The sequence below is a fragment of the Embleya scabrispora DSM 41855 genome (genome assembly GCF_000372745.1).
Lineage (GTDB): Bacteria > Actinomycetota > Actinomycetes > Streptomycetales > Streptomycetaceae > Embleya > Embleya scabrispora.
Genome location: NZ_KB889715.1, coordinates 1 through 42,693, shown reverse-complemented (window position 1 = coordinate 42,693; position 42,693 = coordinate 1). Strand labels below are relative to the sequence as shown.

Annotated in this window: 38 protein-coding genes and 7 pseudogenes; 26 read left to right on the top strand and 19 right to left on the bottom strand. The window is 71.2% G+C overall.

The window, feature by feature from the left end; translation table 11 throughout:
• Positions 1 to 834: 834 nt before the first annotated feature.
• Positions 835 to 2,361 carry a serine/threonine-protein kinase gene (locus A3IC_RS63440; RefSeq protein WP_158696339.1) on the top strand — a complete coding sequence of 509 codons (1,527 nt, stop codon included), beginning with the start codon at positions 835 to 837 and terminating at the stop codon, positions 2,359 to 2,361.
• Between the two features lie 473 nt (positions 2,362 to 2,834).
• Positions 2,835 to 3,485 (top strand): annotated as a pseudogene (locus tag A3IC_RS66155) (IS110 family transposase); the annotation flags it as partial.
• A 92-nt stretch (positions 3,486 to 3,577) separates the two neighbouring features.
• Here A3IC_RS66155 and A3IC_RS73270 read toward each other — a convergent pair.
• A complete protein-coding gene (locus A3IC_RS73270) occupies positions 3,578 to 4,183 on the bottom strand; it encodes an FtsX-like permease family protein (protein ID WP_020556379.1) in 606 nt (201 codons plus the stop codon).
• 754 nt (positions 4,184 to 4,937) lie between these two features.
• A pseudogene (locus A3IC_RS73265) lies at positions 4,938 to 5,192 on the bottom strand (FtsX-like permease family protein); the annotation flags it as partial.
• On the opposite strand from A3IC_RS73265, the gene A3IC_RS73260 reads away from it, so the two are divergent.
• Positions 5,191 to 5,376 carry a hypothetical protein gene (locus A3IC_RS73260; protein WP_321184124.1) on the top strand — a complete coding sequence of 62 codons (186 nt, stop codon included), beginning with the start codon at positions 5,191 to 5,193 and terminating at the stop codon, positions 5,374 to 5,376. The pseudogene A3IC_RS73265 and the gene A3IC_RS73260 sit on opposite strands and share 2 nt — an antisense overlap.
• Before the next feature lie 601 nt (positions 5,377 to 5,977).
• Here A3IC_RS73260 and A3IC_RS59980 read toward each other — a convergent pair.
• Positions 5,978 to 6,598 carry an ABC transporter ATP-binding protein gene (locus A3IC_RS59980; protein WP_020556376.1) on the bottom strand — a complete coding sequence of 207 codons (621 nt, stop codon included), beginning with the start codon at positions 6,596 to 6,598 and terminating at the stop codon, positions 5,978 to 5,980.
• Between the two features lie 35 nt (positions 6,599 to 6,633).
• On the opposite strand from A3IC_RS59980, the pseudogene A3IC_RS59975 reads away from it, so the two are divergent.
• The 12 genes and pseudogenes from A3IC_RS59975 to A3IC_RS71960 form a co-directional block, all read left to right on the top strand.
• Positions 6,634 to 7,391: pseudogene (locus A3IC_RS59975) on the top strand (sensor histidine kinase); the annotation flags it as partial.
• A pseudogene (locus tag A3IC_RS59970) lies at positions 7,388 to 8,078 on the top strand (response regulator). The pseudogenes A3IC_RS59975 and A3IC_RS59970, both read left to right, overlap by 4 nt.
• 834 nt (positions 8,079 to 8,912) lie before the next feature.
• Complete coding sequence (locus A3IC_RS0143615) at positions 8,913 to 9,845, top strand: ABC transporter ATP-binding protein (RefSeq protein WP_020556374.1); 933 nt, start codon at positions 8,913 to 8,915, stop codon at positions 9,843 to 9,845.
• Complete coding sequence (locus A3IC_RS0143610; protein ID WP_020556373.1) at positions 9,842 to 10,690, top strand: ABC transporter permease; 849 nt, start codon at positions 9,842 to 9,844, stop codon at positions 10,688 to 10,690. The genes A3IC_RS0143615 and A3IC_RS0143610 overlap by 4 nt, the downstream gene beginning before the upstream one ends.
• Positions 10,691 to 10,765: 75 nt before the next feature.
• Positions 10,766 to 12,070 (top strand): sensor histidine kinase, encoded by a 1,305-nt coding sequence (locus A3IC_RS0143605; RefSeq protein WP_020556372.1) that lies wholly within the window; start codon positions 10,766 to 10,768, stop codon positions 12,068 to 12,070.
• A complete protein-coding gene (locus tag A3IC_RS0143600; protein ID WP_020556371.1) occupies positions 12,067 to 12,750 on the top strand; it encodes a response regulator in 684 nt (227 codons plus the stop codon). The genes A3IC_RS0143605 and A3IC_RS0143600 overlap by 4 nt, the downstream gene beginning before the upstream one ends.
• Positions 12,751 to 12,993: 243 nt before the next feature.
• Positions 12,994 to 13,698 (top strand): histidine kinase, encoded by a 705-nt coding sequence (locus A3IC_RS73865; protein WP_079027064.1) that lies wholly within the window; start codon positions 12,994 to 12,996, stop codon positions 13,696 to 13,698.
• Complete coding sequence (locus A3IC_RS0143590; RefSeq protein WP_020556369.1) at positions 13,665 to 14,345, top strand: DedA family protein; 681 nt, start codon at positions 13,665 to 13,667, stop codon at positions 14,343 to 14,345. The genes A3IC_RS73865 and A3IC_RS0143590 overlap by 34 nt, the downstream gene beginning before the upstream one ends.
• Positions 14,342 to 14,953 carry a phosphatase PAP2 family protein gene (locus A3IC_RS0143585; RefSeq protein WP_020556368.1) on the top strand — a complete coding sequence of 204 codons (612 nt, stop codon included), beginning with the start codon at positions 14,342 to 14,344 and terminating at the stop codon, positions 14,951 to 14,953. Before A3IC_RS0143590 ends, A3IC_RS0143585 begins: the two co-directional genes overlap by 4 nt.
• 78 nt (positions 14,954 to 15,031) lie before the next feature.
• Positions 15,032 to 15,346: a hypothetical protein gene (locus A3IC_RS69405; RefSeq protein ID WP_158696338.1), complete on the top strand. Its 315-nt coding sequence runs from the start codon at positions 15,032 to 15,034 to the stop codon at positions 15,344 to 15,346.
• Between the two features lie 798 nt (positions 15,347 to 16,144).
• The gene (locus A3IC_RS0143565; RefSeq protein ID WP_020556364.1) at positions 16,145 to 16,396 is read left to right on the top strand and encodes a hypothetical protein; all 252 of its coding nucleotides are present in this window, start codon (positions 16,145 to 16,147) and stop codon (positions 16,394 to 16,396) included.
• Between the two features lie 814 nt (positions 16,397 to 17,210).
• A pseudogene (locus A3IC_RS71960) lies at positions 17,211 to 17,567 on the top strand (transposase); the annotation flags it as partial.
• A gap of 250 nt (positions 17,568 to 17,817) precedes the next feature.
• Here A3IC_RS71960 and A3IC_RS0143555 read toward each other — a convergent pair.
• Positions 17,818 to 18,513: an ester cyclase gene (locus A3IC_RS0143555; protein ID WP_020556362.1), complete on the bottom strand. Its 696-nt coding sequence runs from the start codon at positions 18,511 to 18,513 to the stop codon at positions 17,818 to 17,820.
• Between the two features lie 118 nt (positions 18,514 to 18,631).
• Between A3IC_RS0143555 and A3IC_RS70400 the strand changes: the two genes are divergently transcribed.
• Complete coding sequence (locus A3IC_RS70400; RefSeq protein ID WP_026219414.1) at positions 18,632 to 18,913, top strand: hypothetical protein; 282 nt, start codon at positions 18,632 to 18,634, stop codon at positions 18,911 to 18,913.
• Between the two features lie 629 nt (positions 18,914 to 19,542).
• Here the strand turns inward: A3IC_RS70400 and A3IC_RS0143545 are convergent.
• Positions 19,543 to 20,661: a winged helix DNA-binding domain-containing protein gene (locus A3IC_RS0143545; RefSeq protein WP_020556360.1), complete on the bottom strand. Its 1,119-nt coding sequence runs from the start codon at positions 20,659 to 20,661 to the stop codon at positions 19,543 to 19,545.
• Positions 20,658 to 21,647 (bottom strand): MDR family NADP-dependent oxidoreductase, encoded by a 990-nt coding sequence (locus tag A3IC_RS0143540; protein ID WP_020556359.1) that lies wholly within the window; start codon positions 21,645 to 21,647, stop codon positions 20,658 to 20,660. Before A3IC_RS0143540 ends, A3IC_RS0143545 begins: the two co-directional genes overlap by 4 nt.
• Positions 21,648 to 21,738: 91 nt before the next feature.
• Here A3IC_RS0143540 and A3IC_RS0143535 point away from each other — a divergent pair, with 91 nt between their 5' ends.
• From A3IC_RS0143535 to A3IC_RS69400, 3 genes are read left to right on the top strand one after another with little or no spacing between them, the layout of a single operon-like run.
• Complete coding sequence (locus A3IC_RS0143535) at positions 21,739 to 22,695, top strand: helix-turn-helix transcriptional regulator (protein ID WP_020556358.1); 957 nt, start codon at positions 21,739 to 21,741, stop codon at positions 22,693 to 22,695.
• A gap of 28 nt (positions 22,696 to 22,723) precedes the next feature.
• On the top strand, positions 22,724 to 24,322 hold the full coding sequence (locus A3IC_RS73860) for a hypothetical protein (protein WP_425387395.1): 1,599 nt from the start codon (positions 22,724 to 22,726) through the stop codon (positions 24,320 to 24,322).
• Positions 24,291 to 24,437, top strand: coding sequence for a hypothetical protein (locus A3IC_RS69400; protein WP_020556357.1), 147 nt, complete (start codon positions 24,291 to 24,293; stop codon positions 24,435 to 24,437). Before A3IC_RS73860 ends, A3IC_RS69400 begins: the two co-directional genes overlap by 32 nt.
• Before the next feature lie 22 nt (positions 24,438 to 24,459).
• Here the strand turns inward: A3IC_RS69400 and A3IC_RS0143520 are convergent, their stop codons facing one another.
• Positions 24,460 to 25,056 (bottom strand): cadmium resistance transporter, encoded by a 597-nt coding sequence (locus tag A3IC_RS0143520; protein ID WP_020556356.1) that lies wholly within the window; start codon positions 25,054 to 25,056, stop codon positions 24,460 to 24,462.
• A gap of 155 nt (positions 25,057 to 25,211) precedes the next feature.
• Between A3IC_RS0143520 and A3IC_RS59955 the strand changes: the two are divergent.
• Positions 25,212 to 25,992: pseudogene (locus tag A3IC_RS59955) on the top strand (TSUP family transporter).
• Positions 25,993 to 26,055: 63 nt separating this feature from the next.
• Here the strand turns inward: A3IC_RS59955 and A3IC_RS0143510 are convergent.
• The gene (locus A3IC_RS0143510) at positions 26,056 to 26,391 is read right to left on the bottom strand and encodes a YnfA family protein (protein WP_026219413.1); all 336 of its coding nucleotides are present in this window, start codon (positions 26,389 to 26,391) and stop codon (positions 26,056 to 26,058) included.
• Positions 26,392 to 27,665: 1,274 nt separating this feature from the next.
• A complete protein-coding gene (locus A3IC_RS0143500; protein ID WP_020556353.1) occupies positions 27,666 to 28,025 on the bottom strand; it encodes a four-helix bundle copper-binding protein in 360 nt (119 codons plus the stop codon).
• A 601-nt stretch (positions 28,026 to 28,626) separates the two neighbouring features.
• Between A3IC_RS0143500 and A3IC_RS69395 the strand changes: the two genes are divergently transcribed.
• A complete protein-coding gene (locus A3IC_RS69395) occupies positions 28,627 to 28,782 on the top strand; it encodes a hypothetical protein (protein ID WP_158696337.1) in 156 nt (51 codons plus the stop codon).
• Between the two features lie 648 nt (positions 28,783 to 29,430).
• Positions 29,431 to 29,628 carry a hypothetical protein gene (locus A3IC_RS0143490; RefSeq protein ID WP_020556351.1) on the top strand — a complete coding sequence of 66 codons (198 nt, stop codon included), beginning with the start codon at positions 29,431 to 29,433 and terminating at the stop codon, positions 29,626 to 29,628.
• 367 nt (positions 29,629 to 29,995) lie between these two features.
• Here the strand turns inward: A3IC_RS0143490 and A3IC_RS71955 are convergent, their stop codons facing one another.
• On the bottom strand, positions 29,996 to 30,631 hold the full coding sequence (locus A3IC_RS71955; RefSeq protein ID WP_245599827.1) for a Fic family protein: 636 nt from the start codon (positions 30,629 to 30,631) through the stop codon (positions 29,996 to 29,998).
• On the bottom strand, positions 30,621 to 31,334 hold the full coding sequence (locus tag A3IC_RS59940) for a hypothetical protein (RefSeq protein WP_245599826.1): 714 nt from the start codon (positions 31,332 to 31,334) through the stop codon (positions 30,621 to 30,623). Before A3IC_RS59940 ends, A3IC_RS71955 begins: the two co-directional genes overlap by 11 nt.
• Before the next feature lie 357 nt (positions 31,335 to 31,691).
• Here A3IC_RS59940 and A3IC_RS59935 point away from each other — a divergent pair.
• A pseudogene (locus A3IC_RS59935) lies at positions 31,692 to 31,926 on the top strand (IS630 family transposase); the annotation flags it as partial.
• 678 nt (positions 31,927 to 32,604) lie between these two features.
• Here A3IC_RS59935 and A3IC_RS73255 read toward each other — a convergent pair.
• From A3IC_RS73255 to A3IC_RS0143445, 5 genes are all read right to left on the bottom strand, one after another.
• On the bottom strand, positions 32,605 to 32,895 hold the full coding sequence (locus A3IC_RS73255) for a hypothetical protein (RefSeq protein WP_020556350.1): 291 nt from the start codon (positions 32,893 to 32,895) through the stop codon (positions 32,605 to 32,607).
• A gap of 26 nt (positions 32,896 to 32,921) precedes the next feature.
• A complete protein-coding gene (locus A3IC_RS0143465; RefSeq protein WP_026219410.1) occupies positions 32,922 to 33,293 on the bottom strand; it encodes an SgcJ/EcaC family oxidoreductase in 372 nt (123 codons plus the stop codon).
• Positions 33,294 to 33,386: 93 nt separating this feature from the next.
• A complete protein-coding gene (locus A3IC_RS0143460; RefSeq protein ID WP_020556348.1) occupies positions 33,387 to 33,689 on the bottom strand; it encodes a muconolactone Delta-isomerase family protein in 303 nt (100 codons plus the stop codon).
• Positions 33,690 to 34,004: 315 nt separating this feature from the next.
• Complete coding sequence (gene wrbA / locus A3IC_RS0143455) at positions 34,005 to 34,631, bottom strand: NAD(P)H:quinone oxidoreductase (protein WP_020556347.1); 627 nt, start codon at positions 34,629 to 34,631, stop codon at positions 34,005 to 34,007.
• A gap of 1,026 nt (positions 34,632 to 35,657) precedes the next feature.
• Complete coding sequence (locus A3IC_RS0143445; RefSeq protein WP_040878247.1) at positions 35,658 to 36,242, bottom strand: ester cyclase; 585 nt, start codon at positions 36,240 to 36,242, stop codon at positions 35,658 to 35,660.
• Between the two features lie 199 nt (positions 36,243 to 36,441).
• Here A3IC_RS0143445 and A3IC_RS0143440 point away from each other — a divergent pair, with 199 nt between their 5' ends.
• Positions 36,442 to 36,903: a TetR family transcriptional regulator gene (locus A3IC_RS0143440; protein ID WP_020556344.1), complete on the top strand. Its 462-nt coding sequence runs from the start codon at positions 36,442 to 36,444 to the stop codon at positions 36,901 to 36,903.
• Positions 36,904 to 38,036: 1,133 nt separating this feature from the next.
• On the opposite strand, the gene A3IC_RS0143430 is transcribed toward A3IC_RS0143440, so the two are convergent.
• Together A3IC_RS0143430 and A3IC_RS0143425 are read right to left on the bottom strand one after the other, a co-directional pair.
• A complete protein-coding gene (locus A3IC_RS0143430) occupies positions 38,037 to 39,104 on the bottom strand; it encodes an NAD(P)H-dependent flavin oxidoreductase (RefSeq protein WP_321184123.1) in 1,068 nt (355 codons plus the stop codon).
• Positions 39,105 to 39,166: 62 nt separating this feature from the next.
• The gene (locus A3IC_RS0143425) at positions 39,167 to 39,784 is read right to left on the bottom strand and encodes a TetR/AcrR family transcriptional regulator (RefSeq protein ID WP_026219407.1); all 618 of its coding nucleotides are present in this window, start codon (positions 39,782 to 39,784) and stop codon (positions 39,167 to 39,169) included.
• A gap of 48 nt (positions 39,785 to 39,832) precedes the next feature.
• On the opposite strand from A3IC_RS0143425, the gene A3IC_RS66135 reads away from it, so the two are divergent.
• Both A3IC_RS66135 and A3IC_RS0143420 read left to right on the top strand, forming a co-directional pair.
• Positions 39,833 to 40,225: a muconolactone Delta-isomerase family protein gene (locus A3IC_RS66135; protein ID WP_425387394.1), complete on the top strand. Its 393-nt coding sequence runs from the start codon at positions 39,833 to 39,835 to the stop codon at positions 40,223 to 40,225.
• A 276-nt stretch (positions 40,226 to 40,501) separates the two neighbouring features.
• Positions 40,502 to 41,215, top strand: a complete 714-nt coding sequence (locus A3IC_RS0143420; protein WP_020556340.1) for an SDR family NAD(P)-dependent oxidoreductase — start codon at positions 40,502 to 40,504, stop codon at positions 41,213 to 41,215.
• 317 nt (positions 41,216 to 41,532) lie between these two features.
• Here A3IC_RS0143420 and A3IC_RS0143415 read toward each other — a convergent pair whose 3' ends face one another.
• Entirely contained in the window at positions 41,533 to 42,066 is a 534-nt protein-coding gene (locus A3IC_RS0143415) for a hypothetical protein (RefSeq protein WP_158696336.1), read from the bottom strand.
• Positions 42,067 to 42,693 lie beyond the last annotated feature (627 nt).

The window sequence follows — 42,693 nt, the reverse complement described above, 5'->3', positions numbered from 1 at the left end:
GAAAGGGATCAGGTCGGGCCACGTGATCCGCTTCGCCGACAGGATCCAGCCGCTCCAGACAAGAAACACGGCGGTTACCGGTGCCTCGCCGGCGGCGGCCACCAGACCTTGCCCGCTCCCGCCGAGGACGGCGGAAAGCCACCCGATGACAATCGTGTAGCCNCCCAAAGTGAGGATCCACCACAGGTCGTTTCGCGTGTTGCGCACGCTGAGGGGCTTGAGTTCCCATGTCTGTTCGAAGAGCCGCTGGGCGGCTCGCGCGAAGCTCAGNACCGAGATCAGCAGGAACACCAGCCCGAGGGTGCCCACGCTCGCGTTNGCGCTTTCGGCAGGGGAGAAGAGGGAGTCGACCGCCTCGGCGCCCGCTCCGGTGAGGCGGTAGCGCTTGATGATCCGCTCCGCGGNGTCGTAGCGGACGAAGTCGCCCAGGACGGCGCTNCCGAGGACCGCGAGCGGAACCAGTGCGGTGAGGGCGCTGGACGCCAGGGCCATCGAGCGGTCGAAACCGACGATCCGCTGAAACCGGTTGACGACTCGCAACGCGAAGGCCGGACGCAGCCAGAACGTCAGCGTTCCGACGAGACGCTCGCGATTGATCCTTGCCGTCCTGCCCTCCGTGAAGAGTCGAAACCTGTGTGGCGGCGCGAGCTTAACGGACGGTCATGGGGTCGATGACGGGCGACACGGATGTTTCCCTCGGACGGCTGTGACCGATGCTCGACTTGCCTGGAGGCACCGGTTCCTGCCGGGTGTTCGTCCGTCGGTGGGTTGGTAGGGTCCGGGGCGCCGGTGATCGACCGGTGGCGCGAAAGATGGTTTCGAAAGGGTGGACCTGTGCAGACGCGGCAGCTCGGTGGCCGATATACCTGGGTGTGCTTGCTCGGCCGGGGTGGCATGGGCGAGGTGTGGGAGGCGTGGGACGCCGAGCTGCAACGCGCGGTGGCGGTGAAGCTGCTCACGGCCGTGCCCGGGGATCCGGGTGCCGGGTCGCGGTTGCGGGATGAGGCGCGGGCGGTGGCGCGGCTGAGCGACCCGAATATCGCGGCGGTCCATGATGTCTACCGCGCCCCCGACGGCCGGGACTACCTGGTGATGGAGCTGGTGCGCGGGTCGAGTGTGCAGCAGCTGATCCGCGAGCACGGCCCGTTGTCGTGGCCGACCGTTGCGGATCTGGGCGCGCAGACCGCGCGTGCGTTGGCCGCGGCCCATCGTGCGTCGGTGGTGCACCACGACATCAAGCCGTCGAACCTGCTGGTCACCGACGAGCAAGTGGTCAAGGTGGTCGACTTCGGGATCGCCGCCACCCCCGATGCCGGCACCGCGCCGGATGCGGGTGGCGCGCCGGGGCTTGGCACGGCCGCGTACACCGCCCCGGAACGTGCCCTGGGGCACCCGAGCGGTGCGGCGGCGGACCTGTACGCGCTGGGCTGTGTGCTGTACGAAGCCCTCACCGGCCACCCGCCGTTCGTCGGCGGCGACCCCGCCGAGGTGTTGTACCGGCACATCCACGAGGAACCGGCACCGGTCGCGCCGGTGCGCCCCGACGCCCCCGCCGAGTTGGGTGCGCTCGTCCACCGGCTGCTGGCGAAGAGCCCGCAGGACCGGCCGCGCTCCGCCGCCGAGACCGCGCACGCACTGGCCGCCTGGGCCGGGCCGGGTTCCGCCGCGGTCGCGGTGCCCGGTGCGAGCGCGACACAGCTCCTGCCGCCCGTACCCGCGTCCGCGCCGGCCGAGGCCGCACCGCCCGACGACGGAGCCACTGCGCTGCTGCCGCAGCTGCTGTCCGACGACGAGCCGCCGCACAGCGCACGGAGCGGCGACCCCCGCGGCCGGCGTCGTGGCCTGCTGCTGGTCGGGGGCCTGGTCGGCGCGGCGCTCGCGGTGGTGCTGGTGATCGTGCTGCTCGCGGCCGTGGACACCGGAGGCAACCAGGCCGGTCCGGCCTCCGAGAGCACCGCCGGCGGATCCGCGTCGGCCGCTCCGGGCGGTGCCGAGGCGACGGCCTCCGCGACGGGTCCGGGCGCCCCTGTTCCCGCGACCACGACGCCGGGCACGCCGTCCACCGCGCCGCCCTCAACCGTGGCGAGCACTGCACCGCCGTCCACTGCGGGCCCGGCGCAACTGGCTGCCGACCTGAACGCCGCCTACCCCGCCGCGTCCGCGTCGATGCAGCAGAAACTGGCCCGGGAAACCCGCGGCGACGTGAACGAGATCGCCCAGAAGCTGCGCGGCGGCGAGACGGGCAAAGCCGCCGAGAAAGCCCGCGACCTGCGCCAGAGCCTCGTCGAGGCCCAGACCAAGGGCAAGTGGGACGGCGACGCCGTGTTCCTCCGACTCCTCCAGCGCATCGCCGCAGGCTGACCACCGCCGATCGCACCCACACGCCCGCAACACCCGGTTGACGGAACCCTGCCGCCCGCCACATGTTCGATGTCCCCGGTCGATTACGTAAGTGATGGGCGCGCAGGGACGGTGCGGAGCTCTGCTGCGGGCCAGGATCTCGGAGTCCTTTGACCAGACGGGCCGTGCGCCGTCCCTCCTCTCTCCCGGCCCATTGATCTTCCCCAGGACCCCAAGGGCGCTCGCCCAGGGCGGGCGATCGGCCATCGGTGATCGTGGTCCAAGTCGCCGGCAGGAGTCATCTCTCAACAGGCCGGGAGCCATCGAGCTCCCTCACGGACGGAGAGCCCTGCCCGCTGCTGGGGTCACGAACGGCCAATCGGATGCCGGGCCACCGAGCCCTTCCAGCAGGGAGCCGCGGACCCCTGCTCGACTGCGACCGGGCAGCACCTCGAACCGAGAGGACGTACGCACGAAGGGCCGTCACCTGCGGCATCGACTGGGCCGGCGACCACCATGACATCGCCTTGGTCGACGGGGAGGGAGTCGTCGTGGCCAAGGCCAGGATCACCGACGACCCCACCGGCCTGAACACACTCCTTGAACCATTGACCACACACGGGGATAGCCCGGACGTGCCGACCCCGGTCGCCATCGAGACCTCGCGCGGTCTTCTTGTCGCCTGCCTGCGCGCGACCGGTCTACGCCATCAACCTGATGGCCGCCGCCCGCTACCGGGAGCGCCACGCGGTCAGCCGGAAGAAGTCCGACCATCTGGACGCGACGGTGCCGGCCGACATCCTGCGGACCGACCCGGGCCGCCTTCCGAACGCTGCCGGCCGACAGCGAACTCGCCAAGGCCATAGCGGTCTTGGCCCGCGCCCAGCAGGACGCCGTCTGGGACCGGACCCAAGCCGCAACAAACTCCGCTCCCATCTGCGTGAATACTTCCCGGCTTCCTGGGCTCCTTCGAGTCGGTACGCGAAGGGCTCTGCCACCCGGTGGCCCGCGCACTCCTTGCCGCCGCTCCCACCCCCGGGCAGGCTGCCCGGCTCACCCGCGCGCAACTGCGCGCGGTCGTCCGGCGAGCCGGACGCAAGCGCGGGATCGAGGCCGAGGCCGACCGGCTCCGCGAGATCCTGCGACGCCCGCAGACGCATCGGATGTCTGGTCGGTGACCCGAACGACCTCGCCGGCGTGGTCCTACTCAGCGATGCACCCGAGGGGCCCGCAGCTCCTACTCGGTCCGCAGCGCTGTGGCGGTGCGGGCGCGGGCGGCCCGGCGGGCGGGCAACAGCGCACCGATCATCGCGATCACGAGGCCGCCGAGGCCCAGCAGGGCCAGTTCGGCCGGGTGGTACACGGCCACGGCCGAGGCGGGCAGGTTGATCCCGGCGTTGTGTCCCATCGCGGGTAGCACCGCCGCGTGCAGGGCGACGCCGGCCGGCACTCCGATGGCGCCACCGACGAGCCCGACCAGGGCGACCGAGGCGAGGACCATCGCGATCGTCTGTCGAGGGGTCATCCCGAGCGCCTTGTGCACGCCGAGGTCGCGCACGCGTTCGCGGGTGTCGAGCAGGACCGTGTTGAGCACGCCCAGGCCGGCCACGACGACCAGCATCAGGGTGAGCAGGGAGCAGAGCGAGACCAACAGCACGATCACGTCGCTCTTGGTACCGGCGGTGTCCACCCGGGCGAACAGGCCCGTCGGTTGCAACGCGGCGTTGAGCGCGTCCACGTAGCCGGTCAGGTCTGTGCCCGGGCGCAGCGCGATGTGGTGACTCGAGGCCCGCAGGTTCGGTTCGGTGGTGGTGAGCGTCGCGGCGTCGGTGAGCAGTTCCATGCCCTGATGCGCGGTGTCGAAGACCTCGCCGACGATCCGGACCGGGACCGCCGTGCCGTGGTCGGTCAGCGTGACGGTGTCGCCGATGCGCGCGCCGGCCGCGGTCAGGAACGGGGTCGGCGCGACCGCCTCCGAACCACCTTCCCGAGGTCATCCGGTAGCCGCTCCACGAGGCGTCGCCGCTGAAGGCCAGGACCTCGGTGGCGCCGGCCGTGCCGGGTACGGTGACCTGTGCGTGGGCGACGCCGTAGTACGCCTTGGTTCCGGCTTGGGCGGCGATCGTCGTGGCGACCGACGCGGCGACGGTCGCGGGATCGGCCGCCGGCCGCGCGGCGGGTCCGGTGGCGGCGGGGAGCCCTTCGGGTGTACCGGGGCGCGGTGGCGGCGGGCCGAATCCCGAGTCGCCCGGATCGAGGGCGTCGACGACCACGTCCGCGCTGTGGTGGTCTTTGGCTGTCTGGATCCAGGTCAGCGTCGAGGTCAGCCCGATCGCGAAGGTGATTGCGAGGGCGCCGAACGCGATCGCCGCGACCATCGACGCGGCCCGGAACGGATGGGCGAACGGGTGGGCCAGACCCAGGCCGATCGGGCGCGGCAGCGGCAGCCGCGCGGTCAGCCGGGCTGCGCGTCGACCCCGACCGGGCCCGGCTCCCCGCCCGACGGCGAGCGCGTCGACCGTGCGCAGCCGGCCCGCCCGCCACGCGGCCGCGCACGCGGTCGGCGCGACCAGGGTCAGCGTTCCGACGAACACCGCGACGTCGACATACGGGGCCACGCTCGACGTCGGCGTGTCGTAGACCCGTCCGGTCTTGGCCAGTACCGGGACGGCGAGCAGGTTGCCGAGCACGAGGCCGAACACCGTACCGATCACCGCCGGGACCAACGCCCGGCCCAGGTAGGCCCGAACCACCTGGGCCGGGGTGAAGCCGAGCGCCTTGAGGATGCCGATCCGGCGTACGCCCGCGCCGACGGCGCCGGCCACCACGTTTCCGACGACCAGCACCGACATGATCAGGCCCAGGGCGCCGAACGCGATCAGGAACGGTACGAACAGCGCGGTGTTGCGGTCGGTGCCGCGCCGGACGTCGAGCCAGGACCGGGCTCCGCTCAGTGCCCCGGCGGGCAGCGCGGCAGTTACCGAGGCGCGGCCCGAGGCGACGTGGGCGCCGCTGTCGGCCGAGGCGAAGCGGTAGAGCATCTGGTACGAGCGGGGCCCGGTCAGCGTGGCGAATTCGGCGGGCGCGACCCAGCCGTCGGCGCTGCGACCGACCGAGCGGGCGACGCCGACCACGATCAGCGTCGGTGCGCCGGGCAGATCGGGCAACACCAGGACGCTGCCCAGGGCCATGTGTGGGTTGCTGATCGACATCACGATCTGGCCGGGCCGGGTTGCCCAGACGCCGTTGGTCAGGGTGACCGCGTCCACGGGTCCGCCGGGTGCGGAGCGGCCGACCACGGTCATCGGCGGCAGGTCGAAGCCGGTGAAGATCTCGGTGCCCGGGCCGCCGCGCGGCGCGATCGAGGTGATCGGGAACGGCCCGGCGGACGAGTCGACTCCGGCCGCGTGGGCGGATGCCGCCAACTGTTCGGGCGTGACCTTGTCCGCGTCGAACTGCGCGGTCAGGTGCGCGCCGTGCTGTCGCGCGAAGGCCTGGTCGAATGGCGCGATCGAGGCCACCAGGAGCGACCCGCCGAGCACCGAGGCGGCCACCGCCATCAAGGTGGCGAGGCTGATCACCAGGGTCTGCACCCGCCGGAGCCGCACCGCCGAACGGACCCCCCGGGCCGGCGCCCTCATCGGGTCGATCCCGCCACGACGTCGTCGGCCACCCGGCCGTCGACGAGCCGGACGGTACGGGTTGCGCAGGCTCGGGCCAGTGCCTGGTCGTGGGTGACCAGGACGATGGTCTGGCCGTCGGCGTGCAACTCGGTGAGGAGGTGCCCCACGTCCGCGCCGGCGGCGGTGTCCAGCGCACCGGTCGGTTCGTCGGCAAGCAGCAGCACCGGTCTGTTCATCAATGCCCTTGCCACCGCGACGCGTTGCCGCTCGCCGCCGGACAGCCGGCCCGGTCGGGCGTGGGCGTGTCGCTCGATGCCCAGCGATGCGAGCAACTCTGCTGCCCGCCGCCGGGCCGGGCCGCGAGCGAGGCCGCCCAGTTGGGCCGGCAACAACAGGTTGTCGGTGACGGAGAGGTCGTCGAGCAGGTTGAAGAACTGGAAGACCATGCCGATTCGATCTCGTCGATGGCGCGCCGAGGCCGCCTCGGTGAGTGCGTCCATCCGCACGCCGGCCACGGTGACCGAGCCCGCGTCGGGTCGGTCCAGACCGGCGATCAGGTTGAGCAGGGTGGACTTGCCGCTGCCGGACGGGCCGAGGATCGCCACCGCCTCACCGGCGCGTACGGTCAGCGACACGTCGTCGAGGGCGGGCGGCGCGCCCTGATGGCCCCATCCTGGCCCCGATCGTGGTCGCGGCCAACGGACTTCGCACCTGGCGGCGTCGCGCGGACGAGGACCGCCGCCGGCTGCGCGACCTGGAGCGCGACCAAGAGGACGCGCTGCACCGTGCGGTGGAGCATGAACGCGCCAGGATCGCAAGGGAGTTGCATGACGTGGTGACGCACAACGTGAGTGTGATGGTGATTCAGGCCGGCGCCGCGCGCACGGTCATGACCGGTGCTCCCGAGCAGGCCCGCGAGGCGCTGCTCGCGGTCGAGGCGGGCGGTCGGGCGGCGCTGGCCGAGTTGCGGCGCGTGATGGGGTTGCTCGCGGTCGACACCGACGCACCCGAACCGGCCGGCACCGCGGACCTGACGCCGCAGCCCGGACTGGACCGGTTGGCCGCGCTGATCGGGCGGGTCCGCGAAACCGGACTGCCGGTGGAATTGACCGTGACCGGGGAGCGACGCGCCGTGCCCTCGGGGGTCGAACTGGCCGCGTACCGGGTGGTCCAGGAGGCGTTGACCAACACCGTCAAGCACGCGACGGGCGCGACCGCGACGGTGCTGGTCGAGTATGGTGCCGAGCAACTGCGCGTGGAGGCGCCGACTCCGGCGGCCAACCCGGTACCGGCGCCGATGCGGGCAACGGGCGCGGCCTGATCGGACTGCGCGAACGTCTCGCCGTCTACGGTGGGACGCTGCACGCCGGGCGGCGTGTCGGCGGTGGCTACCGCGTAGAAGCCCTGATCCCCCTGGAGGCGCCGTGACCGAGCCGTTGCGCGTTGTGGTCGCCGACGATCAGGCGCTGGTGCGCACCGGGTTCCGGATGATCCTGGCGGCGAGCGGGATCGACGTGGTCGGCGAGGCGACCAACGGCACCGAAGCCGTGGAGGCGGTTCGGCGGACCCGACCCGACGTGGTCCTGATGGGCATCCGGATGCCCGAGCTGGATGGTCTGGAGGCCACCCGCCGTCCTGACCGGTGCCGCTGCCGAGCCTCGGGTGGTCATCCTGACCACGTTCGACCTGGACCACTACGTCTACGCGGCGCTGTCCGCCGGGGCGAGCGGCTTCCTGCTCAAGGACGTCACGCCGGAACACCTGGTCGCCGCCGTGCACATGGTCCGTTCCGGCGACGCACTGTCGGCGCCGGCGATCACCCGTCGACTGGTCGAACGGTTCGCCCGCCGTGATCCGGACGTGACCTCGCTCCACCGAGACCTGTCCGCGCTGACCCCTCGGGAACTGGAGGTCCTGGGCCTGCCGGCCCGGGGCCTGAGCAACGCGGAACTCGCGGGCCGATTGCACCTGTCCGAGGCGACGGTCAAGACCCATGTGGCCCGCATCCTGGGCAAACTCGGCCTCCGGGACCGCGTCCAAGCGGTGGTGGCGGCCTACGAGATGGGCTTGGTCAGCGCAGGCGGCGGCAGCGAGCCGGCGCGAGCGCAGGGGTGAGGCGGACACGAGAGGCCACGCCCGCGAGCGTTCCCGTGATCACGGGGCCGGTGGCGCCGGTGCGATGGCCCGGGCCGGCGCGCGACCGGCGGTCGCGGTTGCTTCTCCCGTTGCTCCTCCCATTGCGTCTCCGGTTGCCCTTCCGGTTGCCTCGATCCGTCCCCGCGTGTGGGCGAACAGGCTGGTCAACGCGATGAGCAGGACCAGCGGGGCGCGGCGTCGCTTCCGGGGCGGATGCGTTGGGTCTGCGAGTCGTTGCAGAAGCCGTGTCCAGGGTCGGAGGCCGCCAGGTTGTGGCGTGCCGCGGTCGCCGATCGCGTCGTGACGCCTTGCGCGGCTTCCGCCGCCGGGTCTCCGCAGTACGTGCCGGGGTCGAGGAAGGCTCCCCGTGAACCCGAACGCTCACTCACCGGATCTTCGTGGAGTTCCTCTTCCCCGTAGCCGTAGCGGCGGCACCGGCTAGGCTGTTCGGGCTCCTCGGGTCGCTCCGGCGGCAACGGCCGGTCGGGCAGTTCGGCCGGCTACGCCGTCGATCCTCCCGTACGCAGGGGGAGTTCGCACTGACGGTGACCATCACCCCGGCGCTGCCCGCGCGGCCGTGGATGGCCACCAACTCCGGCGGCATGGCGATCGGCCGCCGGATCAGCGCACTTCGGGTCGACCCCGGCCCGGAACGGCCGCCGCCCATTCCTCCGGGCCCCGCCGTGGTACCGCGGTACCACCCCCGGCGCGCGGATCAGTCCGCGGTACCACGGTCGGCGGCTTCGCTGCTTCTAGCGTTGCCGGTGAGGCAGTCCGGGAAGCCCGGACCCGTCGTAGGCGAGAGAAGACGCGATGATCGAGGCAACGCAGCTGACGAAGCGTTTCGGAGACCGGACGGCCGTCGACCGGCTGGACTTCGTGGTCAAGCCGGGATCCGTGACCGGATTCCTGGGCCCCAACGGGGCGGGCAAGTCCACCACCATGCGGATGATCGTGGGTCTGGACACGCCCTCCGGCGGCACGGTGACCGTCAACGGGCGCCGCTACGCGGGGCACACGGCCCCCCTCCAGGAGGTCGGCGTGCTCCTGGAGGCCAAGTCCGTCCACCCCGGCCGCTCCGCCTTCGCGCACCTGATGGCGCAGGCGCACACCCACGGGATTCCGCGCCGCCGGGTGGAGGAGGTGATCGAGCTGACCGGCCTGCAGTCGGTGGCGAAGAAGCGCGCGAAGTCCTTCTCCCTGGGGATGGGCCAGCGCCTGGGGATCGCCGCCGCGCTGCTCGGCGACCCGGCCACCATCATGCTCGACGAGCCGGTCAACGGCCTGGACCCGGAGGGCGTGCTGTGGATTCGTAACCTGCTCACCGAACTGGCCGCCGACGGCCGCACCGTGTTCGTCTCCTCGCACCTGATGACCGAGATGGCGCTCGTCGCCGACCACCTGATCATCGTCGGCCAGGGCCGCCTGCTGGCCGACACCACCGTGCACGACCTGGTCCGCCGGGCCGGCGGCGACACGGTGTCGGTGGCCACCGCCGACCCCGCGCGCCTGCGCGAGGTGCTGGCCGGTCCCGGTGTGGAGATCACCGGCCGGGGCGGCGAGGAGGAGCTGTATGTGGTCGGCCTGACCGCGCGCGAGATCGGCCTGAAGGCCGCCGCGGCCGGGATCGCCCTGTTCGAACTGACCGCCAGGACGGTCTCGCTCGAAGCCGCGTTCATGGAGCTGACCAAGGACTCGGTCGAATACCACGGCACCACCGAGATCTCCGCGAGGGCAGCCGCATGAGCACACTCACCACCACCGCGGTCCCCGCTGCCGCGCCCACGCCGGCCGTACGCCCGGTGTATCGGGTCACCGGTCGGCGCGTACTGCGCTCGGAGTGGGCGAAGCTGTGGTCGCTGCGCTCCACCTGGATCACCCTCGCCCTGGCCCTGGTGTTCCTGGTCGCCTTCGGGCTGATCGCCGCGGCGCAGTACGAGTCCAGGTTCTCCTCCGGGCGACACATGGACGCCGACTTCGCAGACTCCACGGCGGTCAGCCTGTCCCTGTTCGGGACCAACTTCGCTCAGCTGGCGCTGGGCGTCCTGGGCGTGCTGGTCACCGCCGGCGAGTACTCTACCGGGATGATCCGCTCCACCCTGGTGGGGGTCCCGCGCCGCCTCCCGGTGCTGTGGGCCAAGGCCGCGGTCTTCGGCCTGATCGCGTTCGCGGTCGGTCTCGTCGGCGTGTTCACCGCCTTCCCGATCGGCAGCGGCATCGTCTCGAGCACGCCCGCCGCGATCGGCATCTCCGACTCGGGTGTGCTGCGCAGCCTGCTGGGCGCCGGACTCTACCTGGGCCTGGTCGGGGTGATCGGCGTCGCCCTCGGCGCCCTGCTGCGCTCGGTGGCCGGCGGCATCTCGGTGCTGGTCGCCTCGCTGATGCTGATCCCCGGCCTGACCTCGCTGCTGCCCAGTTCGTGGCAGAACCACGTCAAGCTGTACCTGCCCAGCGAAGCGGGCCAGTCCATGTTCGAGCTGCACCACGGCGCACATACCCTGACGCCGACGGCCGGGCTCGTGGTCTTCCTCGGATGGGCCGCCCTGGCCCTGACCGGCGCCGCGTGGCGGCTGGCGCGTACCGACGCCTGATCGCGTCAGCAGTCCCGACGGGCCGGGTCGGCGCCACACCGGCCCGGCACCAGCCATCATCGACAGGTGACTCTCGTGCACACCGACGCCCCCGGACCGCCTCCCGCCGAAGTACTCGACCCACTGTGGAGCCACCCGCTGGTGATCCGGGCAGCCCGCCTGGGCCGGCGGCTGCGCCGGGCGGATCGGGCCCACCCATGGGCCCTGGACGCGGCTATCGTGATGGCGGTCTGCCTGATGTTCTGTGTGCCGGACCTGATCCACCGCAACGGCCCGCGAGAACTGACGGGCGTGTTCCACTCCGTGCCCGTGGCCGCCACCGTGGCGCTGCAGGCCGGACTGGTACTGCCGCTGCTGTGGCGGCGCCGCGCGCCGTTCCCGGCCTTCGCCGCGATCACGGCCGTCTTCGTGCTCCAGTGGTCGATCGGCGTCTGGCTGCGCACCGACGTCGCGCTGCTGATCGCGCTGTACAGCCTGGCCCTGCACGGGCGGCTGCGCCGGCTGCCCTGGGCCGGCCTGCTCCTGGCCGCCGTGCCGGCCGTGGTCGCCGCCCGGCTCTGGGCTGTGGTATCCGTGGGCGAGGGATTGTTCTTCCTGTTCTGCGCGATCACCGCGGCCACCGCCCTGGGGTTCGCGGTCCGGATCCGGCGGGCCCAGCTCGCGGTCCTGCGCGAGCACGCGGCCCGGATGGAGATCGAGCGCGATCAGCGCAGCAAGCTCGCAGCAGCCGGCGAACGCACCCGGGTGGCGCGCGAGATGCACGACATCGTCGGGCACAACCTGTCCGTGATGATCACCCTCGCCGACGGCGGCGCGTACGCGGCTCGAGTCACCCCCGAGCGCGGCCCCGAGGCGCTCGACCTGATCGCCGACACCGGCCGCCAAGCGCTGGGCGAACTGCGGCGGATGCTCGGCGCGCTGCGGGAGCAGACCGACGCCCTCGAACTCAGCCCGCAACCGGGGATGGCCGACCTGGACGCGCTGTGCAGCCGGATCCGCGCCGCCGGACCACAGGTCGAATACCGCAGCACCGGGGACGTGGCCGCACTGGACCGCGGCGTGCAGTTGGCCGCCTACCGGATCGCCCAGGAAGCGCTGACCAACGCGCTCAAACACGCTGGACCGCAGACCCGGGCCCGACTCGCGCTGAACGTCCGGAAAAGCCGGCTGCGCATCCACGTCCAGGACACCGGACCACCCACCGACGACAAGAGGCCCACGTTCGCACCCGAGGAAGGACACGGCCTCGCGGGCATGCGCGAGCGCGCCGCGCTGTACGGGGGAACCGTGGTCGCCGGACCCCGACCCGGCGGAGGATGGACGGTGCAGGCCACCCTCCACCTCGCCCCGCTGCCCGGTCCGCAAGGAGCTGCCTCATGACCAGCGTGCTCATCGTCGACGACCAGCCACTGCAGCGCTACGGTTTTCGGATGCTGCTCGAAGCGGTTCCGGACACCGAGGTCGCCGGCGAGGCGGCGCACGGCGCCGAGGCGGTACGGCAGGCCGCCGAACTGCGCCCCGACGTGGTGCTCATGGACGTACGGATGCCCGGCATGGACGGCATCGAGGCCACTCGGCGGATCATCGCCGCCGGTGGCCGCTCGCGCGTACTCGTACTGACCACCTTCGACCTGGACGAGTACGCGCACGCCGCGCTGCGCGCCGGGGCCAGCGGCTTCCTGCTCAAGGACGCGCATCCGGAGGAACTGCTGGCCGGCATCCGGGCGGTCGCGGGCGGGGACGCGGTGATCGCGCCCGCGCTGACCCGACGTCTGCTCGACGCGTACGCCCGGCACCTGCCGACCCACGCCGAGGAGCGCGACCCGAGCGAGAACCCGCGCCTGCGCACGCTGACCGAACGCGAACACGAGATCCTGCTGGCCATCGGAAACGGCTGGACCAACGCGGAGATCGCCGAGCGCCTGGTCGTCTCGGAGTCCACCGTCAAGACGCACGTCGGCCGGGTGCTGGCGAAGATCGGCGCCCGGGACCGGATCCAGGCGGTGATCTTCGCGTACGACCTCGGCCTGGCCCGGCCCAACGCGGGCGGACCCGAGTGACCTCCCCGGTCCGGGAGGCCACGTGGTACGGCCGGCGCGCGGTGGCCGCGGCGGCGCCGGCTTCACGCACACGGCCCGCAGCACGCCGCGGACCTCGTCGACCGTGGGGTAGCTGGGCGCCGGCCGGACCACCTCGGCGGCACAGCCGTCCGCAACCTCCAGGCCGACGAAGCAGCCGGCCCCGGGCCGGGCCCAGGAGGCTACCCGCTCGCCCGTGCCGCGGTCGCCGAGGAACGGGACCAAATCGCCCGGGAGATCCACGACATCCTGGAGCACGGCGTCTCGATCACGGTCCTGCACGCGGAGGCCACCAAGCCGGCCCGCGCCGACCAGCCCGCGGTGGTGGACCGCACGCTGTCCACCGTGACCGACACCGGCCGCACGGCCCTGGCCCATCCACGTCTGTTGCTCGCAGTCCTCGACATACTTGCCCGCGCCGACGGGACGCGCCCGTACGCCCCGACACGCCTCCTCGAACCTGAAGGCGCTGGTCGCCCGTTGCGCTCAGGGCCGCGCCGATTGACCCGGCCACCACCGGATCGTCCAGGAGGCGCCCACCGATGGGTCAAACACGCCGCCCCCGATGCCCGGGCCCGGGTCGACATCGACTTCGGCCGCACCGCCTTGCCGCGCACTGTCTCGATCTCGGCGCACAACGAACCCGGCCGGGCCACCCCCCAGGGGCCGTCGTCGTCCGGTCGAGGCCGGGCCGGCATGCGCGGGTGTTGTTCCCCTACGCAGGTCTGGTCCGACCGGGCGAGGACGCCCCGCGCTGGGCCGCGCGGCGCCCCTTGCTCTCAGCGTTCTCTCAGGCGTGATCCGCAATGGTTTCGAGGAAAGAGTTCCGGTACGTCGTCGTTCCCGCGATACACGGTCGAACCGACACCGGACCGCGAAATATCGGAGGGAGCGCTATGGCGCCGTCGGCCGTGTCCGACCTGGCCGTGAACGTCCTGGACGCGAGTTCGTTGTTGTCCGCGTTCGGTGCGATCGGAATTGCCGTGGTGTTGTTCGCGGAGACCGGTCTGCTGATCGGCTTCTTCCTACCCGGCGACTCGTTGCTGTTCACCGCCGGTCTGCTGTGCGTGTCGAGCTCCTCCGGGGTCCACCTGACGCTGTGGCAGGTCCTGCTGGCCGCCGTGGCCGGAGCCCTGATCGGCGCGCAGGTCGGGTACGTCCTGGGCCGCCGCGGCGGACGCGCGCTGCTCGCCCGGTACAAGAACAAGAGCCTGCACGAGGGTGTGCAGCGGGCCGAGGAACTGCTGGCCCGGTACGGACACGCCAAGGCGGTGGTGTTGGCCCGCTTCGTACCGATCGTGCGTACCGTGCTGAACCCCCTCGCCGGCGTCCTGGAGATGCCGGTGCGCACCTTCACGCTGTGGCAGACCCTCGGCGGGGCGGTCTGGGCGATCGGTCTGGTCATGGCGGGCTACGGCCTGGGTTCGTCGGTGCCCAACGTGGACACCTACCTGCTTCCGATCGTGGCGCTGGTCGTCCTGGTGTCGCTGACGCCCATCGCCCTCGAACTGCTCAAGACGCGGCGGCGGAAGCAGAGCACCACACTCCGACACGCCGGACATCGGGAGGAATCATGAGCGAGTCGGCCCTTTCCGGCTCGTCCGTCGACGGCGGGCTGTACACGCGGGTGACCGCATGGGCCCGGCACGCGCCGGATTTCGTCAACCGGGTGATCGAGGACTGGACCGCGTACGGCCTGGCCGTGTTCGCGGTGCTGATGGTGCTCGCGTGGTGGTCGGCGCGCGGGCAGGACACGGTACGAATGGCCCGGGCGCTGTGCGCGCCGCTGGTGGTGGCCCTGGTGTACGCGCTGGACACCGGGCTCAAGAGCCTGGTCCACGAACAGCGGCCCTGCCAGACCATGGCGAACTCGTTCACCGTCGAGAGCTGCCCGGCTCCCGGCGACTGGTCGTTTCCGAGCAACCACGCGGTGATCGCGGCCGCGGCGGCGACCGTGATCTGGCTGCTGAACCGTGCCCTGGGCATCCTCGCGGCGGTCGCGGCACTGGCGATGGCGGCCTCCCGGGTGTGGGTGGGCGTGCACTACCCGCACGACGTCCTCGTAGGTCTCCTTGTCGGGGCGTTGTTCGCGTGGCCGCTGACCGTGGCGGCGGGTCGGGCCGCGCCCTTGGTGGAGCGGATGCGCGACTCGCGGATGCGTCCGTGGGTCGCCACCGGGCGATGATCGAGCGCGGCCGCACCGCGTTGGCGGACCGGTGGGCACAGGTACGTGGGTGGTACGTGGTCCCGGTGCCACGCGGGCGTGCGCACCCGGTCGCCGCCGTGGTGGTGGCGCTGGTCCTGGCTGTGGCGATCGCCGCGTTCGTCCTGCTCCACCGGCGGTCCCTGGAACGCACGATCGACGCCGACGCGAGTCGGCGGGCCCGGACCGTCGCCGGTCGACTTGGCCCGCACCGGCGTACCGGGCGGCGAGTTCCCGGCCGAGCGCGGTGGGTCGGTACTCGTCCAGGTGCTGCGTCCGGACGGCACGGTACTCGCGTGGTCGAGCGCGCTGAACGGACGGCCGTCGATGTCCGCCGCCCGGCCCGCTGCGGGCCGGCTGATCGTTTGGCCATAGGCCAACCAAACCGAAAGGCGGGTGGATTGGCACGTCATGTCGTCCCGGAATCCGCGAACCCGCGCGCTTCGTGCGAGGACTGCTTGGAGGTCAACAAGGACCCGGCCCACACCATCCTCTGCATCGGCATAGACAACTCCGAACGCCGCCGCCTCCCCGGCATCCGGGGCAACTGGAAACCGTGGCGGACCTCGTTTCCCCTCCTTCGGCCTCCCTACCTGACCAAGCAGCAGATGCTGGACTGGTGCCGCGCGCTGGGCACCGAACCGCCTCGGCTCTTCGCCCAGGGCTGGTCAGACCCAGTGGAGACACCACCTCGAGGTCAACCCCGCGCTGTACACCATGCACGAGCAGCGCGAAGAGGCCATGCGCGCCGTTGTCGGCCCGTACGCCGTCCTGCGCCGAACCCGCAATCGCGTCACCCGGCCGCCTTCGACACCCACACCTCGGAGGCCCTCATGAGCAGCGACGACGCTCGCCTGATTCAAGCTCGCACGATCGACCCGAACTGCACGTTCCAGACGGACGCCGTGTTCGGTGACCTGCTGACCTGCTGACCTGCGCCAGCGTCGCGGTCGCCGCGCGGGTGGCCGAACACCTGTGCGGTCAGGTAGTACGCATATCACGCGCCGCGCATCAACGGGGACCGCGTCTTCCTCGACGTCGGCCGTCCCTGAACCCGACGCATTCCAGGTCGGTCCCGGTCGTCTGCTGTCAACGGGGCGACCGGGACCGGAGGTTGCCGGTCCCATCGGTTCGATCCGAAACCACCCCGGCCACGCGACAGCAGGGAGCCTCGTGTGTACCCACCCGTCCCACACCTACGAGGTCAACTCGACCCAGGGCCTCGTTGCCCAGGACACCACCGAGAGCATCGCCCCGCCGTCTGCGGCGATCGGCGCCTACATCGGCAGCGCGGCCGCCGGGGCGAGCCCCTGGTTCGCGGCCTGGACGGCCGACCCGCAGACCGGCCGTGACGTTCACTGCGCGATGTACACCAGGCTCCTGACCAGCGCTGCCGAGCGCCGGCGCAAGAAGGAGGCGTCGTGACCACGCGCATCGTCCTGCACGTTGAGCGTCATGTTCGCCGCGTCCGGCCACGATGCGGATCTCCGGGTGGCGCTTCTCCACCTTGCCGACCGCATCGACGAAGGCGGTGTAGAGCTCGGACATCCGGTCGTTGGGACCGGCCACGAAGTACGAGACCAGCCCCGACCGACTGTCCTTCGGCACCTGAGCGTCGTCGTAGCCTGGCGCGCGCTCGTCCACGGAGGACGCCTCGTCGGTGCTCTCGTGCTCGCGCTTGTACTCCCGGACCCGGTTGCGGAGCGCCTCCGGGCGCACATCGCGTTCTCGCCCGGTCTGCGCGATCGGCCGAGAAGCGGACTTCAGCGCCGGTTGAATCGCTTCCTCGCGGAACTCGGGCATATGCGAGCCGGGACGTTTCATGGGCCGACCAATGTTGGACGGTCTTGAAGATCCCCCGGAACTGAGCGTTGGCCTGACCTCGACCGGACACGTGGCGGCGTCCGCGAGCAGGCCCGGCAGGCCGTCGGACACCGCCGCCGAGAGCGGTTGGCACGGCGGATCGGGTGAACACACGACCCCGGCCCGGCGCGGCACCCCGGCCGGGTGGTCGGGCGGGCGCGATCGTGGGCCGTGTCGCGGAGCGTTCGCGTGTGGGCCCGAACGTCCCCGTCGACACGTCGCGGCCGGCCGCCCCGCCCCTCGGGCACCGGCCGCGCCCTGCGCCCCCACCGGAACTCCAAGATCGCGCGGGGAGGCGACGGTGACCGCGCTGGAGACCATCGAACGGATCGCGGACGCGCTGCGCATTCCCGGTGCCCTTCCGGGGCCCGGCCCGCCCGGTCATCGCGCGGCCGACGGACGACTCGTCCTCGCGGTCGACATCAGCCCGTGGCTCCGGCCGGACGCGGACACCAGCCCGGGCCGTGCGTTCCGCCACACGTTCGGACGCGGTGAGGGCAGGCACCGGACGATGCCCGGCCGGCCGTTCTCGGTCGTCGCCGCTCTGGAGCCGGGCAGCAACTCGTGGACGGTGGTCCTGGACGCGGTGCGACTCGGGCCCGGCGAGGACGAGGCCGCGGCCACCGCGGTCCAGGTCCGCACCATCCTCGGACGGTTGGTGACCGCCGGCCGGTGGAAGTCGGGCGATCCGGACGTGTTGATCGGGTTCGACGCCGGATACGACGTTCCTCGGTCGCGTCGTCGGCGGTCCTTCGGTCGTCGCGCGGAGTGGAGGCTGCGCGGTGACGGGAAGGGCCGGGCCGTGTGCCGATGGTTGTTTTCGGGGCGGTCTTCGAGAGCCCTTCGCTCCTGGGCGTCCGACGGTCGGGAGGACGTCGCGAGGCCGTCGGAACCGCGCCACGGACGACGGGAAGCGGGCCCTGGCCGCCGGGATATGGCCGTGTGGTCGCGTGGCTCCGAAGCGACCATGGCCGGAGCCGGCGCTACGGCGTGATCGCGCCGACCTGGCGGAGCATCGCGAGGTTGTCCCAGTTCCACCAGCCTTCCACGATCTTGCCGTTATGGAAATGGAAGCTCGTGACGCCGGTGAACGAGACATTCTCGTTCGTCGGCGATATGCCGCCGAAGTCGCCGATGTGCCTGCCCAGCCAACTCCACCGGACCGCGACTTCGTCGCCGTCCGCCAGCGCGCTGTCCACGGTGAACTCGAAGTCGAACGCCGCCCGGTAGCCCTCGATCTCCCGGCGTATGCCGTCGACACCGCGGGTGTCCTCTTCGTTGGCGACGTCGTGATCGTGATAGTCGGCCGCGAAGAACTCGTCGAGTCGACCCAGGTCTCCCTTGGCGATGACCTCCTCGAACAAACGCAGCGCGCTCTGCTTGTTGAGCTGTTCGTCACGCAACACGTCGAGGTCGGTGAACGTCGGCGGTTCGTCGCACAGCGCGACCATCTCCTCGAAAATCCGATTGGTCTCGGGGAGTGACGAGTTGCGTTGCGCTTCCTCGTACGACGGGAACTCGACCATTTCGACGATGTGCGTCGCGTCGGACCTGTCCCGACCCACGATCGCGTGAGTGGCGGTCCGCTTGCCCTTCGTCTGCTCGACCCATGTGTCCATGAGCCGGTTCATGTCGTCGACCCTGCCGGTCTTGCATTCGATGAGTTGAACGAACGTCACGGCGTGCCTCCAGTACCTCTCGGGCTGCCGCCAATACCACCTTATGCCTCGTTCCCGGGGACGTGGTGGGTTGCTTCGGGAGGTGTTGGACGGCTGCGGGTTCTTCTGGTGCCCACCGATGCGCGAGAGCACGCCACCCGCGACCGCGCACCCGCTCAGTTCGCCGTGGATCGGGATGAACCTCCTCATGGTCGCCCCGAACCCGGCCATCGTCGACGCCGCCCAACACGCCCTGATCACCACCCTCGAACACCACGGCATCGACGTCGTCCCGCACACCCTGCGCCACGCCCGCGGCAGTGCCAGGCGGCGGGTGGTGAAGAACGTTTCGAGCGCGCGGGCCGGCGAGCCCATGGATCGTCCCGTTCGGCGGGCGCGGTCGAGTACGGCTTGTGGGTGATTCGGGTGGCACCGTCGGCGAGCGTTCGGCCCAGGTCGGTGAGCAAGACGCAGGCGCGTCCCGCACTGAACCGGGCGGCGACCTCGATGGCGAAGTCCCCGAGCCATGCGGGGCATTGGTCGAGTCCGGCGATGAGGTTCTCGGCTCTGGTCAAGGCCCGCTCGGGTCGGCGTTGCCGGCAGGCCGAGCACAGGCATTGTGGCTTTCGGGGCGCTCGAGTGATCCGCGTGATCGAGCCCGCGTCTTCTGCGACGGGTGCGGCTCGAGGCGATGCGGGCCTGTCCTTTCCACCACGTTCACTCCTGACTGATCCAGGGACCCACCCGAACGCCCCGTCCACCCGCCGCGCGCCCGAACCCTGTAACGGATGCTGCGGCACGTGCCGTTCACCACGTGCCGTTCACCGAATGAAACGAACGCACTCGCACTGCGCGAGTTCGAGCGCGGGCGGTTGCGCCCTCGGGTGCCGAGACCCCGTGGCACGGATGCCGGGTTCAGCCGAAGGGTGCGACCAGGCGCAGGACGGTGACCGAATCGGAAGACCTCGTAGCCGGCGAGTTTGAGGTCGCGGTCGGCCGGATGCGGCTTCGGCGCGACGATGATGACGCATCCAGTGGTAGGTGCCGGGGTCACGACGACTGAGCCGCGACAGAGTCGCTGTAGGACACCGCCCCGGCTCCCACGAAGTGCAGCAGCCGGTCGGCTTCCTGCTCCAGGGCCGCCCGATCGGTCGCCCGGAGCGGTCGGAACGGGGTGAGTCGCAGCGTCCCGGTGTCGAGGGACCACGTTCCGTGCACCCATCCGTCCACCAGGAAGGTGGGCAGTACCCGTGCCCGGCCGGGCATCACCCGCTTCCGGTCCTCGTCGCTGATGACCCGGGTCCGGTCGGCGTGGCCGAGCAGGACGTTGTCGAAGGCGGGCAGCAGCCGCACCGGAGCGAGCGTCTCGGGATCGGGCAGCTCAGCGTTTGCCAGATCGATCAGATCCCTGCCATCGGGGCCGGAGTAGCAGCGCAGTTCGTCGCGCATCTGCGCGACGACCTCGCCCAACCGGGTCTGCCCGCACCAGCGCTGAACGTCCTCGACTCCGGCCGGGCCGAAGGCGGCCAAATAGCGGCGGGTCAGTTCCTTGGCCGAATCCTTGGTGGCAGTCGCCGTCGTCGTCATCGGTTGTCCCAGCCAGACCTCGGCGGGCGTCACCGAGACCGCCGACCGGTTGCCCCAGGAGCCCCATGCGCCGGTGGCAACGTCATGGACGAGGGGAGTGCACAGTTCCACCTGCCCGGCCAGAACCCGGCCGTCGCGTCCCGGATGGCGTTCGGTGAGCCGCCGGGCCAACTCCTTGCGCGACAGCGTTCCTCCCGCGAGCAGCCCGAGTCCTTCGGCCACCAAGGACGCCGCGTCCAGGCCTGCGCTGTTCCGGGTGAAGTGGGGCGAGCCGGCCGTGCGGTCGAGCACGGGCTGCAACAGTGGCCGCAGCCGACGGAAGTCGTCGGCTGCGGCGAAGTGCTGGGTGCTGCGCAGCAGGCCGGAGCGCACCACTTGCCGGTTCTCCACCAGTGCGGTGAGTTCGCGCTGCGTGAAGGCGTGGATCCTGGTCCACAGTCCGACATAGGCCCAGTTCGGCTCCTGTGCCTGTAGTGCGACCAGTCGCCTGATCACCTCCAGCGGGGTGTGATCGGTGCGCTGCAGCAGGAACTGGCGGTCCATCAGCGCCCGGTTCAGGGCCCGCAGGGAGAGTGCGGTCACGACAGCCGCACCGAGACGTTGCCCTGGTAGGAACCCTGCAGCAGAGAGAGGAACGCCTGCGGCACGCCCTCGATCCCACTCTCGACCACTGTTTGCGGGTAGACGAAGCGATCCTCGCCCAGCCACCTGCCGAAGTGCTCGCGCCAGGCCGCAATCTGGTCGGGCGTATGGCGGCACGAGAACGGCAACAGCTCGATGCCGCCGGCCTCGGCCGCCGCGCGGTCGGGGTGTGGGAAGCGCTGCGCCGCGTCGCCGAGTTGGCTGGACAGCGAACCGCACAGGGCGAAGCGGGCTCCGGGCCGGGCCGCGCGGAGCGCACCCTCGTACTGCTCGCCGCCCACGACGTCGAAAAAGACCGAGATGCCCTCGGGCGCCAGCTCCCCGAGCCGGTCGGCCGTCGGGCCGTCGTGGTAGTCGAAGGCGGCGTCGAAGCCGAGTTCGTTCACCAGCCAGTCGACCTTCGCCGGGCTGCCGGCGCTGCCGATCACCCGCGACGCGCCGAGGCACTTGGCGATCTGCCCGGCCAGCGACCCGACCCCGCCCGCCGCGCCGGAGACGAAGACCACGTCGCCTTCGCCCACTTTCGCCACCTCGGCCATCCCGTGGAAGGCGGTCGGTCCCTGGGCGAGGTGGTGGCCGGGGTCGGCGAACAGGTCGCGGTCGAGCCTGAGGTACGCACCGGCCGGCCCGGCCGAATACTCGCTCCAGCCGGTCATGGACTGCACCAGGTCGCCGACCTCGAGTTCCGGGCTGTCGGATCGAACGACGGTGCCGATGGCGGCCACCCCCACCCGCTGCCCCGGCCGCCAGGCCGGCACCGGGATGGTGCAGTCGGCCCGCATCAGCTCCAGGTAGGTCGCGGCGAGCCCGATCCGGTCGGTGCGTACCAGGACCTCACCGTCCACCTCGGTCTCGGCGACGGTGAAATGGTCCAGCGTCGGGATACCGGCGATCTGGGCCGTCAGTCGGATCTCACGGGTGATCATGGTCTGTCCTCGCCTCGGGGATGGCCTTCGAGATCGACTCTAGGGAGGCTTCCGGCCACTTTCCGACCGGAAGTCCGGGCAGGATGCAGCCATGGCGAACACCAGCTCACGCACCCTCAGACTGCTCTCGCTGCTGCAGACCCACCGGCACTGGCCGGGCCCGGAACTGGCCGACCGGCTCGGGGTCTCCGAGCGGACGCTGCGCCGCGACGTCGAGCGGCTGCGCGAACTCGGCTACCCGGTCGGCGGGGCGCGTGGCACCGACGGCGGCTACCAACTCGCGCCCGGCGCCGTCCTGCCGCCGCTGCTGCTGGACGACGAGGAGGCGGTGGCCCTCGCGGTGGGTCTCGGCGACGCGGCGCAGCGCGGGATCGAGGGGTTGGAGGAGGCGTCGCTGCGCGCACTCACCAAGGTGGTGCGGGTCCTGCCGCCCCGATTGCGGACCAGGGTGGATGCCCTGCGGGCGATGACCGTCTCCGCCGGCGGGTCGGGGCCGGCTGTTGCGGCGGGGCTGCTGACCGCGGTCGCCCAGGCATGCCGGGACCAGGAGCGGCTGCGATTCGGCTACACGGCCAGGGGCGGCGCACCCACCGAGCGCGAGGTCGAGCCGCACCGTGTCGTGGCACTCGGCGGACGCTGGTACCTGGTGGCCTACGACCTCGGCCGGCACGATTGGCGCAGTTTCCGCCTCGACCGGCTGACCGAACCGAAGGCGACCGGCGCGCGCTTTCGCTCGCGGCTGCTCCCGGCCGAGGACGCCGTGGCCTTCGTCCAGGCTGCGAACGGGGCCCCGGCTCCGTACACGGTCGAGGTCCTCGTACACGCGCCGTCCTCACGGGTACGGCGTGTGGTCGGCCGTTGGGGCACGATCGAACCGCTCGACCACGACAGCTGCCGGCTCACCATGACCTCGACCTCCCTCGACTGGCCGACCCAGGCACTGGGCAACATGGGCGCCGAGTTCGAGGTCCTGGGCCCACCGGAGTTCGCGGCGCACGTCCAGGAATGGGGCGCCCGCTTCACCCGAGCCACCCGCGCACCCCGATGACCATCCTCGCCGCGGCACCGCGACGTTCGTGGACATCGCGATGCTGCTGCGCGACGTGATGATGCCGCTGCCGATGCGCGAGGGCAGGGGCGAGGAGATGGAATGGCCCTACCCCGGCGTCCCGGCCACGCCGGTCGCCGAGTTCGCTGGCCACCGGGTCGCCGCGCTGCCGTTCTTCTGCCCGGAGACGGTCACCACCGACCACGGCAGTTCCTACAAGAACCACCATCTCGTCGAGGCGGAGCGGACGCTGGGGCGCAACATCCTGCCCGCCCGCACGCTGCGCCCCACGGACAAGTTCGCCGTCGAGCGGGCGTTCCCCGCGATCAACGCCCTGCTGCTGGAGCAACTGCCGGGCTTCACCGGGGCGGACGTCGCCGACCGCGGAGCCTCCCCGGAGGCCGACGCGGTGCTGTCGACGGAACGGATGGAGCACCTGATCGCGACCTGGGTGGTGGCGATCCGGCAGAACAGGATCCTGGGCGAGTACGCCCCGGCGTGGGGAGCCGGCGAGGACCACAGCCCCAATTCGCTGTTCGCCGCGGCGATATCGCAGGGCGGCTTCGCGCTGCGGATCCCCGAAGCGACGCTGTACCACCGCCTGTTGAAGGCCCACCATGTCAAGGTCCACCCTCGGCGCGGGGTGAAGATCGGCGGGCTCTGGTACCACGAACCGGTCCTGGACGACCCCCGCTTCCACCTCCCTTCGGCCCGCGGCGGCAGGCGCAAGAGCAAGTGGGTCGTCTCTGGATCCTCCGACGCGTTCGAGCATCACATCGACCACCTCAATCGGCCGGCCGTCGACAGGAACGAACGGCGAAGGCTGCGATGGGACACACCGCCGCCCTCGGCCGTCGCCTCCGCGACCCTGCTCGAGGCCGCCGACACCATGATCAACCTCGAACAGGGCGAATTCCGCGACGCGTTGACCACCATGCTGCACGCAGGCCCGCGCACCACCGCCGTGTCCTGGGGCCGGATCCGGGCTCACCTCGGGTCTCGCGCATCCTCGTACCAGCGCCGCGAATTCGAGCCGGCCCAGACGAACCTCCCCGGCGCACGAGCCCTGCTCCGAGGCCCCAAGGCCGGCCGCCGCGGCGCCCGCTGTCTGCCGGAGAACATCCCGCAGCGGCTTCCCGACTCCTGGCGCGGCCCCCTCCCCGCCACCACGCGCACTCGCCACCTCCTCGCATGCAGAGCCGTCGCGGTCCGGATGGTCCAGCCGGCCTCGGACATGGACGTCGGCGAGGCCACCGACTTCCTCGGTACCCCCCACGCGTGGCTGCTCACCGACGAGCGCCACCCCCGGAGGCGCCTGCCCCGCGACCTGTTCGCGTACGACGGCGCCCTCCCGCCGATCGTGGCCGCACTCGATGCCGCATCCGGCCTGATCGACTACCGCCGCCGACGCACCAGCCTCCGGGGCTGGACCCTTCCGACCAGGACCTGTCGACGGCGATGCTGCGCCGAGCGGAGGGCCGGTCGCCGGTGCGGGTGTGCGCGGACGCGGCTGCGCTGCCGCCGGCGGACGCATCCGTGGCGGTGGGCATGCTGCTCTTCCCGGTCGAGACCGCCCGGGTGCTCGCGCCCGGCGGGTGCTGCTGTGGGTCAACCAGCTCGGGGTTGACGGGCCGCTGTACCTGCCCGCCGCCGACGTCGCTGCCGCACTGCCGGGCCGGTGGGACGCGGTCGAGGCGGAGGCCGGGTGGGGCACGTGGGCGGCGCTGCGGCGCAGCCGCTGACCGCGGCGGAACTCCCGGGTCGCTACAGGCCGAAGGCGCCGCCTTCGACGAGGATGAGCAGCCCGATGGTGATCAGGACCAGCGGGAGCAGGATGTGCCCCCACCGGCTCAGGGCCTTGGCGATGACCGGGCGGGTGGCGAAGAAGCGGCCGGCCAGGCACCACACGCCCACCAGCACCAGGAAGGCCGCGGCGTACACGGCCATCCCGCCCCCACCTGCGGTGGCGAACACGGGGACGTAGACGCCGATGTTGTCGCCGCCGTTCGCGAACGTGACTGCGGCGACCTCCAGGATCGTCGGGCCGCCTTCCTTGGCCTCCGGCTCATCGTCCTCGTCGCCCCGGTGCTTCCACGCCTGCCAAGCGGCCTTCAACCCGAGGGCCAGCGGCAGCAGACCGAGGTAGGGGATCGCCGACTCGGGCAGGAACGTCGCACCGACCGCAGCGGCCACGGCGACGGCGAGGATGGCCGCGAATCCGGCGTACTGGCCGAGCACCACCCGGCGGGCGGACCCGCGGTGCCCGGCACCCTGAGCGAAGAACAGCGCCAGAATTACGATGTCGTCGACGTTCGTGACCGCGAACAGCCCGACCGCCTGCCCGACGATGCCCAGGTCCACAGGAACGACGCCCCTCTTCCCGCTCGGTGTGTGCCGGGCGACAGTACCGGGTCGCCGACGCGGTGGGGCGCCTACACCCCCTGCCCGTCCGGTGCTGCCGGGCACCTCCGATACCGACCGCGGAAGATCAAGGCGGTTCCGGGGAGGGGCCGGCGGTGACCTGGTCCACCGGGCTGCTCGGGTTCACCGCGGGATTGCTGATATCGGTGCCGACCACCCCGGTGGGCGTGTCGGGTGCGGTGTTCCTGCTGCCCGTGCGGGTCGGCATCCTGGCGGTGCCGAGCCCGGCGGTGACGCCGACGAACCTGCTGTTCAACGTCGTTGCCGGACCCGGCGCGCTCGCGCGCCACCGCAAGACCGGAGCCCTCCGCGGTCCGCTGGTCCGGCTGCTGATCTGGGGCAGTGCCCCGGGGATGGTGATCGGCGCCGCCGTGTGCGTGTTCGCCGTCCCTGGCCCGCGCGTCTTCCGGCTCCTGGTCGCGGTCCTCCTCCTGCCGCTGGGCCTGTGACTGTCCGCCCGCACCCGGCGCCCGGCCCGTGCTCGGACCCCGGCACCGCTTCCCCCGCGGACCACCACCGCACTCGCGCTCGGCGTCGGAACGGTCGGCGGGATCTACGGCATCGGCGGCGGCTCCATCCCCGGGCCGATACTCGTCGGCCGCGGCATGCCGGTGGCCGTCGTTGCCCGCCGCGCCGGCCGCCACGTTCGTCACCTCCCTGGTCGGCGCCGGCACCTACGCCGCGCTCGCGCCGGCCGCGCCCGGCGACGTCGCCCCGCAGTGGCTGCTCGGCCTGGCGTGCGGACTGGGCGGCCTGGCCGGCGGCTACCGCGGCCGCCCGGTTCAGCCGCGCCCGCCCGAGACCGCGCTGCGGCTCCTCCTGGGTTCGCCGGCTGCGGCTGTCGGTGTGCTGTACGCGGTGCAGGGCCTGCGCTGAACCCGACGCCCGGGCACGCGAGTTGGTGCGGGGCAGCCCGTATCAGGCGCGTCCCCGGGTACTTCAGGTGGTTCGGGGCGCGTACATGATGACGGCGACGCCGACGAGGCATATCAGGGCGCCGGTGACGTCGTAGCGGTCGGGGCGGTAGCCGTCCAGGGCCATGCCCCAGACGAGGGACCCGGCGACGAAGACACCGCCGTACGCGGCAAGGATGCGGCCGAAGTTGGCGTCGTCCTGGAGCGTGGCGACGAACCCGTACGCGCCGAGCGCGATGACGCCGGCGCCGATCCAGGCCCAGCCGCGGTGTTCGCGGGTGCCCTGCCACACCAGCCACGCCCCGCCGATCTCCAGGACGGCAGCGGCCAGGAACAGGGCGGTGGAGCGCAAGATCGTCACGGGCGGGAGCGTACCGAGACGTCGACGGCGGACCCGGCGGCGGCAGTGTGCCCGCAGCCGCACGACGATCCGGTGCACCCGTGCGCGGCCCGCCTTGGTCGTCGCCGCCATCGCCATCAAGGAAGGCGTCAACGCCTGGCGTGGGGAGGGCTGTTGCGCCCCCACCCACGCCGGCACCTCCCGCACGGCGGACAAGGCGAGCGGCGACTCGTGCGGGTGCGCGACGGGCTGTTCCTGCTGCTGACCACTTTCACGGAACCGGATCGACGTAGCGGAGCACAGCAGCATCGCGGTGCACGAGCGGCCAACTATCAGTCGACGGTTGGGCCTTCTACGAATCGACGCTGAGATTCTGAGTCGCGCCTTCTCGGCTACGGCCGGCCATCTATCGGTCGTCGTCACACTCCCTGCGACGGTCAGCGTTGCTCGGCCAGGCCAGTCGGTGCCCGTTCGAGCACTGGGCCGTGACACGGTGGTTGGAACCTGGTTTTGATTGTTGGCACCGGGTCTTGATGGCTGACGCCGAAGCCGCAGTCTCGCCCTGCCCGTCGGTGTGACGAGTTCCGCGACGGATCCCGTCACCGGCCGCGTGGTGGACGCGGTCGTGCCCGAATCCGGTCGCGCGGGCGTCGTCGGCTGCGAGAGGATCACGCCGGCAGGAGGGGAACGTCGGGGAGTTCGGGGTGACTGGTCGGACGGCGAGGATCGCATCGCGTTGCGAGTGCGGCGGCATGGCGGTGCGACGGGTGAACCGGTGCATCCTTCGGGACGAGTTGTGGTGGGACTCGGAGTTCTCCTGCGGGTCCTGCGGCACCTGCCTGTGCGAACACGCCGGTCCGGGACGGGCACCTGATGATGTCCGCGAGGCCCTGTTCGCAGCGCACGGACCTGTCAGGCTGCGGTTGGTCGATCCGGTTCCCAGTCTCGTGCCGGCGCAGGCCGAGATCGGGGAGTTTCTGGTCGGCAACGGAATCCCGGTGACCGCCCGATAACCGTCCCCCGCCAGGACAAAGAGGGAATCACGCAAATCGAGAGCCGGATCCGTCTGCACCGACACATCGCCGTTCTGGTGTGACAGCGAGCGATAGCCGACGCCGCCGACCGCTCGGGGTGTTGCGAAAGTCGAATCAATGTTGTCGACGTCCGTGCGATGCGGACCGTGTCGCCTACGGCGGCCTCGTCCATGCGGGAGCGGTGGGACGGCTGGACCGGGGAGGCAGCGGGAGATCGTTCCGTGCGGGCGGCCCCGGTGCCGGGGCCGCCCGCACGTCGGGCTACCGCGCAGGCATGCGACCCATGGCGCGACATGCCTCGGAACAGCTTCGACACGCCTCCGCGCACCGCTTCATCATCTCGTCGCTTCCCATGGACATGCACGCCTCCGCCGTCATGTCGCACTGCTTTGCGCACATCGCGGCCATCTCGCCGGCCATGGGCGACTGGCGCATCATCATGTCCGCGCAGGTGCGTGTCATGTCCGAGGCGTCCATGAGGCTGCCGATCATCGCCATCTCCACATGACGCCCGCCCTGCTGCAGGCAGTGGCTCACGGTCCGCTCGGTCGCGGCGTGTGTCTCCATGCAGGCGTCGATGCACTTCTGCATTTCCGCGGTCATCTGTCCGCCGTGGTTCATGTCTTCTCCTCGAACGTGGCTGCCCGTGCGAACGGGAACCAATTGTTCCTTTTAGTGGATTGTCGGGAATTTGCTCCCAATGGGGATCTTGGATGAAGCAGGAACTCCTCACGGGACCGACACGCCGGTGAAGTCGTGGTCGCCGACCGGGACGATCCCCGTGGGCACGCGGTCCGGCCCCGTCGCGCGGAGACATCGCCGGGGAGCGTGGCCGGGCTCGTGCAGGCCGGTCGGTCGTGGAGGCGGCACCGGCCCCCGCCCGGCTCTTCGGCCGTCTTGCGGGTGGCGATCCCTTTTCGTGTGGTAGGTCCGCCTGCTCGCCGATCCGCCCCAGGCCCCGCATCCGTTGTCGCGTTCGACCTTCTGCACCCTGTTGGCCGACCCCGTAGTTGACGGAGGCCGAACCGGCCAGGAGTTGTCGTGCGTTCGGGTGTCTCGTCGCTGTCCGGTTGGCGTTGCTTCCGTATCAGTCCGCCACCCACCCCTCGGAGTCGAACCTGGCAAGGGCAGAGTTTCGTTGGTCAACGGTCAATGTCACACCCTGTCCACAACGTGGCGGTGAACGCGTGGATGGCGGGCCACATCCACGGCGAGGACGGGTGTGACGAGTGCGAGTGCGCGCGGCCCGGCCGGTCACGACTGGCAGGCGCGGATGGACGCCGTCTCCACGCGGATGCCCGACATCGACAAGTGGTTCGATCGCGACGAGTGCACCGCGGCACTGCACGACAGCGGCTACGGCGTCACCCGACGCTGACGACTCCCTCCCGGGACCCTGCGCACGACGGCCCGCCCTCGCTGCGGAGGCCGGGTGTGCCGCCCCCCGAAGCCGACGACGGCGTGTTTCCGGCACGCCGCTACCCGGTTTCCCGTCGGGTCTGGGTGCGGGCGGCTGGAGTCCACTCGTCCGGGTTGGCCGCGCCCGGTTCGCCGGACCCGACGCGAAGGCCGGTCCTGCGCTGACGGTCGTGGCAGACATCGAAGAGAGCACGACGTACGAGTCCCTGGTGACACGGAAACGCGAGGCCCCTCAGGGCGCGTCCTGGACGTGGAGCCCGTGGCGGTGCGCAACGTCCTCGCCCACGCGGTGGCGACGCCGGCCGAACGCCTGGACGTCGGCCCCGGGCGGTCCTGCTCTACATCGACCCCGACGTGATCGCAGACCGGATCGCCGCTGCCGACCCCGCCACGGAGGGGGCGGAACACGTCCACGATGTTCGCCCGGCCCGCCCCGACGCGCGCTCGGTCCCCACGCCCCGACACGCCTGCTCACAGCCCCTGATGGCGCTGGCCCAGGCCGTCAAGTGCGCCTCCACCAACGGGGACTTCCGAACGGTGCAGCACGCCGCCGATACCTCTCCTTCGAACTCGGCGTCGCGGTCGGGGCCGACCCGACCGGGAGCGCATGGACATCCCCGTGGGCGTCCTCGACGAGGCCGCCGACATCCTCGACCACGTCGCCGACCGGATCGAGTCCCACGGATGGAGCCTGTGTCCGTGCGGCGACAAGCACGGCCAGGCGCGGATCGACGCCCGGGTCCTCGACGCCCTGCGCGGCGACGCCGACCTCGTCCGCACCGCAGGCGCCGGCGTCGACGGCTGAGCGCCCGCAACCCCGGCAACGACCCGGGTGGGGCCGCGCCGCACCCTCGACGGCGGCGATCGTCCTGCCCCGCGTTCCTGCGAGGCCGGAGCGAAGGGGGAGGCCGAAGACCGTGGGTCGGGCAGCGCACCACACGGATTCCCCGCTCGACGCAAGCGCGGTGCGTCGCGGAGCGATACCGCCGCAACCTCGAACACGGGCGGCTCACCGCCACGGGCCCGCCGACACTCACCCGAGAACACGCGGCGGCGCTCGTTGCCCAGGCCCACCCGTGGGACGAACGAAGCGTGCCGGGCGTCGGCGTACACGGGCGCTCAGCCGCGTACGGCTGACACGGCTCACCTGTCCGCGATGGCGACGACTTCCGTCACTGTGCGGCTGCGGTTGCGCGCCGATGGGTGGCGCGGATCAGTACGCAGACCAGAGTCGCGAGGTCGAGGGCGCCGGCGGGGTCGTCCGCGTAACGGGTGGTCTGCAGCGGCCCCACTTCGTCCAGGCGGACTCCCGCCACGTCCAGGACGTGGGCGAGGGCCAATAGCGCCAGGCGGGCGTTGCCGTCCGGATACGGGTGGAAGAAGGCGATGTCGAGATAGGCCCTGGCCGCGCGGGCGGACAGGGGCAGCGACGGATCCGCGCTCTGGTGCAGGCAGGCGGCGAAGTCCCGCCAGGTGTACGGCGTCAGGGCGTACCGTTCCCGGCCGCCTTTGGCGAAGGCGTCGCCCTGACGCAAGCGCACGTCGGGTATGCCCAGCACCAGTTTCCGGCAGTCGTGGAGCAGGGCCGGAGTGAGCGGTTTTCCCCGGCCGGCTGCGGCGCGGGAGAGGGTCATCGCGGCGAGCAGCCGATCGGCACGGCCCGGGTCGCGCCGTCGAACCGGGCCGTCGAACCAGGCGGCGAGTCCGTCGACGACCGGGGGCACGGGAACGGTGGCCGCCGCCGCGGCCGAGGACCAGTCGACCCGCTCCCTGACTTGGCGCCATGTGGCCAGCGCGTCATTGCTCACGGTAGAACCCGCAACCGGTGAGGCCGATCGCCAGGGCCTCGCCCACCGCGTCCACCAGCGTCGGAGCGGGCTCGACCCAGCTCTTGAACCGCCCGCCGATCGCCGCCTCGACCGCCTCCGTCGCCTCCTCGGGTCCCAGGCCGGTGGAGGACAGGAACCAGGTCAACGTCGTGTCGCAGAGCGCGTACCAGCCCGACTCGGCGTGCGTGCGGTCCACCACCGCGGTGACCAGACGGGTCACCGCGCGCTCCAGATGCCAACTGCGGTCCTCGGTATCCGAGCCGGGAGGTGGGGCGAGATCCTCGAACCGTTCGGCCGTGTCCTCCAGCCAGTCACGCCACTCCAGCAAGGAAGCCACGACCCGTGCGGCGATCTCCTGCGCCTCTCCGGCCGAATGCGCGTGGTAGTACCAGGTGGCAACAGGTCCACCGTTGTAGATCGTCCAGTTCCAGCGGCAGGCCCAGCGGCCGTAGCGCGACACCAGCAACGCGGTCACCTCGCGTGTGAAGCGGTAGTTCTCCGTTCCGTCGACATCGGCCGGAGGGGTCATCGAGGCGACCAGAGCCGTGAGCCGGGCCCTCTCGTCGTCGTCCCATTCGAAGGCGTTTTGGCGAGGGTCGGCGGCGGGCCACGGCAGCGCCCAGGCTCGCAGTTCCCGGTGGATGGACGTGGTGTACCCCCGAAGTCGGACGTGGCAGAACAACCGATCGATGATGCCGACGGAATCGAGGCATGTCACCCGAATTTGCGGACCGCCGACGGGCGTCTCCCGCCGCCCGGGCGCCTTCGCCCTGGCGAGCACGGTCACCCGTACGTGGCCGGTCGAGCCTCCTCCGCCCGGCCAAATGACCCGCTCAACCGCGGAGTTGGGCCATGACGGTCGTCTCGTATGGAGCGTCGCGCACCATGGGAGCCGACATGCGAACGGCCAGACCAGGGCATTGCGCAGCCGTCGCAGCAGCGAACGGTGGGTGAGCACGGATCCGGGGCTGCGGCCGGGCATCCCGTCAGGACGAACGCGTCGATCGTCTCGGTGCACAACCACAGTTCGGGTCGGGTCGGCATCCCGGAATACACCGCCGAGCACGACTGGCTGACGATCGGACAGTTGTCGAGTTACGCGCCGGACCTGAACCCGGTCGAGGGCATCCGGTCGCTGGTCCGTCGCGGCTTCACCGGCAACGTCGGGTTCACCGACGCCGACCACCTGGTCCGCACGATCAGACACGGCCTCCGCCACATCCAACGACGCCTGCCTCGCCGAAACCGGCCTCACCATCCGACCCAGGGAATGAAAACCAACCCACCGACATCACGACGAAAACCTCAGGAGTGCGCGTGATCGCCGAAATCCACCGGTACACCGGCCCCACGCCGACATCGTCCGGGAGCTCATCGACGGGGCCGTAGGGACGTCGGAGGACAACGACGGCTTGCCGCCGGGCAACCGGTCCGTGGTGGGAGAACCACCGAGGCCGACTGGAGCGCGTGGCACAGGAATTCGGGCCCGGCCGATCACGCCCCGGAGGCCGAAGAGGGCCGCGGTGGACGGGTTCGCGTTCGCGGCTCGGCCGACGCACACGGCGCCCAACTGCACCTGCTCGCCGCCCAGTAACCCGGAATCGGCCGCCGTAGCTGGGCGGCGCGCTGTTCACCGCCCTCGACCGGATCCCCCGCGGCGTCGGCCTCGGAGACCTCTTCGACACCGCAACGCCGACCCTGTCACGACCCGCCGGCACGGAGACCCCGAGGACGAGGTGGAACAGGGCGCCCCGACCGGGGAAGGCGGGCCATGCCGCGTCCGGTCGGCAACTCGGCCCACTCCCGGCCGTCACCACCCGGGAAGGCGGAACGCCGACGTCGTGTGTACCTCGCGGCCCCCATCACGCTCCGGCTCCTCCTTCGCGACGATGCCCGGTCCCGGGCCCGACGCCTGCGGCCCGCCCGATCCGGCTCCCGCGCCGTGCGGTGGGTCAGGCGCGCAGGCCGGCCAGGGTGCGGCGCCCGCGCTCGACCGGTTCCGGATCGCCGTGCTCGCAGCCGTACCGGATCCCGGAGACGGCATCTCGTGCGGACACGGCAGTCAGGTGTTCCTCCTCGACCGGGGTGAGCGACCCGCCGTACCCGGTCAGGAACGCCGCGCGCGCGGATCCGGGCGTCCGGTCCGGCCGATAGCCCACCTTGAATCCGAGGGCTGTGTGGAGGTCGGCGATCTCGTCGGTCGATGCGCAGCGGAGGATGGGAATCGTGCGGGTGTCGGCCATGAGTCGATCCACGTACCGGTTTGCGCTCAATCCAGCTTCGATACCTGGTAGTGGGCGATGGACCACCGGTCGGCGGCACGCCTCAAGACGACGCCGAGAGTGACCTTGACGGTCGGTCGGTCGGTGAACGAGAAGTCGACGCCCAGGTAGCCGAGCAGGACGTCCTCGGCCAACTGTCGTGTCTCCAGTACCCGGTAGTCCGCCGTCAACCCGAGAGGCTGCGCATCGTAGTACTCGGCGATGCCCTGACGGCCGACGACGTAGGGACGAAGTCCCTGGAAGACGGCGTCCTCGGTGAAACATGCGGCGACCTCCTCCGGTTCGTGGGCATCGACCCCCGCCTTCCACCGGTCCATGACGCCACTCAGGATCGCGTCCTGTGCTGCCGCGTCGTTCATCAGGTCTCCTCTCATGAAGGGGCCGCACGGGCGGCACCCGATGGCGATCGTTGCCGCGCCCGTGGGGCATGCCACGGGCGCGGAAGGTTCGAACTAGGCGGAATGGCCTGTCGGGCCCGGGTCGTTGGGGTGCGGCTGTACGGCGGTGACCACCGCGGTCATCCACGGCCACAGGGGCAGCGTCCCCAGGACGTTCTCGCGCAGATCCGCCTCGTCGTCGGCGCGCCATACGCCGATGCTGTAGAGCTTCCCCACCGGGCGCCACAGCCTGACCAGGTGGCCCGTGGCGGCGAGCTCCTTCGCCCGCACGGACTCATCGGCGCGGCGCCGGCCGACCTCGGCCGGGTCGGTCCCGTCGGGCACCGTCGTGGTGAGCGTGACCAGGAACTCCTTCATGGCCCTTCTCCTCTCTCGCTTCTGCTTTACGGGCCGCCGGGCCGCCGGTCCCGTCTCGGAGCGGCACCGTGTCTCCCGCGCACGGGACGGCTCGCCCGGCTTTCGCGGGCACCGGGTCCGCGGTCGGCGCCGACGATGGCGAGGGCGCCGAGGCCGGCTCAGGGCGCTTCAGCGGCGTGTTCGGCACGGAGGAGCCTTCTGTCATCGTCCGTCATCGGCACCCACATTGCGGCCCCGCACGCAGACAGCGGTGCCGTCGGAGCCTGTCAGGGCCGCCGCGGGCGGCGCCTGACAGGCATGCGCCCGGCGGGTCGGTCAGGCCGCGTCCTTGACGGTGGCGGACTTGAACGCCGCGGCCATCTTGATGACGCGCTCGATCTGGATTCGGGCGGCGGTGCGCGTGGTGTCGTCGACGGGGTTGCCGCCTTGGGCATCGACGTGCGAGGTGCCATAGGGGTTGCCGTCGGTGAACTTGGCGGGGTCGGTGAACCCGGGGCTGACGGTTATGCCGCCGAAGTGGTGGATGGAGTTGTAGAGCGCCAGCAGGGTGGACTCCTGGCCGGCGTGCGCGGTCGCACTGGAGACGAAGCCGCTGTAGACCTTGTCGGCGAGCTTGCCTTCGGCCCAGAGGCCGCCGAGGGTGTCGATGAACTGCTTCAGCTGGGACGAGACGTTGCCGAAGCGGGTGGGGGTGCCGAAGAGGACGGCGTCGGCCCACTCGATGTCCTCGGGGGTGGCCTCGGGGATGCCCGCCGTGGCGGCGTGGTTGGCGGCCCACGCGGGGTTGGCGTCGATGGCCGCCCTCGGAGCGAGTTCGGCGACCTTGAGCAGACGGACCTCGGCACCGGCCTTGATGCCGGCATCCCGCAGTTCCTGGGCGATCTCGGCGATCGTGCCGGTGGACGAGTAGTAGACGACAGCGACCTTGACGGGGGTGGCCACGCGGGCTCTCCACTTCATGAGGGACTCGGTTTCTTGTCACGGGGGACTTCGTGAGCCGAAGTCGACCCTCCGGAGATTAGTCGACCGGTCGTCTAGTGGCAAATGGCCGCGACCCGCGAGCCTGCCGCACCGCACCGAGCCGGGACCTGGGGTGCGCGTCGGGTGATGGGCGGCAGGGTTCGCGGCGCGCGCCGCCTGAGCCGGTCGGCGACGGACCACAGTGGTTCGTCGGACAGGTCGGGGCCGGCTGTGGCGCGGGCCATGTGTGTGTGGCGCCGACCATGGCGCCGAGGGTGAACACGGCGCCGGCCCGGGCGGCGTCGGCGTCTGCGTCAACCGCGTCGTGCCGGAGCGCGAACTGGAGCAGTTCGTCGACGCCTTCGCCCGCAGGGTCCCCGGCTTCGACCGCGTGGCGGTACGGGAAGCCAAGTCGCTCGTCGATGCGGTCACCCCTGCCTCCCGTCGAGGGGTTCGGGACGGCACCGGCCGTGTTCTTCCGCACGTCCGGCCGAACGGAGAACATCCACCGCGTCAAGCGGCTCTTCGATGCCGGCCTCCGGCGTCCGGACGGCGTCGAGCGCGACCTCGGCCGACATCTGGCCCAATCCTCGTGACCACACACGCCGAAAGGCCGACCGGAGCGACGGCACCGCCCGGAAACCGCCCGGCGGTGATGCGGCCGGCAGCCGCCGGATCCCCGGCCGACCACTGCCGTGGTCGGTGTCCAGCGGTGTCGTCCGGTGTCCACGGGCAGGATCGCCCCGGTGGCGAAGCTGGCGTTCTCCGGGTGGATCACCGCATCGGTGATGTCGCCGACCTACGCCCATGCGACCCACCGGGTGGAGTTCGGCGGGCCGCGCGTGGTGCCCGCTCGGGATGCATCGCAGTCTCGACTGCGGGGTGTGTCGGCGGGTATGAGCACCAAGTCGCTTCCGCCGCCTGTGCCTTCGGCCTCGGACGAGTCCCGTATGGACGGGTGGCGTGACGCAACCGTGCACCCGACGGGCGGTCCGGGCAACCCGTCGGTTACTCCGCGTCGCCCGGACGCGGGGTGCCCGCGGCGGTGCCGGCGGCGTCGGCGGCCAGGCTCGTGACCTCGGCGGCCGCGCGGGCGGCCCGTCCGGACATCCGCCAGGCGAGCATGCGCAGGGCGGTGGCCGGAGACGGGGGGAATACGCCGAGCTGCCCGAGCATGGCGATGTCGTCCCGCAGCGCCTCGTGCCGGACCACCTTCGCGTTGCGGATGTCGAGCACGTGGACCTGCTCGAAATCGATCTCGCGTCCGGTCGGGGGGATGGCCTGGTCGAGCGCGCCGTCCCGGAAACGCACGAACGGGCCGGTGTGCCGACCCTGCATGCGCAGCCGGACCCAGACCTGATCATCGTTCGCGGCAATGCCGAGGACGGGGAAGCGCAGGTCGCTGAAGGCCGAACGCAGCCACGCCGACGAGGCCAGTGTGCCCGCCGGTCCCGCTGCGGCGCAGGCCGGCGGTGCGACGGCGGCCTCCCGGTTGTGGTTGTCCTCGCCCACGACATCGAGAGCCAGGGCCGGGTCGCCCGTCTCGAGTATCCGGAAGAGCCCGTGCGCCAGTTCGACGGTGTCCGGGGTCATCGTTTCCACCTCTCCGCTGTGCGGCCTTCGCCGGCCGCCGCCTCGGCTGCCGCAACCGGTTCGGTTCGGTCGGGCCGGGCGTAATTGAAGTTCCAAAGCGCCTAATCAATACGTCAAACGGTCATCGGTAGGGTGGCCCATCGCCTTCAAGCGCGCGTACATCTCACCCCTGCGTGAGGAGGCCGCCGCTCGGGCGCGTGTGCTGATCCTGCGGCGGGCCGCCGAGTTGTTCGCCGACCGCGGCTACGGGCGAGTGACCGTCGCGGACATCGCGGCGCCGGACTACGAGCAGGCCATGGAACAGGTGATCGCCCAGCGGACGCCCGAGGGGGTTCTCGAAGCCCTCGCCCGCGGCACGCGGCTGGGCAATGAGGGGCAGTTCACCGTGCACGAGGCGGTCCGCAAGGCCCTGCCCTCCCACGAGCACGGCGAGGCGCTGTGGGAACGTGCGACCACGGACTACCGTGACGCACTCCACGCCGCCGCCGGTCACCTCCACACTCTGGCTCCACCTCCCCGCTACACGGTGGACGAGACGGCGGACCTGCTGCGGTTCTGGTTCGGCCCCGGCGGCTGGCGTACGTTGGTGGTCGAGAACGGCTGGTCGTGGGACCGAGCCGAGGAAGTCCTGTACCGCACCGCCGTCGCCACCATCCACTGAATCCGCGGCGCGCCATGTGCACCTCCCGTCGCGAGGACCCGGCGCCGGGAGCCGAAGCGGCCTTCCGGCGCCGAAGGGCGTCATGTATCGGATGGCTCATCGCTTCGGCTCTCATCTGCGCGTGGGCGTGCGGAGGCGGCTCCCGCTGTGCGTCGTCGCGGACTGCGCGCGTGGACACCGGGGATTAGTAGCCGACCGGTCTAGTATGAGAGTAGTCGAGCGGTCGTATGTCTGCAACCATCGGATGGACCGGTGCGCCGGGGGAAGATCATCAGCGCCGTGCAGTCGCTCATCGAACTGCGGTGCTATTCGGTGCCGGCCGTGGCCGAGATCTGCAAGTGCTCAAGGACGGCACCAGACACGCGACCGGTTACTGGGCCGGGGAGTTCGCGGCCCCGTACAAGGCGCTCACGGAAGCCACCACGTGGTGGTGGCCACCCCCAACGGGGTCGTCCCGAACCTGGACATGATGAGCCTGCGCCCCGAGATGGCAGGCCGTGCCCGGATCACCCTCGCCCTGGAGTGTGTCATCCGCACCGTGGAGGAGATCCGGCGACCGATCCAGCTGTCGGACGCCCGCTTGGAGGACTACGACGCCGTCCACCTCCCCGGCGGCCACGGTCCGATGGAAGACCTGTGGCTCAACGCCGACGTGGGCCGGTTGCTGACCGCGGCGCTCGCCCTCGGGCAAACCGCACGCCGTCGTCTGCCACGCCCCGGCCGCGATTCTGGCGGAGCGACTGCCGAAGGTGTTGCCGTAGGTGGCAGACGCCCGAGGAAAGCCTCGCGCTTGGCCTGCCCACCGATCCGGGGCTCGTCGGGAGCTGACGCTGCAATGTCCGGTCGACGTGCGGAGAGCGACGAGTGTCGGCGGCCTCCCGGGGTCGAGTATCTGCCGCAGGCGTTTGCGGATGGGCTCGGTCCGCTTGCTGGGCTTCGGGCGAGATTGCCGAACACGCATTTGGAGACGCTCCCGCAACGCCGCCGGCTGCGCACAGGTCAGCCCCGGTCTCCTCGAACGGTCGGCGCAGTCGCGGCTGCGCATCGTTCGGCAGGATCCGGGCCCATTCGCTGCGCACTCCGTCACCGACAGGGCTCGCGCCCCTTGGGCGATCCCGAATCAACCGGGCCATTCATGCTCGGGAGGCCAGTCGTTGAAGAATCCGCGCGGTGGGCTCCGCGGTCGCGTGACGGAAGCCCGTTCCAGCCCACAGGTTGATCCGCTCCGGATCGTTGGCCGCCGCTGCGGCCCTGCGCATCGGGCTGGTCAGGTGGTGCAGGGCCGGGTAACCGTCCGGGGCCAGGTCGCCGAACCGATCGGTGAAGTCGTTGCGCAGCGCTCGCGCCGGGCGACCGGTGAACGCGCGTGTCACCACCGTCCGACGGCGTGCCGGGTCGGCGAGCACGGCCCGGTAGGGGGAGGAGGTCCCGGCTTCGTCGGCGGACAGCAGGACGGTACCCACCATGGCTGCCACGGCCCCGGCCCGGAGCGCTTCGGTCACGGCGTCCGGTGCGGCGATGCCACCTGCGGCAATCAGGGGCATGGACACCACCTTCCGAACCGCTTCCAGCAGGTCGGGCAGGGGCACGGCAGGGGGCGTGCGCTGCGGCGTCAACGTGCCCGAGTGGCCTCCGGCAGCCGAAGCCTGCACGGCAAGCACATCGACGCCCGCTCGTGCGGCGGCGCGGGCCTCCACGGGTGAGGTGACCGTCTGGACGACCAGGGTTCCGGCCGCGCGAAAGGCGGCGACGACCGCCGGTTCCGGGATGCCGAAGGTGAAGCTGACGACCGGTACGGGGGCGGAGAGCAGGAGGTCGATCTTGTCCGCCCAGTGGTCGTCGTCCTCCACGATCCCGGCCTCCGTGGTGTCCACGCCGTACGCCCGGGCCACCGGTGCGATCGCACGGGCGAAGGCGCGGAAGGCTCCCGGATCCACCGGCACCGGATTCGGCACGAACACGTTGACCCCGAATCCGACGCCCGCCGAGCGGACACGGGCGATCTGCTCGCCCAGGGAGTCCGCGGTCTTGTACCCACCGGCGATGAACCCGAGGCCGCCGGCACCGGCCGCCGCGATGACAAGTTCGGGCGTGGTCGGGCCGCCGGCCATGGGCGCGGCGAGAATCGGAGTGCTCACCCCGAGGGCAACCAGTGGCGAGACCATGACCGTGTCCTCCTCCTGCGAGCCGGCGATGCTCACCGCGTCGGGTCCACCGATCGGCCCCGACAACTGCGGATCGAGACCTGCGGCTGTCCGTCGTCTCAGGCGTCTGCCGGCGCCTGGGGCGCGCGAGCGCCCAGCATCGCCAGGCAGTTGGTCCAGAGGGTGCCGAGCTGGGACGTGTTGTTGTAGAGCTTGGCGAACAGGACCTGGCCCTCGAGTTGTGCGACGACGGATCGGGCGGCCGCACGGGTGTCGGTGACCGTGACCTCGCCACGCTCGAGGGCCTCGGTGATGGCCGAGTCGACCATCTCGGCCTGGGCGTCGAAGATCTCCTGCAGGCGCTTGCGGACCGCTTCGGTCTGGTTGCTCATCTCCAGGGTGAGATTCCCGAACAGGCAGCCCGAAACGGTCCCGCAGCTCTGCTGGCCGGCGCGCTGGCCCGCTTCCGTCTCCTCGAACAGCTGCCGCAGCCGCTGCAGTGGCTCCGCGTCGCTGTTCATGATGCGGGTCCAGTCGCGCTGCTGGGTGGCCCAGTGCTCGTCGATCACGGCCAGCGCGAGAGCCTCCTTGGACTCGAAGAAGTAGTAGAAACTGCCCTTGGGTACCTCGGCTGCCTTGCAGATCTCGGCCACACCCAGGGCCGAGTAGCCACGCAGCTCGATGAGTGACTGCGCAGCGCTGAGGATCTTCTCTCTGGCATCACTGGTCCGTCCCATGTTGCCAGTATACGACCGCCCGACTATGTTTACTGGACCGGTCGGCTAGTGGGCGATTCGACCGAGGTCGACCGCCGCCGCACGGCCGAAGCCGTCAGGGCCGCGGAGTTGGCTGCCGTCGGTCACCTGGTCAGGCCGTGGCGCCCGGTGGGTGAACTGCGCAGTGTCGGTCTGTGGCGGGCTGCCGACGAGGCCGAGCTGTACGAGAAGGTGCTCGGCTCACTTCCCTGTGGCCGTGGACGACTGCGGTGGTCACTCCCGTCCACTCGCGCCCCAACGACCCAGGCGGCACCGGCGACGCGGTCTGACCTGCCGCAGCCGGGGTCGAACGGCCTGGAGCCGTGTGCCCGGCCGCAGCCCGCGGCGCAGCCGGCGGCCTCCGGCCGGGCTCGCGAGGGCGGGGCCGCGCACGCATCGCCGGTTCACCGCCCCGCGTCGTAAACACTGGCTCCCCGCGGTTGCCACCGGGTCCGCTCCCGAGGGCCGTCGTTGCCCCGGCCGCCGCTGCTGCGGCCACCGTTCACCGGATCGGTTTCCCGCATCACCTGCGCGTGTCAGGCCACACGCAGCCCGCTCGGGCTACTTGCGCTGCCGCCGGAGGCCGGGCCACCCCTGCCCGGAGCCGCTCTTTGACAATTGTCGACCGGTCGTCTACTTTGAAACTGACCGGTCGACTAGTTCGGTTCGTAGATCCCACCCTCTTGAAGAAGGTCATCCATGAGCAGTCAACGTCAGAAGGTCGCGGTCATCACCGGTGCCTCGCAGGGGATCGGCGCCGGCCTTGTCGCCGCCTACCGGAAGCTGGGCTACGCCGTCGTCGCCACCTCGCGTGGCATTCCCGAGTCGCAGGACCCGGAGATCCTCACCATCCAGGGCGACATCGCCGACCGTGGCACCGCCGAGCGTGTCATCGCCGCGGGTGTCGAGCGGTTCGGCCACATCGACACTCTGATCAACAACGCCGGGATCTTCGTCGCCAAGTCCTTCACCGACTACACCGAGGACGACTACGAGGCGGTGCTCGGCGTGAACGTGGACGGCTTCTTCCGGATCACCCAGCTCGCGGTCGAGCGCATGCTCGAACAGGGAGGCGGTCACATCGTGCAGATCACGAGCAGCCTGGGCGACCAGCCCGACTCCAACGTGACCTCGGTACTCGCCTCGCTGACCAAGGGTGGCCTGCAATCCGCCACCAAGGCGCTGGCCATCGAGTACGCCACCCGCGGCATCCGCAGCAACGCCGTCGCCCTGGGCACCATCAAGACCCCCATGCACCCCGAGGAGTTCCACGAGATCCTCGCCGCCTCGCACCCGGTCGGCCGGATGGGCGAGGTGAGCGACATCGTCGACGCGGTGGTCTACCTTGAGAACGCCCCGTTCGTTACCGGCGTCATCCTCCCCGTCGACGGCGGCCAGACCGCCGGCCGCTGAGCCGCAGGCCACCGGATGCCCGCCCTCTTCTTCGTGGGGCAGGGCCCATTCCGGCGGCCACAGAGCACTCCAGGCACAGGAGACCGGGGTGGTCCAGTCCGCTGAGCAGACGTTTCCTGACGACCGGTTTCAGGAGTGGTCCCGGGCCCTGCCTTCGCCTGGGAGGCCCCCTGACCGCCGAACATCGTGTGGTCGGCCCGGCCCGCAGACCGAGGGGGATCGCCGAGTTCGAAGCCCTCGCCTCCGGGCGCGCCACCGCCGGGTGTCACGGACGAGAAGGCCGTCACATTCCCTCGTCGAGGACGCGGAACAGCCGATCAGGATGGTGCGCGGGTCCGGGACGCCCTTGTGGGTGCCGACCGGGCGTTGCCGTCCGCCGAACCCGGTATTTGCCGACGTGAGGCCGGCTCGGGGGCGAGGTGGTCGACGGCGGTGTCTGCGTCGCGCGCGTCTCGGGACCGGATGCGCCGGTCCTGATCCTGGTACCACAGGAGGTCCGTACCGGACTGGAAGACGGGCGAGGAATGACGGGGAGCGACACCGAACGCGTCCGGATTGGGCCGCGGACCGACCACCCGCCCGGACACGAGATCGAGCGCGGTCGCCTGCCGGCCCTGCCCGTTCGCCGCGCGCACGATCCCCGCGAGCAGGGTGAAGTCCTTGTTGAACAACTGCCGCACCTGCTGCTGCGACAGGTCCCGCGGAGACCCGCACACGTACTGCGGTTCGCTGTCCGAGGGGAACGAGACCGGACGCTGCCCGGCGACACGCCCGTCGGCCGTGTACGAGACGATCGCGGCCCCGAACGTGCTCAGACCTCCCGGCGTGCCGTCGCACCACATCACCGTCACGGTTCCCGGCCCGAACAGCCCCCCGCGCTCCGGCGCTCGCGCACCGCCCGACGCCGGGGCAGGGGAGGCGTCCGGAGGTAACCCGGGCAGGCCCGGGTTGTTTCCGTCACCGCTGCAACCCACACCCAGCGCAATCGCCGGCATCGCACCCGCCATTGCCGCGCGACGTTCTCGACGCCTGATGACACCCCCGTGTGGTCGACGCAGCGACCCTACCAACCAGGCCCCGATTACGTGACCGAGGAATCACGTTCCGCTTTCGAACCGCCTTGCACGAAAAGGCGATCGGATTCGGACGCGACCAACAGGTGTACAGGAGAACGGAGTTCTCCGACAAGGGCGGCAACTCTCGTGCCTGGACCGCCACCGAGGCATCGGGTGCAGCTCTGCTGGTCCGTGTCGGCGCCCGCGTGTCGGCATGTACGAACGTCCTGCCCGCCCCCATGGGCAAGACTGGCTATGACGTGTTGAGTTGGCCCCGGCGGGACGCCTTGGGTTCTAAAGGTGGTTGCAACACCTGACCCTGCGGGGTGTTGCGATGGCCAAGCCGCGGCGAACATCGAAGAAGCGCGGACCTGCTCCGTTGGCGGACAAGCGTGATCAATACCTTCGCCTCATGGCGCAAGG

What these genes read in the sequence shown, in the direction of transcription:
- A3IC_RS73270 (WP_020556379.1), bottom strand. Translation starts at nt 4,183, where the DNA reads ATGGAACTGCTCACCGACGCCGCGACGCTCACCACCACCGAACCGAAC.
- A3IC_RS73260 (WP_321184124.1), top strand. Translation starts at nt 5,191, where the DNA reads ATGATCAGGCCCAGGGCGCCGAACGCGATCAGGAACGGTACGAACAGC.
- A3IC_RS0143615 (WP_020556374.1), top strand. Translation starts at nt 8,913, where the DNA reads ATGATCGAGGCAACGCAGCTGACGAAGCGTTTCGGAGACCGGACGGCC.
- A3IC_RS0143610 (WP_020556373.1), top strand. Translation starts at nt 9,842, where the DNA reads ATGAGCACACTCACCACCACCGCGGTCCCCGCTGCCGCGCCCACGCCG.
- A3IC_RS0143600 (WP_020556371.1), top strand. Translation starts at nt 12,067, where the DNA reads ATGACCAGCGTGCTCATCGTCGACGACCAGCCACTGCAGCGCTACGGT.
- A3IC_RS0143590 (WP_020556369.1), top strand. Translation starts at nt 13,665, where the DNA reads ATGGCGCCGTCGGCCGTGTCCGACCTGGCCGTGAACGTCCTGGACGCG.
- A3IC_RS0143585 (WP_020556368.1), top strand. Translation starts at nt 14,342, where the DNA reads ATGAGCGAGTCGGCCCTTTCCGGCTCGTCCGTCGACGGCGGGCTGTAC.
- A3IC_RS70400 (WP_026219414.1), top strand. Translation starts at nt 18,632, where the DNA reads ATGCGCGAGAGCACGCCACCCGCGACCGCGCACCCGCTCAGTTCGCCG.
- A3IC_RS0143540 (WP_020556359.1), bottom strand. Translation starts at nt 21,647, where the DNA reads ATGATCACCCGTGAGATCCGACTGACGGCCCAGATCGCCGGTATCCCG.
- A3IC_RS0143535 (WP_020556358.1), top strand. Translation starts at nt 21,739, where the DNA reads ATGGCGAACACCAGCTCACGCACCCTCAGACTGCTCTCGCTGCTGCAG.
- A3IC_RS0143500 (WP_020556353.1), bottom strand. Translation starts at nt 28,025, where the DNA reads ATGAACCACGGCGGACAGATGACCGCGGAAATGCAGAAGTGCATCGAC.
- A3IC_RS0143490 (WP_020556351.1), top strand. Translation starts at nt 29,431, where the DNA reads ATGGACATCCCCGTGGGCGTCCTCGACGAGGCCGCCGACATCCTCGAC.
- A3IC_RS73255 (WP_020556350.1), bottom strand. Translation starts at nt 32,895, where the DNA reads ATGGCCGACACCCGCACGATTCCCATCCTCCGCTGCGCATCGACCGAC.
- A3IC_RS0143465 (WP_026219410.1), bottom strand. Translation starts at nt 33,293, where the DNA reads ATGAACGACGCGGCAGCACAGGACGCGATCCTGAGTGGCGTCATGGAC.
- A3IC_RS0143460 (WP_020556348.1), bottom strand. Translation starts at nt 33,689, where the DNA reads ATGAAGGAGTTCCTGGTCACGCTCACCACGACGGTGCCCGACGGGACC.
- A3IC_RS0143445 (WP_040878247.1), bottom strand. Translation starts at nt 36,242, where the DNA reads ATGACCCCGGACACCGTCGAACTGGCGCACGGGCTCTTCCGGATACTC.
- A3IC_RS0143425 (WP_026219407.1), bottom strand. Translation starts at nt 39,784, where the DNA reads ATGGGACGGACCAGTGATGCCAGAGAGAAGATCCTCAGCGCTGCGCAG.
- A3IC_RS0143420 (WP_020556340.1), top strand. Translation starts at nt 40,502, where the DNA reads ATGAGCAGTCAACGTCAGAAGGTCGCGGTCATCACCGGTGCCTCGCAG.